General features: G+C 55.4%; 59 protein-coding genes (2 of these 59 only partly in view). 27 read left to right on the forward strand and 32 right to left on the reverse strand.

The window, feature by feature from the left end:
* A protein-coding gene (locus ABIB18_RS17740; RefSeq protein ID WP_354475047.1) for a LysE family translocator crosses the window boundary here: on the forward strand, window positions 1-165 show its 3' end. Its footprint begins 438 nt before the window's first position; only the last 165 of its 603 coding nucleotides appear in the window; the start codon falls outside the window, past its left edge; it ends in the stop codon at window positions 163-165.
* On the opposite strand, the gene ABIB18_RS17745 is transcribed toward ABIB18_RS17740, so the two are convergent.
* From ABIB18_RS17745 to ABIB18_RS17755, 3 genes are read right to left on the reverse strand one after another with little or no spacing between them, the layout of a single operon-like run.
* Window positions 145-681, reverse strand: a complete 537-nt coding sequence (locus ABIB18_RS17745) for a DUF4865 family protein (protein WP_354475049.1) — start codon at window positions 679-681, stop codon at window positions 145-147. The two genes, ABIB18_RS17740 and ABIB18_RS17745, sit on opposite strands and share 21 nt — an antisense overlap.
* Window positions 678-1067 (reverse strand): tautomerase family protein, encoded by a 390-nt coding sequence (locus tag ABIB18_RS17750; protein WP_031375939.1) that lies wholly within the window; start codon window positions 1065-1067, stop codon window positions 678-680. Before ABIB18_RS17750 ends, ABIB18_RS17745 begins: the two co-directional genes overlap by 4 nt.
* Window positions 1067-1372 carry a carboxymuconolactone decarboxylase family protein gene (locus ABIB18_RS17755; protein WP_031375938.1) on the reverse strand — a complete coding sequence of 102 codons (306 nt, stop codon included), beginning with the start codon at window positions 1370-1372 and terminating at the stop codon, window positions 1067-1069. Before ABIB18_RS17755 ends, ABIB18_RS17750 begins: the two co-directional genes overlap by 1 nt.
* A 97-nt stretch (window positions 1373-1469) precedes the next feature.
* On the opposite strand from ABIB18_RS17755, the gene ABIB18_RS17760 reads away from it, so the two are divergent.
* Window positions 1470-2351: a LysR substrate-binding domain-containing protein gene (locus tag ABIB18_RS17760; protein ID WP_354475052.1), complete on the forward strand. Its 882-nt coding sequence runs from the start codon at window positions 1470-1472 to the stop codon at window positions 2349-2351.
* On the opposite strand, the gene ABIB18_RS17765 is transcribed toward ABIB18_RS17760, so the two are convergent.
* Window positions 2338-2916, reverse strand: a complete 579-nt coding sequence (locus tag ABIB18_RS17765) for a TetR/AcrR family transcriptional regulator (protein ID WP_031375936.1) — start codon at window positions 2914-2916, stop codon at window positions 2338-2340. The two genes, ABIB18_RS17760 and ABIB18_RS17765, sit on opposite strands and share 14 nt — an antisense overlap.
* Window positions 2917-3036: 120 nt before the next feature.
* Window positions 3037-4158 carry a serine hydrolase domain-containing protein gene (locus tag ABIB18_RS17770; protein WP_354475054.1) on the reverse strand — a complete coding sequence of 374 codons (1122 nt, stop codon included), beginning with the start codon at window positions 4156-4158 and terminating at the stop codon, window positions 3037-3039.
* A 443-nt stretch (window positions 4159-4601) separates the two neighbouring features.
* On the opposite strand from ABIB18_RS17770, the gene ABIB18_RS17775 reads away from it, so the two are divergent.
* The 4 genes from ABIB18_RS17775 to ABIB18_RS17790 all read left to right on the forward strand — a co-directional run bounded on the left by ABIB18_RS17775 (window position 4602) and on the right by ABIB18_RS17790 (window position 8873).
* Window positions 4602-5036: a hypothetical protein gene (locus ABIB18_RS17775; protein ID WP_069729618.1), complete on the forward strand. Its 435-nt coding sequence runs from the start codon at window positions 4602-4604 to the stop codon at window positions 5034-5036.
* A gap of 691 nt (window positions 5037-5727) precedes the next feature.
* Window positions 5728-6963 (forward strand): oligosaccharide flippase family protein, encoded by a 1236-nt coding sequence (locus ABIB18_RS17780; protein WP_354475056.1) that lies wholly within the window; start codon window positions 5728-5730, stop codon window positions 6961-6963.
* A gap of 5 nt (window positions 6964-6968) precedes the next feature.
* Entirely contained in the window at window positions 6969-7838 is an 870-nt protein-coding gene (locus ABIB18_RS17785) for an ATP-grasp fold amidoligase family protein (protein WP_354475058.1), read from the forward strand.
* A gap of 519 nt (window positions 7839-8357) precedes the next feature.
* Complete coding sequence (locus ABIB18_RS17790; RefSeq protein ID WP_354475060.1) at window positions 8358-8873, forward strand: cyclophilin-like fold protein; 516 nt, start codon at window positions 8358-8360, stop codon at window positions 8871-8873.
* A 51-nt stretch (window positions 8874-8924) separates the two neighbouring features.
* Here the strand turns inward: ABIB18_RS17790 and ABIB18_RS17795 are convergent, their stop codons facing one another.
* The 7 genes from ABIB18_RS17795 to ABIB18_RS17825 all read right to left on the reverse strand — a co-directional run bounded on the left by ABIB18_RS17795 (window position 8925) and on the right by ABIB18_RS17825 (window position 16666).
* Window positions 8925-9674 carry a carboxymuconolactone decarboxylase family protein gene (locus ABIB18_RS17795; protein WP_354475062.1) on the reverse strand — a complete coding sequence of 250 codons (750 nt, stop codon included), beginning with the start codon at window positions 9672-9674 and terminating at the stop codon, window positions 8925-8927.
* Window positions 9675-9681: 7 nt separating this feature from the next.
* Window positions 9682-10167 carry a (R)-mandelonitrile lyase gene (locus ABIB18_RS17800; protein WP_089562245.1) on the reverse strand — a complete coding sequence of 162 codons (486 nt, stop codon included), beginning with the start codon at window positions 10165-10167 and terminating at the stop codon, window positions 9682-9684.
* A gap of 48 nt (window positions 10168-10215) precedes the next feature.
* Window positions 10216-11238 carry an XdhC family protein gene (locus ABIB18_RS17805; RefSeq protein ID WP_354475064.1) on the reverse strand — a complete coding sequence of 341 codons (1023 nt, stop codon included), beginning with the start codon at window positions 11236-11238 and terminating at the stop codon, window positions 10216-10218.
* Entirely contained in the window at window positions 11231-12442 is a 1212-nt protein-coding gene (locus ABIB18_RS17810; protein ID WP_256150657.1) for an MFS transporter, read from the reverse strand. Before ABIB18_RS17810 ends, ABIB18_RS17805 begins: the two co-directional genes overlap by 8 nt.
* Before the next feature lie 166 nt (window positions 12443-12608).
* Window positions 12609-13949, reverse strand: coding sequence for a c-type cytochrome (locus ABIB18_RS17815; protein WP_069729613.1), 1341 nt, complete (start codon window positions 13947-13949; stop codon window positions 12609-12611).
* Between the two features lie 24 nt (window positions 13950-13973).
* The gene (locus ABIB18_RS17820; protein WP_354475067.1) at window positions 13974-16211 is read right to left on the reverse strand and encodes a xanthine dehydrogenase family protein molybdopterin-binding subunit; all 2238 of its coding nucleotides are present in this window, start codon (window positions 16209-16211) and stop codon (window positions 13974-13976) included.
* On the reverse strand, window positions 16208-16666 hold the full coding sequence (locus ABIB18_RS17825) for a (2Fe-2S)-binding protein (protein ID WP_354475069.1): 459 nt from the start codon (window positions 16664-16666) through the stop codon (window positions 16208-16210). The genes ABIB18_RS17820 and ABIB18_RS17825 overlap by 4 nt, the downstream gene beginning before the upstream one ends.
* 372 nt (window positions 16667-17038) lie before the next feature.
* On the opposite strand from ABIB18_RS17825, the gene ABIB18_RS17830 reads away from it, so the two are divergent.
* From ABIB18_RS17830 to ABIB18_RS17845, 4 genes are all read left to right on the forward strand, one after another.
* Window positions 17039-17923, forward strand: a complete 885-nt coding sequence (locus ABIB18_RS17830; protein ID WP_069729610.1) for a LysR family transcriptional regulator — start codon at window positions 17039-17041, stop codon at window positions 17921-17923.
* Between the two features lie 296 nt (window positions 17924-18219).
* Window positions 18220-18450: a tautomerase family protein gene (locus ABIB18_RS17835; protein WP_031377664.1), complete on the forward strand. Its 231-nt coding sequence runs from the start codon at window positions 18220-18222 to the stop codon at window positions 18448-18450.
* 24 nt (window positions 18451-18474) lie between these two features.
* A complete protein-coding gene (locus ABIB18_RS17840) occupies window positions 18475-19239 on the forward strand; it encodes an SDR family oxidoreductase (protein WP_084227915.1) in 765 nt (254 codons plus the stop codon).
* A 71-nt stretch (window positions 19240-19310) separates the two neighbouring features.
* The gene (locus ABIB18_RS17845; protein WP_031377662.1) at window positions 19311-19715 is read left to right on the forward strand and encodes a (R)-mandelonitrile lyase; all 405 of its coding nucleotides are present in this window, start codon (window positions 19311-19313) and stop codon (window positions 19713-19715) included.
* Between the two features lie 326 nt (window positions 19716-20041).
* Here the strand turns inward: ABIB18_RS17845 and ABIB18_RS17850 are convergent, their stop codons facing one another.
* The 4 genes from ABIB18_RS17850 to ABIB18_RS17865 form a co-directional block, all read right to left on the reverse strand.
* Window positions 20042-20281, reverse strand: coding sequence for a biofilm development regulator YmgB/AriR family protein (locus ABIB18_RS17850; protein ID WP_084227913.1), 240 nt, complete (start codon window positions 20279-20281; stop codon window positions 20042-20044).
* 145 nt (window positions 20282-20426) lie between these two features.
* On the reverse strand, window positions 20427-20618 hold the full coding sequence (locus ABIB18_RS17855) for a con-10 family general stress protein (RefSeq protein ID WP_072051044.1): 192 nt from the start codon (window positions 20616-20618) through the stop codon (window positions 20427-20429).
* 839 nt (window positions 20619-21457) lie between these two features.
* Window positions 21458-22006, reverse strand: coding sequence for an NUDIX domain-containing protein (locus ABIB18_RS17860; RefSeq protein ID WP_354475072.1), 549 nt, complete (start codon window positions 22004-22006; stop codon window positions 21458-21460).
* Window positions 22007-22023: 17 nt separating this feature from the next.
* Complete coding sequence (locus ABIB18_RS17865; RefSeq protein WP_031377661.1) at window positions 22024-22599, reverse strand: TetR/AcrR family transcriptional regulator; 576 nt, start codon at window positions 22597-22599, stop codon at window positions 22024-22026.
* Between the two features lie 118 nt (window positions 22600-22717).
* On the opposite strand from ABIB18_RS17865, the gene ABIB18_RS17870 reads away from it, so the two are divergent.
* Entirely contained in the window at window positions 22718-24160 is a 1443-nt protein-coding gene (locus ABIB18_RS17870) for an amidase (RefSeq protein WP_354475074.1), read from the forward strand.
* Window positions 24161-24281: 121 nt separating this feature from the next.
* Here the strand turns inward: ABIB18_RS17870 and ABIB18_RS17875 are convergent, their stop codons facing one another.
* The 3 genes from ABIB18_RS17875 to ABIB18_RS17885 form a co-directional block, all read right to left on the reverse strand.
* Complete coding sequence (locus ABIB18_RS17875) at window positions 24282-25034, reverse strand: alpha/beta hydrolase (RefSeq protein WP_031377716.1); 753 nt, start codon at window positions 25032-25034, stop codon at window positions 24282-24284.
* A 166-nt stretch (window positions 25035-25200) separates the two neighbouring features.
* A complete protein-coding gene (locus tag ABIB18_RS17880) occupies window positions 25201-26616 on the reverse strand; it encodes an NAD-dependent succinate-semialdehyde dehydrogenase (RefSeq protein ID WP_031377717.1) in 1416 nt (471 codons plus the stop codon).
* 99 nt (window positions 26617-26715) lie between these two features.
* Window positions 26716-27525, reverse strand: coding sequence for a helix-turn-helix transcriptional regulator (locus ABIB18_RS17885; protein ID WP_031377718.1), 810 nt, complete (start codon window positions 27523-27525; stop codon window positions 26716-26718).
* A gap of 223 nt (window positions 27526-27748) precedes the next feature.
* Here ABIB18_RS17885 and ABIB18_RS17890 point away from each other — a divergent pair, with 223 nt between their 5' ends.
* The 4 genes from ABIB18_RS17890 to arsC all read left to right on the forward strand — a co-directional run bounded on the left by ABIB18_RS17890 (window position 27749) and on the right by arsC (window position 30850).
* The gene (locus ABIB18_RS17890; RefSeq protein WP_089562238.1) at window positions 27749-28372 is read left to right on the forward strand and encodes a pyridoxamine 5'-phosphate oxidase family protein; all 624 of its coding nucleotides are present in this window, start codon (window positions 27749-27751) and stop codon (window positions 28370-28372) included.
* Window positions 28373-28641: 269 nt separating this feature from the next.
* Window positions 28642-28995, forward strand: a complete 354-nt coding sequence (locus ABIB18_RS17895) for a metalloregulator ArsR/SmtB family transcription factor (RefSeq protein ID WP_089562237.1) — start codon at window positions 28642-28644, stop codon at window positions 28993-28995.
* 94 nt (window positions 28996-29089) lie between these two features.
* A complete protein-coding gene (locus ABIB18_RS17900) occupies window positions 29090-30373 on the forward strand; it encodes an arsenic transporter (RefSeq protein ID WP_354475077.1) in 1284 nt (427 codons plus the stop codon).
* Window positions 30374-30421: 48 nt separating this feature from the next.
* Window positions 30422-30850 carry an arsenate reductase (glutaredoxin) gene (gene arsC / locus ABIB18_RS17905; protein ID WP_354475079.1) on the forward strand — a complete coding sequence of 143 codons (429 nt, stop codon included), beginning with the start codon at window positions 30422-30424 and terminating at the stop codon, window positions 30848-30850.
* A 203-nt stretch (window positions 30851-31053) separates the two neighbouring features.
* On the opposite strand, the gene ABIB18_RS17910 is transcribed toward arsC, so the two are convergent.
* Complete coding sequence (locus ABIB18_RS17910; RefSeq protein WP_354475081.1) at window positions 31054-32055, reverse strand: 4-hydroxythreonine-4-phosphate dehydrogenase PdxA; 1002 nt, start codon at window positions 32053-32055, stop codon at window positions 31054-31056.
* A gap of 7 nt (window positions 32056-32062) precedes the next feature.
* Window positions 32063-33352 (reverse strand): MFS transporter, encoded by a 1290-nt coding sequence (locus ABIB18_RS17915; RefSeq protein WP_094106267.1) that lies wholly within the window; start codon window positions 33350-33352, stop codon window positions 32063-32065.
* Window positions 33353-34036: 684 nt separating this feature from the next.
* Between ABIB18_RS17915 and ABIB18_RS17920 the strand changes: the two genes are divergently transcribed.
* Window positions 34037-34387 carry a DUF3147 family protein gene (locus tag ABIB18_RS17920; protein WP_089562234.1) on the forward strand — a complete coding sequence of 117 codons (351 nt, stop codon included), beginning with the start codon at window positions 34037-34039 and terminating at the stop codon, window positions 34385-34387.
* Between the two features lie 70 nt (window positions 34388-34457).
* On the opposite strand, the gene ABIB18_RS17925 is transcribed toward ABIB18_RS17920, so the two are convergent.
* The 8 genes from ABIB18_RS17925 to ssuD all read right to left on the reverse strand — a co-directional run bounded on the left by ABIB18_RS17925 (window position 34458) and on the right by ssuD (window position 43982).
* The gene (locus ABIB18_RS17925; protein WP_354475084.1) at window positions 34458-35672 is read right to left on the reverse strand and encodes an acyl-CoA dehydrogenase family protein; all 1215 of its coding nucleotides are present in this window, start codon (window positions 35670-35672) and stop codon (window positions 34458-34460) included.
* Window positions 35665-37128: an MFS transporter gene (locus ABIB18_RS17930; RefSeq protein ID WP_031377725.1), complete on the reverse strand. Its 1464-nt coding sequence runs from the start codon at window positions 37126-37128 to the stop codon at window positions 35665-35667. The genes ABIB18_RS17925 and ABIB18_RS17930 overlap by 8 nt, the downstream gene beginning before the upstream one ends.
* Window positions 37129-37310: 182 nt before the next feature.
* Window positions 37311-38186, reverse strand: a complete 876-nt coding sequence (locus tag ABIB18_RS17935; RefSeq protein WP_089562231.1) for a MetQ/NlpA family ABC transporter substrate-binding protein — start codon at window positions 38184-38186, stop codon at window positions 37311-37313.
* Window positions 38183-38887, reverse strand: coding sequence for a methionine ABC transporter permease (locus ABIB18_RS17940; protein ID WP_316553391.1), 705 nt, complete (start codon window positions 38885-38887; stop codon window positions 38183-38185). Before ABIB18_RS17940 ends, ABIB18_RS17935 begins: the two co-directional genes overlap by 4 nt.
* A complete protein-coding gene (locus ABIB18_RS17945; RefSeq protein WP_354475087.1) occupies window positions 38884-39900 on the reverse strand; it encodes a methionine ABC transporter ATP-binding protein in 1017 nt (338 codons plus the stop codon). The genes ABIB18_RS17940 and ABIB18_RS17945 overlap by 4 nt, the downstream gene beginning before the upstream one ends.
* Window positions 39897-41306 carry an LLM class flavin-dependent oxidoreductase gene (locus tag ABIB18_RS17950; RefSeq protein ID WP_354475089.1) on the reverse strand — a complete coding sequence of 470 codons (1410 nt, stop codon included), beginning with the start codon at window positions 41304-41306 and terminating at the stop codon, window positions 39897-39899. Before ABIB18_RS17950 ends, ABIB18_RS17945 begins: the two co-directional genes overlap by 4 nt.
* A 72-nt stretch (window positions 41307-41378) precedes the next feature.
* Window positions 41379-42791: an FAD/NAD(P)-binding protein gene (locus tag ABIB18_RS17955; RefSeq protein ID WP_354475091.1), complete on the reverse strand. Its 1413-nt coding sequence runs from the start codon at window positions 42789-42791 to the stop codon at window positions 41379-41381.
* 18 nt (window positions 42792-42809) lie between these two features.
* Window positions 42810-43982, reverse strand: coding sequence for an FMNH2-dependent alkanesulfonate monooxygenase (gene ssuD, locus ABIB18_RS17960; RefSeq protein ID WP_354475093.1), 1173 nt, complete (start codon window positions 43980-43982; stop codon window positions 42810-42812).
* A gap of 274 nt (window positions 43983-44256) precedes the next feature.
* Here ssuD and ABIB18_RS17965 point away from each other — a divergent pair, with 274 nt between their 5' ends.
* Both ABIB18_RS17965 and ABIB18_RS17970 read left to right on the forward strand, forming a co-directional pair.
* Window positions 44257-46146 carry a sigma-54-dependent Fis family transcriptional regulator gene (locus tag ABIB18_RS17965; protein ID WP_089562228.1) on the forward strand — a complete coding sequence of 630 codons (1890 nt, stop codon included), beginning with the start codon at window positions 44257-44259 and terminating at the stop codon, window positions 46144-46146.
* Window positions 46147-46240: 94 nt separating this feature from the next.
* Window positions 46241-47188, forward strand: coding sequence for a sulfonate ABC transporter substrate-binding protein (locus ABIB18_RS17970; protein WP_031375191.1), 948 nt, complete (start codon window positions 46241-46243; stop codon window positions 47186-47188).
* Between the two features lie 72 nt (window positions 47189-47260).
* On the opposite strand, the gene yajD is transcribed toward ABIB18_RS17970, so the two are convergent.
* On the reverse strand, window positions 47261-47608 hold the full coding sequence (yajD, locus tag ABIB18_RS17975) for an HNH nuclease YajD (protein ID WP_031375192.1): 348 nt from the start codon (window positions 47606-47608) through the stop codon (window positions 47261-47263).
* A gap of 456 nt (window positions 47609-48064) precedes the next feature.
* On the opposite strand from yajD, the gene ABIB18_RS17980 reads away from it, so the two are divergent.
* The 4 genes from ABIB18_RS17980 to ABIB18_RS17995 all read left to right on the forward strand — a co-directional run bounded on the left by ABIB18_RS17980 (window position 48065) and on the right by ABIB18_RS17995 (window position 49987).
* On the forward strand, window positions 48065-48376 hold the full coding sequence (locus tag ABIB18_RS17980) for a type II toxin-antitoxin system HigB family toxin (RefSeq protein WP_031375193.1): 312 nt from the start codon (window positions 48065-48067) through the stop codon (window positions 48374-48376).
* On the forward strand, window positions 48373-48792 hold the full coding sequence (locus ABIB18_RS17985) for a helix-turn-helix domain-containing protein (protein ID WP_031375194.1): 420 nt from the start codon (window positions 48373-48375) through the stop codon (window positions 48790-48792). Before ABIB18_RS17980 ends, ABIB18_RS17985 begins: the two co-directional genes overlap by 4 nt.
* A gap of 317 nt (window positions 48793-49109) precedes the next feature.
* A complete protein-coding gene (locus ABIB18_RS17990; protein ID WP_227021903.1) occupies window positions 49110-49268 on the forward strand; it encodes a methyl-accepting chemotaxis protein in 159 nt (52 codons plus the stop codon).
* A gap of 179 nt (window positions 49269-49447) precedes the next feature.
* Complete coding sequence (locus tag ABIB18_RS17995) at window positions 49448-49987, forward strand: GNAT family N-acetyltransferase (protein ID WP_286881095.1); 540 nt, start codon at window positions 49448-49450, stop codon at window positions 49985-49987.
* 156 nt (window positions 49988-50143) lie between these two features.
* On the opposite strand, the gene ABIB18_RS18000 is transcribed toward ABIB18_RS17995, so the two are convergent.
* A complete protein-coding gene (locus ABIB18_RS18000; protein WP_031375197.1) occupies window positions 50144-50707 on the reverse strand; it encodes a DUF4142 domain-containing protein in 564 nt (187 codons plus the stop codon).
* Window positions 50708-50811: 104 nt separating this feature from the next.
* On the opposite strand from ABIB18_RS18000, the gene ABIB18_RS18005 reads away from it, so the two are divergent.
* Window positions 50812-51009 carry a hypothetical protein gene (locus ABIB18_RS18005; RefSeq protein ID WP_128088254.1) on the forward strand — a complete coding sequence of 66 codons (198 nt, stop codon included), beginning with the start codon at window positions 50812-50814 and terminating at the stop codon, window positions 51007-51009.
* Window positions 51010-51409: 400 nt separating this feature from the next.
* Window positions 51410-52822, forward strand: a complete 1413-nt coding sequence (locus tag ABIB18_RS18010) for a hypothetical protein (RefSeq protein WP_094106268.1) — start codon at window positions 51410-51412, stop codon at window positions 52820-52822.
* A 131-nt stretch (window positions 52823-52953) separates the two neighbouring features.
* On the opposite strand, the gene ABIB18_RS18015 is transcribed toward ABIB18_RS18010, so the two are convergent.
* Complete coding sequence (locus ABIB18_RS18015) at window positions 52954-53748, reverse strand: alpha/beta fold hydrolase (RefSeq protein ID WP_354475098.1); 795 nt, start codon at window positions 53746-53748, stop codon at window positions 52954-52956.
* A 575-nt stretch (window positions 53749-54323) separates the two neighbouring features.
* Here ABIB18_RS18015 and ABIB18_RS18020 point away from each other — a divergent pair.
* The 3 genes from ABIB18_RS18020 to mdtN all read left to right on the forward strand — a co-directional run.
* Window positions 54324-54833 carry a cytochrome b gene (locus tag ABIB18_RS18020; protein WP_354475100.1) on the forward strand — a complete coding sequence of 170 codons (510 nt, stop codon included), beginning with the start codon at window positions 54324-54326 and terminating at the stop codon, window positions 54831-54833.
* 534 nt (window positions 54834-55367) lie between these two features.
* Window positions 55368-55628, forward strand: a complete 261-nt coding sequence (locus ABIB18_RS18025) for a YtcA family lipoprotein (protein ID WP_031375200.1) — start codon at window positions 55368-55370, stop codon at window positions 55626-55628.
* Between the two features lie 27 nt (window positions 55629-55655).
* Window positions 55656-55777: the 5' end (the start) of a multidrug transporter subunit MdtN gene (mdtN, locus tag ABIB18_RS18030; RefSeq protein WP_354475103.1), read on the forward strand. It continues 943 nt past the right edge of the window; only the first 122 of its 1065 coding nucleotides appear in the window; its start codon is at window positions 55656-55658; its stop codon lies beyond the right edge, outside the window.

The raw sequence follows: 55777 nt of genomic DNA on the forward strand, positions 1-55777 counted from the left end.
CTGGCCACGCTGCATATTGTGATCATGGCCAGCTGGCTCAGCGGTGCCAGCCAGTTGCTGATGACCTCGACCCGCACCATCAGCACCGCCACGCTGCGTAAATATATCAACACGCTCGGTGGAACCGTGCTGCTGGCTATCGCCTTATCCGCGCTGATCCCCTGACGCCACCGCACCGCGAGCCAGATAACCGATGCGATATACTTCCGGTTCATCTGCGGACGGCACCGCTGAAGCCGTCACGCTAAGCCCCTGCCAGCGGCTCACATCCCAGGCGCTGAAGCCGGTATGCTGCGCCAGATCGGCAAGATTGCTGTGCGGGACGATCGGCCAGCGGCGCAGCGTGATAAAGCGCGCCTGCTCGAGCGAGGCTGGCAGCGTATCGCCGTTCAGCGCCAGCCAGCTCTCTATCACCGGCCAGCCAAAATCATCCACTAAGCGCTGAAAGCCCGCGCTTTGCAGGAATCGCTGCATGGCTGACGCATGCTGCCAGAAATAGAGCGGCGCATAGCGGTTCTCTGCCACCGCCAGTTGGTCATCATCCAGCCGGGCGTAGAGATAAGCTTTGGCAATCAGACCTGGAAACCCATCCAGCCGTGCGCCGTTCAGCCGGATACGCTGCTCAATCGTCGCCATCGGGTAATCTGCCGGCAGCGTAAAGCGGTAATGCATCACGATCATGACATCACCTCCGCTAACATTCTGCCGCCGCTGAAGCTCCACTCTTCGCTGCTGTTGAACTGGATGATCACCATTACGTCATCCGGATCGATCCCCAGCGTGCTGTGCAATGAGGCACACAGCTGTTGATAAAAGCGCTGCTTCTGCTGCCGGCTGCGTGGCCGACCGGCGGTAATCTGGAACAGGATGAAATCCTCACTGCGCCCTTCGCTCAGGTAGTAACGGTTGTAAATTCGCTGACTGGCTGGCAGCAACTCGATCAACTGAAAACAATCATCAACCGGCACCGCAAACTCAGCCACCAGCGTCTGATGCAACAGCGCGGAGATTTGCTGTAACCGGGCCTCACTATAACCCTGGCCGAGGGTGATACGGGTTATCGGCATCAGCTGTTCTCCTCAAGGTAACTGAGCGCAGTCACTGCGGCGGGCCAGCCGGCGTAAAAAGCCAGATGGGTAAAGCTCTCGATCAGCTCCTCCTGCGTCAGCCCGTTTTTACGCGCGAAATCAATATGCCAGGGCAACTGCGCGACCCGGCCCAGTGCGGTGAGCGTCGCCAGCGTCAGCAGGCTGCGTTCACGCGCTGACAGCACGCCGCGCTGCCAGATATCATCAAACAGCACCTGTTGGGTCAGTTCAGCCAGCTTCGGTGCGCGCTGCATCAATGTTTCGCGATTCAGTGTCTCTTTCATTTTTTCTCTCCCGTGTTGATAGACAGAGTGTCGCGCAGCGTTATACTCCTGAAAATCAAATTAATTGGCATTAACCATCCACCATTACAGGATGATTATGAATAGAGTGCCTGAGTCACTGGATATGGATGCACTGCGAAGCTTTGTCACCGGCATAGAGGCGGGTAGCTTCGCGCTGGCGGCCCGGCAACTGTGTCGCTCAACCTCGGCGGTGAGTGCGCAGCTTAAAAAGCTCGAGCAGCAATGCGGCACGGCGCTGGTGATGAAAAAGGGACGGCATCTGCAACTGACGCGAAGCGGCGAACTGCTGATGAGCTACGCCAGACGGCTGCTGCTGCTGAATGATGAGACGTTGCGGGCAGTAAAAGGTGACGGGCTGAAGGGTGAAATCCGCATTGGTATGCAGGAAGATTTTGGTGAGTCGTTAATGCCGGCGATTCTCGGTGCGTTCAGCCGTCAGCATCCTGGCGTCACGATTACCGCGCGGGTTGACCGCAATCAGCCGCTGCTGAGCGCGATGGCGCAGCATCAGCTCGACCTTGCGCTGGTGTGGCAGGCCGATCCGCACGCTGCGGGTCAGTTGCCTGGCCAGTGTCCGTTAGTCTGGATACATCATCCTGATTTCACTCTGGCCGATCGGTTACAGCGCGGCGACCCGCTGCCGCTGGTGATGTTCGATGCGCCGTGCGTGATGCGCTCGCGGGCAACTACCGTACTGGATGCGGCGGGGATCCCGTGGCGGATCGTGTTTACCAGCCACAGCCTGAGCGGTATCTGGGCGGCGCTGCAGGCAGGTTTAGGCCTGACGCTGCGCACCCGCGCCGGTATGCCGGATAAGCTGACGATCGCATCCGAACGGCTGCCGGCGCCCGGTCATATCGGCATTGCGCTGGTGACGCCAGAGACCACGGATGACCCGGCGCAGGCGCTGCTGCAACAGCTGATCATCGACGCCGCCTTACCCTTTACTCAGCGATAAGGTGCCGGTCGGCGGCGCCACCAAATAGCCGCTGGATCAGTGACTGGCAGTAGCCGGCGGACACTTCCCGATCGTTAAACAGGATGTGGTACATCACCGGTGCCACCACCCCATCAATCACCTGCCTGACGTCAAAGCCCGGCTCACCGCGCGCCAGCGCCCGGCTGTTCAGCGTTTCAAGATGCTGCAAGGTATAGCCACAGCATTTCTGGCTGGCGTCTCCGCTGTAGCTGCCGATTACGTCGGTCAGCATTTCACGCCCGACTTTTGATGACATCTCTTCGGCATACTGCACGATAAAAGCCGTCAGATCGCCGATCATCTCACCGGTATCCTCCGGTTCAGCAATCGGCCGCATCCGCGCCACGGCAACATCGGCCAGTAACTGTGACAGATCTCCCCAGCGTCGATAGAGGGTGGACGGGGTAACCCCGGCCCGTTCGGCGATCATCGGCAGGGTTATCGCCGCGCGATCGGTCGTTTTGAGTAACTGATTCACGGCCCGGTGGACTTCCTGCTGGATCCGCGCACTGCGTCCGCCCTGACGAATCATCTCCTTTGCCATCTGTTCCTCCTGCTCTCAGCTGCAATCTGGCGGGTTAAAGCAAATAATTTGCATTAACTTATGGCCGGCAGTTTACCTTATCGGGCGATGCATGGGCAGCAATGTGCGGTTTCCGGCTTTTTAGCCGCCCTCGCAAATTTCATGCGCCAGTCTGACGATCGCTGGGTTGCTGAATAACCGGCTGGCACAGTCAGCTTCTGCCGCCGCATGCATCGAGCCGAGATTGGTTAATATCACCAGCGCGCAGTCGGTTTCTCTGAACCACCAGGCACAGGCGCTGTAACCCAGCACGTTGCCGCCGTGACCGATAGCCGGGCCAAAAGCAGAATCTGTTCTGAACAGGCTTAAGCCAATTTGCGCCTCACCGGCCGGCCGCCAGCGTTGCATCTCACGCAGACTTTGCGGGTTAACTAACGCCCCGTTTTTCAGCGCCAGACAAAAGCGCATCAACTCCCCGGCGGTAGAAATCATCCCGCCGGCGGCCCATTCCACTGAGAGGCTGGCAGCAGAAACATTGATCATCGCCGCACGCTCAGGCGTAAAACATCCGGCGATGCCGGCGTGCTGGATGAAATGTGCGTCCGCCCGATGATAGCGCATGGCGTCGTTGTGCCGATCGGATAGCGGATAGCCCTCCAGCCGGGTCTGTTTAAGCGAGAGCGGCCTGAAGATCCGCTGGTTTAACGCCTGCTCCAGCGTGTTGCCGGTGACCCGCTCAATCAGCATCCCCAGCAGGGTGAAGGAACTGTTCGAGTAATAAAATTTTTCATCAGGCAGAGCCAGTGCCGGTTTGCCGTGAATATATTCCAGCGCTTCGTCCGGTCGCCAGACCTTATCTGCAACGCTATCTTTACCGCGCGCAACATGAATCCAGCCGGGCTGATCTTCCCAACTGGGGATCCCGGCGTAATGTGATAACAGCTGTCTGATCGTCACCCCCCGGGCATTAGCGATGCCAGCAAGCTGTGCCGGTTCCAGCCAGGCAGAGAGCGGATCGTCAAGCGTTATCTGCCCCTCTTCGCTAAGCTGCAGCAGGATAACGGCGACAAATACTTTGGTGATACTGCCAATGCCAAACGCGGTATCGGCTGAATTTGTCAGGCGGTTGCTGAGGTCAGCATAACCCGCCGCATACTGCCAGATCAGACGGTCTGCTCTGCCAATGGCAACGGATATCGCCGGAAAATCTTTGCGGGTCTTTTCATCCAGCAGTTTGCTGAGCTGATCGGCACTGGCGGTCATTGCTGTTCCTCACGGTTAGCCTGTTAAGCATGCAACGCAGCACGGCTGACGCTGCAACCGTTCTCTCCGGCCACCCCGGCCGACGCTGTACTCTAAGCCGATTGCCGGGGTTTGCAAAACGCCGTCTGAAAACGCGTCGGCTGGCGCAGGTCGTTAAACGGAATTCGACGTTGACCGCGATCAACTCACGTTGTGCGCTGCACAGGTAGATTCGCGCGGTCAGCCTGGCGCCGGTCATGGCTAAGTTTGAGACAGGCGGCGCTGCCGATCATTATCCGCCAGCGGCTCTGACCAGCAATGCCATCGGCACTATGCTTAATGGCGGGGCTTAATGTCGGGGCTTAATGTCGGGGCTTAATGTCGGGGCTTAATGATCGGGGCTTAATCACTGCGGCTGAAAAACATCGATGCGCCAGCAAAGCAATCATAAACGAGGAAATACCATGAACATCACAGGTCCTGCAGGTTCCCGCATTTTAACGGCGATGCTGGTCATAACGGCATTGAGCTGCATTGCGACGCCCGCGCAGGCGATCAGCCGCGCCTATCGCGCCCAGCTTGAGCGCAGCGGGTGTAGCCAGATGACCGACGCCGACGGTACCTGCGACATCAAAAAAACCAGAGCGCAGAATCAGGCAAACAGCGTTAACGCCCCCGCCTCCAGCCTGAAGCTGGATCAGCTGATCGGCAAATCGATTGATGTCGCCTCCGGTCAGCTGATTGCTGACGGCTGGAAAGCCAATGCCGGTCGCTGGTATCACGATGATCGTGTTCTGACGCTAACCGTCGCCGATAACCTTATCACCGCGGTCTCCCTGAAGCAGGCCGGACACGCCTCACTCACGCTAAAAAAAGAGTCAGGCAGCAGAGCGGATTAGCTGGCCGGTATCCCGCTTTGGTGATTCAACGCAGAGCCTGTTGCCTGTCAGCAGGCAAAATACCTGACCTGTCTGGACTCAGGTCGCCAGGCGTTGTCTACAGTGAGGGATGGAAAAGCGAGGTTAACAGCGAAAGCAACGGGCAAAATCATTCTGGACGAAAATTAACACCGGTTGGATCTCGTCCCCTGAGGCCAACCGCGAAGCAGCCAATCAGAAATAGAGATTACAGCTAAACAAGATATCAAAAAGCCGCCTGCGATTAACTCGCTTATATTTATTCATTAAAGGCCGGAGCAGGACTGCGTCGGCCCGTTGTTCGGCATCTTATCCGTCACCCACAAATCGTACATGCCGGCATCACTAAACATCACCTCAATGATCGCACCTTCCGTTATCACCTCATCAAACTACATAACACCAATAAACAATGGACTCATTATTTGCAAATAACTGTCACTTTTCTGATTAATTAAAAAAACTCTTCACTAATTTTATTTGAGCAGCCACACTGTCAACCAAATAAATTTAACAAAAACTAAACAACATGATACTGAGACATTATCTGACCCGATGAAAAACGACTGACAGGGACAAATCTTAACGCAGAAGATAAACGGCCAGCCTGTTTTAGGGTTGCTTCATAAATCACACACTACAGCATTGAAAAATTGTTCATGAGAGATATGAAATGTACTCCAATTCAATATGGATCATGCTTGAGAAGTCAGTTAACATTATCGGCTTAATCTATATTAATGCACTGATGGCAAAATACGTTGGCCCGGAAAATTTTGGTAAGATAAACATCACTACGTCCCTGTTCATATTTGTCCAGACGCTCTCGTGGTTTGGCGGTCAGAATATTATATTTAAACGGATGAGTGAAAAGACGAAGTCCGGAATTGCCCTAGCGATGCATACTCAAAATCAACGGCGCCTTTTCTTCCTCTTATCATCAGCAGCAGTTTTAATTTACCTCTATATTTTCACTGATTTTATTGTTTTTTTATTTGGTGTAGCCAACTGCATTGCCACATACTTTATTGTGATGGACTTTTTCTCCATCTACAACAACACTCAGCTAAAATCAAAAATAAACACAATAACCAATATTATTGGTTTATCCATCGCCCTGTTGATCCGATTCTGTGTGGCACATTTCAAACTGCCAGTTTACTACTTCACAATCCCTATTGTCATTATCCCGCTGATACCTTACATCCTGCGCCTTATTTATTTTAACCACACAACTGAAATAGACGAAAGCAGTAAGGGAATTGCTGCCTATAACCGGCACATGTTATTCGCCGGGGGGGCGCTGATTTTATCAAGCCTGTCTGCTGACATATACACGCAGATATCGAGCATTTTTTTAGCTAAGATGCTCTCTTATTCAAACCTGGGCGTTTATAGCGTCGCGTTAACCTTAGGAGGTGCATGGTCATTTATTGTTATGGCCTTAATAACCAGTTTCTTTTCAAGAATATACAGCGAGAAAGATCAACCAACCGTTGAAGCATTACTGATTAAAATCAATCGACTTGTCATTATGTTCTCTCTCATCGCGCTTGGCGGATTCTATATATTTGGTGATTTTGTCATACATTTACTCTATGGCGAAAAGTATATGGATTCGGTAAAGATCATCCCCATCATTATCATTGGCACAATGTTCTCGTCGTTAGGGACAATTTGCTACCGCTATATGATAAAAGAGTCTGGGTACAATTACCTGGCCAGAAAAATGTTGCTATGTTGCATCTTAACCATACCGTTATCCTGGCTAATGATAAGAGCTTTCGGGATTAATGGCGCTGCATACTGTTTTGTAATCGTCGAGATTTCATCCTGTACCCTACTCAATTACTTCTTTAAAAATAAAACCATCATCAAAATGCATCTTAATATTTTCAAACTGAGATAATTTTAATGAAAATGATAAAACACACAGTCAAATCAGCATTAAAATTTAGCGCTCACCTCTACCCTGAACTTTGCGCTAAAACTCACTACTACATTAAGTTCAGAAAAAAACTGAACTTAACAAACCCTACCAACTTCAATGAAAAAATTCAGTGGCTTAAGTTCAACGAGTTTCATGATGATATTTATACCCTGTGCGCTGACAAGTATAAGGTCAGAGAGTACATCAGATCGAAAGGATGTGGCGAAATCCTTAACGAATTATACGGCGTGTACGACGACTCTCGGGAGATTGACTACAGGCTGTTGCCCGATAAGTTTGCACTTAAATGTAACCATGGTGCGGGCTACAATATAATATGCCATAACAAAGCCTCACTGGACATTACGAAAACCAGCAGGCAACTGGACAAATGGATGAGACAGGATTTTTCAGCCCACTTTATAGAGCCACAGTATAAGAGAATAGAAAGAAAAATCTTATGCGAAAAATACATTGAAAATGATCGCGGCGGATTTCCTGATGACTACAAATTCTACTGTTTTAATGGCAAACCCTACGCGGTTATGGTTTGTACGGGGCGTGAGAAGGGAACGCCTAAATTCTACTATTTTGATATGAACTGGACCCCACTTCCCTTTGAAGACACGGTTGAACTAATAAATAAAAATGATTACCCAGCAATGCCTGAGGGTTTCAAAAAAATGAGAGATTATGCGGTTAAACTCGCCTCAGACTTTAAGTTTGTCCGCGCCGATTTCTACCTGCTCAATGGAAGCGTTATTTTTGGCGAATTGACCTTCACCCCCTCTGCGGGACTTGATGTCACATTGCAGGAGGCCGATGTTATTTTAGGCAGCCAGTTAAGACTTTAGTCTTAACAGCAATAGATTTACTGTCTCCCGGAGCAGGTTACTCCGTTTATCCCGCCTGCTCCGCCCTTACAGATAACTATTTATCCTGTCCTTATTTGCCAATAGCAGCGGTTACCCGGCGCTGAAAAGCGCGCTTTGGATGTCTGGTCGCCACTGACTCACGGCTGGATTGGTCAGGACAGGTTCTTCCCCCTGCTCCACCCTGGATTCCTGCCTGCGCATACTGCTTAGCCGATATCCCGGCCAGACATGGGTAGCGCGTTTTATCAACGCAGGTTAGTCAGCCGTTCTGCCGGTTTCAGGTCACGCTGCCGCAATCTGCCCGGGCGGTGATCCGCTGACCTGGCTTTCATCTGAGAACAGTCATCTATGAGGACGCATTCGCCGGTCAGCTTGCACGCAAGGTCTGAACCGTTGTCAGGTGCGATGCCACAGCAACGCGTAAAACTAAAATATTGCCTGAACGTCAGACTGACCTATATCCTTTTAAGGCTACTATTTTGTATTAAGGTCTTTATCATGAAAGACAGGTTACCCATTCTGACCCCCGGCACCGCCAGTCGTCAGTACATCTTCAGCATTACAGTAGCGGTACTGATTACGGCCACCAGCAGCCCTGGCGCTGCATTCGCCGCTGTAACATCAGCTGCCAGCCCGGATGCACCAGCCACCAGTGAGACCAGAATGATCAACATGCAAATCGATCACCAGTCGTTCACCCTTATTCCGGCCGAAAACGCCGCCTCCCGTGCCCTGATAAACAAATTGCCGCTCAGCGTGGAAATGCATGAACTGAACGGCAATGAAAAATATGTCGATCTGGCTTTTTCACTGCCGGTGGGGCCGGTAGTCACCGGCACCATTCATGCCGGCGATGTGATGCTGTATGGCAACAACACGCTGGTGCTGTTTTATAAAAGCTTTCATACCGCCTACCGCTATACCCGGATTGGCCGGATAGACGCGCCGGAAGCGTTAGAGGATCATGACAGCATGAAAGCAGAAACGATCAGCGTTACGTTGTCACCACAGTGAGGGTGGCCTTTACCATGTGATAAGCGCCAGACACGGCATGGCGCTTTTTCGCTACTGTTGAGCTACTGAATTGAGCGCGGCCTTCAGCCGATCGGCCCAGCCCGGCTGTTGCTGTTCACTGAAAAACGGCACCAGTTCGCTCAGCTGATCGGCAGTCAGGCCGATATTGATGCTGATGCCAAGGTGAGATTTCAACTGCGGTTCTACCCCTTCCATCGCGGCCAGTGCGCCGACCGTCGCCAGCTCACGATTTTTCCAGCTGAAATTGTCCCGTTCAAAAATGTCACCGAACAGATGAGACTGCAGATAATCATTCATCACCGGCGCGAAATCGAACAGCGGTCCTTTCACCGGGCTGCCGACCAGTGCGGTCTGGTTGCGTTCACCGGCGGCCATCATCGCCTCTGGCGCAGGAAGCGGGCCAGGCTGCTGCCCCGGCTGATCCTGTTGTCCCGCCAGCCGTCGGCTTTCGGTCACTTTCATCAACTCGCCCAGCGCATTCAGACTGCGTGGAAAGCCGGCATAGGCATAGAGCTGGACCAGAATTTCGCGACAGTCGCTCAGGGTCAGGCCGGCGTCCAGACCGCGATTAAGCGCCGCGTTCAGTCCGGTTAAATCACCGACGGCCGCATAGGCGGCAATACTGGCAATGTTTTTCTGCTGTAACGACAGTGGCTGAGTTTGTTTCTGCATTTGAGCCTCTATTTTTTTGCGTTCTGTATCGGGCATGGCATCTGCCAACGCCACGGACGGGGCCAGTGCCATGCAGAGCATCAGTGCGGCATTTAACGTTTTCATCATTCGGTCCTTACGATTTTTCAGCCGCGGCATATTGCCGATCGCTGACCTTTTCCATCCAGTCAACTACCTTGCCGTCCAGCGCTTCTGCGATAGCGATATGCGACAGGCTGTTTTGCGCAGCGGCACCGTGCCAGTGTTTAACGCCGGCCGGGATCCAGATAATATCGCCCGGTCGGATCTCACGCACCGGTCCTCCCCATTCCTGCACCCGACCCACGCCCGCCGTGACAATCAATGTCTGACCGAGCGGATGGGTATGCCATGCGGTGCGGGCAGACGGCTCAAACGTCACTGTCGCGCCACCGGTCCGTGCCGGTGCTGTAGCCTGAAAAGGCGCATCAATACGCACTGCACCGGTGAAATAGTCTGCTGGCCCCTTAACGGAAGGTTGATCACCACTGTGAGATAAGGCGATCTTTGCAGCCGTTTCCTGAGCAGAGACGGCGGAGGCGGTCAGTGCCAGTGCCAGCGCAACAAGGGTAAGTTTCTTCATAGGGCTCCTTACGAGTTGAGGGACAGAGGTTGAGGATAATGACAATGACTAAATGATCTGCCGCGGGTCGTCGGCGTTAAGCGATGCCGGGCAGAACGCCTGCCCGGCTGCTGCGCCATTTTTGTAACGAACCACATCGGCCATGATCGACAGGGCAATTTCGGCTGGCGTTTTACTGCCAATTTCCAGCCCTACCGGCGCGTGGATACGGTCAAGCTGTTCGGAACTCATCTCTGCCAGCCGTGCCAGCCGCGCTTTACGATTAACGCTGTTGCGCTGAGATCCCATCACGCCGATGTAGAAGGCTGGCAGGTTAACGGCTTCCATCATGGTGAGATCGTCGATGCGCGGATCGTGAGTTAATGACAGAATGGCGGTGCCGGGATGACAGCCTTCGCGTTCCAGCCAGGCCGCCGGAAACTGATTAATCCATACCACCCCGTCATTCACCTCCGCCGCCAGGCTGTTCATCACCTCATCCCGATGCTCACAAACAAAGGTTTCAAAGCCCAGCGCCACAGCAAAATTAGCGCAGTAAACCGCCACGCTGGAAAGACCGGCAATGATCACCCGCGCAGGCGCGCACAGGGTCAGTTCGATCTGCTGGAGGTCAAGCGTCACCCGGGTGCGCCGGGTATACGGGGCGGGTTCAAGTGAATGGCACGCGGCAGGCAGCGTCACTTTTTTGGTCAGCGCACTGGCGCTGTTCAGTGCTTCGATCATCTTCGACAGATAAGCGAGGGTCTCGCTTCCCGGCTGGCATTTTTCAACCAGAATATCCAGCACGCCTCCGCAGGGCAGCGCCCTGTCGGGGGCATAGCCGCCTTCGCCATACCGCACCCGCTGGCTCGCCGCAGAAAAATCCCCGTCACGGATGCGGGCAATGAAGTTTTCTTCAATGCAGCCGCCCGACAGCGATCCGCAATAACGGCCATCTATGGCAATCACCATCATTGCGCCCGGCGGACGAGGCGATGAACCGTAGGTGCGCAACACGGTGCACAGCCAGATCGGTGAGGTTTCGGCCCAGCGCCGGGCCGTCTGCAGTATCTGAAGATCAGGGCTACGCATGTTGCTCCTGCGCCTGACTCACCAGGCCATAGCGGGCGGCCAGTAGCGCAAACAGTGCCGAACAGAGCAGAACCACCACGCCAAAGGCAAACGGACTCCACCAGCCGGCAGCGTCGAACAGCTCGCCTCCGACGCTGGCGCCCAGCGTAATGGCCATCTGAATCACAGCCACCATTAAGCCGCCGCCCGCTTCAGCCTCTTCCGGCAGCGCCCGGCTGAGCCACAATCCCCAGGCGACAGGCGCAGGCGTGGCAATCAGTCCCCACAGCGCCAGCAGCAGACCGGTGCCCCACAGTGAGCCGCCTTCAACAATCAGCAGCCCGCCGATCAGCGCCATCGCTAGCGGGATCAGCACCAGCCAGATAAACAACCGATGTGCCAGTAACCGGCCAATCAGCCAGGTCCCGACCAGACCGGCAGCACCCAGCAGCAGCAGGATAAAAGAGAGGGCGTCGACGCTGGCACCGGTGACCGATTCCATGAAGGGACGAAGATAGGTAAAGATGCTGAACTGGCCCATAAACAGGAACATAATCCCGGTCATCCCCAGTGCCACATGCGGATGTTTCAGTAACCGCAGCGGCGAGGCGCTATTTTTAGTCGCGGAGCCGGAGAGTGAAGGAATGCTGCGCCATTGCCAGATGAACGCCAGGATAGCGAGCGGAACCACCATAAAGAAGACCCCGCGCCAGCCAATATACTGGCCGAGAAAACTGCCGAGCGGTGCCGCAACCGTGGCCGCCAGCGCATTACCGCCGTTGATCAGCGCCAGCCCTTTTGCCACCGCGTGACGTGGCACCAGCCGCATCACCGTGGCGGTAGACATTGACCAGAATCCGCCGATGGCAATGCCCAGCAGCGCGCGTCCCAGCATAAACATGATGCCGTTAACCGCAAACGTCACCACCAGACCGGAGAGGGTCAGCAGCAGCGTAAAGGTCACCAGCACCTTTTTACGATCCAGCTGCCCGGTGAGTGGCGTGTTGAGCAGGCTGGTGAGCACCGCAAAGAAACCGCTGATCGAGATCGCCTGTCCCGCCTGCCCCTGACTGATGCTGAGATCGCTGGCGATCGGGGTCAGCAGGCTGACCGGCATAAATTCTGAGGCGATCAAAACCACCACGCCCAGCGCCATTGAGAACACCGCGCCCCAGGCAGCATGATGTGACTGCGCACCCGGCGCATTAAGGTTTACTGAAGACATTTTCATTCCTGCTAATCAGACAATGCCGCGATCTTATCCCGGAAGGAATAGTTTAATTAATAGCGGTAAACGGGATGAAATTGTGAGTTAAATTCATCAATATACCGACCAGGCGATCGCGGTTGCCCGATCGGTAACAGCAACCCGGCAACCGCAACCTGCCGGCTTAGCGCATCTGTAAAATAATCACCTCGCTGCTGGCGGGATCGGTTTTCTCACGCATCGCCTTCACCGCCCCGGCGTCCGTTTTTTCACCCTGATTGCCCCACGCACTGCGAATGAAATTCAGCACATCCGCAGTCTGCCGATCGCTGAGCTGTTTACGATAAGGCGGCATCCGGTAGGCATCCGGTATCCCCTGCGACACTACCCGCGCCGAACCGTTGAGCACCACGTTAATCGCCGAAGCGGGATCGACCTGCAGTGAGGTCGCGCCCGCCAGTGGCGGGATCCACGGTGCCTGGCCGCGACCATCCGCTCCGTGGCAACTGCTGCAACGCGCGGTGTAGATCTGGCTGCCGGGATGATCGCTGAGCTGTGGCTGGCTGGTCTGTGTCGGGTATTGCCAGCGCGGGCCTGCGTTGTTACTGCCTGGCGGCAGAGACTTGAGATAGTGCGCAATCGCCCGCAGGTCGCTATCGTGCATAAACTGGGTTGAGTTGTTGAATGCGTCGGTCATCGAACCGAAGACCACGCCATGCTGATTGCGGCCGGTCTTCAGGAAGGTCACCACATCTTCTTCGCTCCAGCGACTGAATCCGCTGTTGGCATCATTGCGCAGGCTGGGCGCATACCAGCCATCCAGTAAGGCACCGGCAAGATAGTCCGGGCTGCTGGCATCCAGCGCTTTTTCATTAAACGCCAGCCCGCGCGGGGTGTGGCAACTGCCGCAGTGGCCCGGCCCCTCTACCAGATAAGCGCCGCGATTCCAGGCCGCATTCTGCTCATCGTTCTCACGCCATGGCTCACCCGCCGCGAAAGCCGCGCGCCATAACGCCAGCGGCCAGCGCATATTGAGTGGCCAGGGAATCTCGGACGGCGTATTGGATCGGGACGCGGGCTTTACTCCGTGCATCATGAAGGCATAGAGCGCAGCAATATCCTGATCGGAGAGTTTCTGATAGGAGGGAAACGGCATGGCCGGATAGAGACGATGGCCGTCGCGCGCCACGCCGTGACGCACCGCACGATCAAAATCGGCCAGCGAATAGCGTCCGATGCCGCTGTCATCGTCTGGCGTAATGTTGGTGGTATAGATTTTGCCGACCGGCGTGGCCATCGCCAGACCGCCGCTGAACGGGGCGCTGCCTGCCGTACTGTGACAGGCAACACAGTCGCTGAGCCGGGCGACATATTCACCGCGCTGGATCAGGTCGGCCGATGATGCTGATGCCGCTGAACTGACGCGGTCAAACGGCGAATCCGGAGTGTTAAACAGCCAGAGGGCAGCCGCGCCGGCGACCACCACGGCCGCCAGCAGTGTCAGGCTGAGCTTTTTATGTTTCATAATGCATTCCCTTTACGATGTAGCTCAGCTGAAGGTAATCCGGGACAGCGGCATGCTACGCACCCGCTCACCGGTCAGACGTGAGACCGCATTGGCGACGGCAGGCGGAACCGCCGGCAGCGGCGGCTCACCGATTCCGCCCATTTTTGCCCCGCTCTCGACAATGCGGACCTGCACCTTCGCCATACGCGACGGAGGCAAAATCGGATACATATCAAAGTTACGCGCCACCGGTTGCCCGTGCTGATAAACGCTCTCTTCGATCAGCACCTGAGAGAGCCCGAGCGCCACGGCGCCGTTGACCTGCGCCTCGACGATCGCCGGATTCACGATGCTACCCGGATCGATTGCTTGCCAAATCTGGTGCACTCTGACTTCACCGTTTTCGATAGAGACCTCGGCGATTGCAGCGGCCTCGGTTCCGAACGGTGACGCCATCGCCACGCCCCGCGCCCGACGGCTGCCGTCCGCGGCGGTATACGGGCCGGGTTGCCAGCCGCCGGAAAGATCGGCCACCGTCTGCAACAGCGTGGTCAGACGCGGATTGCCCTGCAGCAGATGCAGCCTGAGCGCCATCGGATCGAGCCTGCCCCGCTCGGCAATTTCATCGAGGAAGCATTCATAGAAAAAGTCATTCATCGAATTGCCGACCGATCGCCAGTAACCCAGCCGCACCGGGCCTTTATGATAAATCTGCGCGATACGAACGTGCGGAATGGCGTAGGCTTTGCCCGATAACCCTTCCACCGCGGTAGGATCCAGCGTGTCGCCGTGCTGACCGGCCAGCCCCTCGGTCGGCCCTTCACAGATGCTGACCGCCTCCAGCGCCAGCGGGTAGCCGTCGGCATCCAGTCCGGCACGAAACCGCACGGCGGCCATCGGGCGATGGGTATCGCGCAGGAACTCCTCTTCACGACTCCAGATCAGTTTGACTGGCCGCCCAACCGCCCTGGCCAGCTGGACGGCTTGTGGCCAGACCATCGCGGACTCATAGAGGAAGTGACGGCCAAAAAATCCGCCCAGCAGCGGGGAATGGATAATGATCTTATCCGGGCTGAGGCCGGTACGCTTAGCCACGTCGGCCTGGAACATTTCCGGTGCCTGATTGGGGATCCACAACTCCAGCGAGCCGTCGGAATTAAAACGTGCCAGCGCGGACGGCGGCTCAAGCTGGGCGTGGTTAAGATACTGGCTCAGGTAGTGGGCGCTAAAGGTGCTCTTCGCCTCAGCCAGTCCGTGCTGAAGGTCGCCACGAACCTCAGCGTTTTCCCCGTCGCCAGGCTGCTGCGCCAGCACGGCGGCGAACGCATCAGAGGAGAAGTCAGCGGGCATATAGCTGCCGTCTGGCTTCTCTGGCTCCAGCCACTCAACCTGCAGCGTTTCAACCGCACGTTTCGCCTGCCACCAGCGTTCGGCCACCACCGCGACGGCGCCAGGCAGTTGATGAACCGAATGCACGCCTTTCATCGCGCTGACCTGTGCGGCATTGCGCAGCGTACCCACCGTCAGACCGAGTCGCGGCGCGTGCTGTACGGCCGCGTGCAGCATGTTATCCACCCGGCAGTCGATGGTGTAAATCGCCTTGCCGGTCGATTTTTCATGCATATCCAGTCGCTGAACCGGCTTACCAATCCAGCGAAAGTGAGCGGGATCTTTCAGGCTGACCGAATCGACTGAGGGTACCGGCAGCTCACGCGCCCGCGCAGCCAGTTCGCCATAGCGTAATGAGCGCCCTGATTCGCCATGGATCACCCGTCCCGGCTCAGTGTGCAGGCTGGTCACCGGCACCGCCAGTTCAGCGGCAGCGGCCTCGATCAGCATCTGTCGTGCCAGCGCGCCGAGCCGTCGCATGGTGGTATAGCTGGTCCGCACCGACTGGCTTCCGCCGGTGATGCGCATCCCGTTATCCATTACCTGATATTGCGAACCAGGCGGCGCGTTCTCCACCATGAAGGATGCCGGATCGGCGTCCAGTTCTTCACCGACAATCTGCGCCATGGCGGTGAAGATCCCCTGCCCGCCTTCAATAAAGGGCGACAGAAATTTCACTGAGCTGTCCGCGCGTATTTCCAGAAAGGCTGGCACCCGGGTACCGGCTGGCATTGCGGCCGCGGCGGACTGTGCGCGGCTCTGTCCGACCGGCAACCCGACGCCCAGCACCAGCGCGCCCGCCAGACCGCTGCCCGAAATCAGAAAACGACGCCGGGAGAGATTGACCGGCTGTTCGCCAAACGTCCTGGTATCAGGCGTGCGGCGGCTCATGCTTTCTCTCCTTCACCGGCCAGTCGATGGACGGCAGCATTGATCGCGTTATAAGTGCCGCAGCGGCACAGGTTGATCATCGCTGCAGCAATCTGCTCATCCGTTGGCTGGCGGGTCTGTTTTAACAGTGCCGTTGCCGCCATCACCTGCCCCGACTGGCAGTAGCCGCACTGGGGGACCTGAAGATTGACCCAGGCGTCCACCACCCGCCGGCCCACTTCATCGTCTTCAATGGCTTCAATGGTGGTGATCTGTTTACCGGCGACCTTCTCTACCGGCGTCACGCAGGATCGGACGATCTGGCCATCAACCAATACCGAACAGGCGCCGCATTGCGCCAGGCCGCAGCCATATTTGGTGCCGGTCATCCCCAAATCGTCACGAATCACCCACAACAGCGGCGTATCCGCCTCGGCATCGGTTTGATAGGTTTGATTATTAACGTGCAGTTCCATAGGTTTTCCGCTCCAGAGGGGGTGACATTGCCCGGAAGTCAATTAATCGCTTAGGCGCATTTTGCTCAACGCGCAACAAAAGACGGCAGCAGAGAAAGTGGATGAATAACATGATTAAGCAGGCAGATTATCCTGACAAAAATTAAGCGCATGATTAATAGCGCTGGTCTGAATGCCCTGATGAATTCAATTCACAAATAGCGCGGCCTGGTGGCGCTTATTCGCGCGCTCTGCCGACATAGGTATGGGTAGCCCGCTGTTAATTCGCCATCGCTACCGTCGGGTTAATCATAAAGGCGATGGTGGTGGCTGATTAGATCGGATAATCTGCATCTGCTTGTGAATATAACTCACAAATAAAGGACTGAACCGATGAATGATATACAGGCATTTATTGCTGTTGCGCGCGAAAAGAGTTTTACCAAAGCGGCGGCGGGTCTGGGCGTCAGCCCGTCGGCTTTAAGCCACACCATCCGTAATCTGGAAGAGCGGGTCGGGGTTCGCCTGCTGGCACGCACCACGCGTAACGTCGCGCCTACCGAGGCCGGAGAACGCTTACTGAAATCTGTCGCCCCGCTATTTGAGCAGATCAATCATGAAATTGAGCGCATCGGTGAATTACGTAATACGCCAGCCGGCAATATTCGTATTACCTGTTCAGACGATGCCGCCGAAGGGTTATTACGTCCGATGCTGCCGGCGTTTCTGGAGAAATATCCCGATATCAGCGTAGAAATCTCGATTGATTATGGCTTCACTAATATCGTGTCAGAACGGTTTGATGCCGGTATCAGGCTGGGCGAATCGATCAGTAAAGATATGATCGCAGTTCGCATGGGGCCAGACTGGCGCCTTTCGGTCGTGGGGACGCCCGGCTATTTTAACACTCATCCATTACCGGTTATTCCACAGGATCTGGCCCAGCATCGTTGCATTAATATTCGTCATTCTCCTGCTGGCAGTGTTTATGCCTGGGAGTTTGAAAAAGCGGGACGCAAACTGAATATCCGGGTAAACGGACCGTTGCTTTCTAATAGCATCATACACGTGCTGAATGGCGCGCTGGATGGCATTGGTCTGGCCTATGTGCCGGAAGCGATGGCCAAACCGCACATCGAAAACGGCACGCTGATTGAAGTGCTGGCTGACTGGAGCCCGACTTTTGAAGGTTTTCATCTCTACTATCCCAACCGCCGCCATACCTCCTCTGCCTTCGTGGCCTTTGTCGATGCGGTCAGATACCGCGGCAAAGCCTGAGGTTGTTTCCGCAGAGTTGTTTCCGCAGATTAGTCGCCGCCCTGGCCGCCGGTTGTCATTCTCAATAGCGCTATCCAGCGCCGGCCGGACGGACTGCCTCAGCTGACCGGGGTGATTACGCCACCCCGCCACGCCGATAATACACCTGCCGCCCATGCCTTTGCCGTTATTCATGAATGGCACTCATAAGCTTATTTCCGACAGCGCGCTTCACAGCGCAGCGTTCTCAGCCCAGACTCTTTTACCGGAACAGGCGTCACTGTTCCCCTGTTTAACAAAACTATTAAGGATCAGCGATGCCGCATTTAAGCCTGACGTTTAATCCGCAGGAAATGACGGACACAGAAATTGACGCCATGGCTGAAGATCTGTGTGCGGTACTGATACGTCATTTGAATATCAATGAGGCCGCGATCTCCCTGGCGCTCACCCGCGTCAGTGCGGCTAACTGGAAAGCAGAAGTTTACGATCCGATTATTTTGCCCAGCCTGGCGAGGCTCTATAAAAAACCAGGCTACTCACTCTGATTCTGATCACTATCCGGGACTAAGATGATTAATTATGACTATCGCGGAAAAGTTGCGCTGGTAACCGGCGCAGCCTCCGGAATGGGTTTTGCCACCGCCCGCGCTTTCTGTGAAGCGGGTGCGGCAGTGGTGATGGCTGATTTTAATCCGCAGGCCTTATCACAGGCGGCAGAGTCGCTACGCGATAAAGGTTATACCCTGCTTGAAGTAGTGTGCGACGTGACCGATGAGGCACAGGTTAAAAATGTGGTCGACCAGGCGGTGACGGCTTTTGGCCGACTCGATGCGGCTTATAACAATGCCGGAATTCAAAGCCCGGTGGCTGAAACAGCCGATGCCAGTGGAGAGGAGTTCGATCGGGTTAATGCGGTGAATCTGCGTGGCATCTGGAACTGTATGAAATATGAACTTCAGCAGATGCGCATTCAGGAATCGGGTGCCATCGTTAACTGTTCCTCTCTCGGCGGACTGGTCGGTATTGCCGGCCGCGGTGTGTATCACGCCTCCAAACATGGTGTGCTGGGTCTGACCAAAAGTGCGGCACTGGAATACGCCGCGCGCGGCATTACGATTAACGCGGTCTGTCCGGGCATCATCAGCACGCCAATGGTCGGGACGATGCTGGAAAAAGAGCCCGAAGCGATGGATGAATTGCTGAAGCTACAACCGATTGGTCGTCTCGGCCTGCCGGAGGAAGTGGCAGCAGCCGTGCTGTGGCTGTGCAGTCCGGGTGCCAGCTTTGTGGTCGGCCATGCACTGGCCGTTGACGGTGGCTATACCGTGCAGTAAATCCGCTGCCCCCTGATGCAGCAGCCGGTACAACAAACATTACTCACCCTGAATCAGAAAGGAACAATAAAATGACTGATATTTTCAAATGTGGCTCTCAGCCTTCAATGGTCGGTCCGGAAGAGTGGTTTACCGGTACCGTGCGTATCGATCCGCTGTTTCCGGCCAACGAATTTGCCCGCGCCAGTGGCGGTGCCGTAACCTTTGAGCCCGGTGCACGGACGGCCTGGCACACCCATCCGCGCGGTCAGACACTGATCGTCACGGCAGGTTCCGGCTATGTTCAGACCTGGGGCGAAACCGCACGGGAAATTAAGCCCGGTGATGTGGTCTGGATCCCTCCGTTTGAAAAACACTGGCATGGCGCGAGTGCAACCACGGCCATGACGCATATCGCTATCCAGGAAAATGAAGAAGGAAAAGTCGTCGAGTGGCTGGAACATGTCACTGACGAACAATACGGCAAAATCCGTTAACGCCCTCTCACCCTGCGGGCAGGCATTCGGATCATCCGGATGCCTGCGTAGCCGTTATCTGACCCGCTTTAGACTTCACGCTGAACAGTAAGCTGAACATCACCTGAGAATCGCCAGCCTTCATCATCCGAAACGGTAAATAATCGCCGGACGGTCGATCTGGCAGCAGGTGGAATAAAAAAAGCCCGTAAATACGGGCTGAACGCTAACAATTGCGTAAAAATCACATCACGATTTCTTCCACCAAAAGAAGCGTGGATCTTTCCTGACTCCCTTTTCAGGAAATAAGATCATTATCTGAAAACAGTTCTCCTGGGCCGCTAACGTTACTGCCGGCCAAAAAGCAGGCGAAGTGTCCGGTAATAGGTGCGTTCTTCCTCCATTGACTGACAGAGCTCAAGCTGTCTGACTAATTTACAACACAGGGTCTTCCGGTTAATGGCTTCACCCGAGCGCATCAACTCACAAACAAGCACCCCCACCACCAGCGCGTGCGCGGCATCCTCGTCGTTAAGGTTCATTCTATTCAGAAAGTGTTCCAGCAGTTCGCTATTATTATCTCGCATACCGGCCCCAGCACGATAAAATAATTGCCACTGCTCTCTTGCCAAATATAAGGAAAGCCTGACCCAGAATTTCCGGGCATGGTTTATCTTAATCTCGTTAAATTAACGCTTAAACTTACAGCATCAGGATTTTCGATCTGAGACTTTATCCGGCGGCTTTTTCCGCAGGCGGCCTGCGGCTCACTTTACCCCCTAGTCGACCCGCCTCAACCGCACGCTCCGGATTATTCTTGAAGTTTCCGCTACTTATCTGTCCGCCTTTGCGTCCCGCCTCGCGCGCCCGCTCTGGATTTTCTGCAAAATTACCCGATCCACCACGCCGTTTTTGTTGTTGCATAATTTCACCTCAACTGAATGTACACAAATAAACAAATGCCCCACCAGAACAATTTAAATATTAAAACTGAAGTGATTATTTTCAAGAAAAATATTTAATCAAATAAAGTCATTTTGCCGTTTGGCTTTTTGGCTAAAACTGTCTTAGCAAAATTAAATTTAATTACATTTCAATTATTTAATTTATAAAACTGTACAGTAATTTCACCAAAGGTATAAATTTCTGAAATGTGAAATATGTGATAAACATCACATTTTAACCAAATTGAATAATCAGGAATAATTTTATTTAACTTTCGTTTAACAACGAATTCTGGCGAATAAAAAGCCATCGCCTGAATATTATTCAGAAATTAAGCGAAGCGATATAAAAAAATAAATGTGGCCGCATGTAAGATGATTAATTATAAGCCAACCGTTAGAGGATTCGCTGGTAAGCCCAGCATTAAATATGAATAAAAAACCGCTAGCCTGACTATTCAACAGGATAGCAAGGCGTCATGCACTTTAATATGGTACTACGCTTAATGACCTGAAGGGTAACTCACTGGGGCCTGCCGGTCGGGAAACTACGCCAGCCCGTGAAGCCGGCATTCGGTTAAGGAGGTGCTGACACCTTACAGTTGCTGCTTTCTTCGCTCAGCAGAGATGTCAGACTACCGGGCTGCCGCTGCGTGGTATTAACCCACCGCAACAACCGTTAATGCGCCATTAATCACCAGAGGCTACCGGGAATATTTTGTCGCTGACAACCCCTAATCTGACTCAGGTGAAGAGGCCTTAGCATCGTCTTCAGCAGGCGGCGAAAGGGTCTGTTCTGCCCGCCTGCCTGCGGTCTGGCTAACCGCTGAGCAGGTTTTTTGCCGAGGTCAACAGAAAGGCGGTCACCGAGGTAGCGTCAGAAATCTCTCCCTCGAGGATCATTTGCCTGAATGTGGCTATTTTGATGCTTTTTACCTGCAGATCCTGCTCTTCCTGTTCGAGCTGTTGCCCCTCAAACTTGAGTTCTGTCGCCAGAAAAATATGGTAACCCTGAGAAGAGTACCCCTGTGCCAGTTTCTGGTAGCCGACATAGTCCAGCTTTCCCGCCACCAGACCGGTCTCTTCACGCAATTCGCCAGCAGCAATTGACGCCGGGGCGGCATCTGGCGCGTGCTCCCAGCTTCCCTGGGGCAACTCCAGCGTGCGCTTCCCCAGCGGATAACGGTACTGTTCGACCAGATAGATTTCATCATCCTGCACCGCAACGATGACGACAAAATCGTCTTTCTCAATCACCGAATAGATGCCCTGGCTGCCGTCAGCCCGCAGAATTTGATCTTCTCTGAGCGTCATCCAGCGGTTTCGATAAATTTCTGTCGATGTGACTGTGGTTATTGCTGCACGCATCACTGTCTCCTTGATTATCAGAATGCTTTTACCATCGCGTTTAACTTCTCAAGCACAAACTCAGCCGCGCCGTCGAATCCTGCATTCTGAGCCACCACCTGCAGTCCCTCAAGCATCAGGGTGATCTCTTTGGCCGCTGTTTCCGGTTGACTGGCACCGGCTTCGCGACAAAGCGCCACCAGCCGGTGAAATTGCCGCTGCTTATGGGCAAATATCAGCGCCCTGACCTCAGCATAATGCCCGGTTGTTTCCGCCAGGGTGTTAGTAAACGGACAGCCACGCTTCAGCGTCCCGCTGAGGTTGGCGGCGATAAACTCGCCAAATCCCCTAATCCGGGCGGCCGGATTGTCAGGAAACTGCTCAGCAAGCCGATCAAAGATCTGACTGTAATCTTCAATCAATCGCCCTATCCACGTCAGAACCAGCACTTCTTTAGAGGCAAAGTGGCGATAGAGCGTCATCTTGGTCGATTCTGCCTCTTCTGCTATCGCATCTACCGTCACACGGTTAATGCCTTCCTGATAGAAAAGCTTTTCAGCAGCCTGAAGAATGCGTTCTCGCGGCGGCAATCGCGGTTGGATCTCTCTCGTCACTATTCACTCCTTGCAACGATACTAATTAGTATACTACGATACCGATCGGTATCACTCGATACTAAACAGTATACACGCACAGTCGCTGTTCGTCTTGTCAGCCACTAACCGGACCCTTATGAAACTTTCAGAATACACCGCCTGCGATGCTACCGGCCTCGCTGAGCTGATTAACCAGGGCGACGTCACGCCCGCAGAAGTTAAAGCCGCCGCGATTAACGCCATCAATAAGGTTAACGCTGAGGTCAATGCCGTGATTGAGATCTGGCAGCAGGAAGAGAGCCAGCCGCACGGTCCGTTTCAGGGAGTGCCGATGCTGGTCAAGGATCTGGGTATTTCCGTTAAAGGTCGCCGTAACGAACTGGGCAGCCGTCTGGCGGCCGGTCACGTTTCGTCTCACGATTCCAACCTCGCGCACCGCATGCGCCAGGCCGGTCTGCTGTTACTGGGACGTACCACCACCCCTGAACTTGCCACCAGCACCACCACCGAATCGCGTTTTCAGGGTGAAACCGCGACGCCCTGGAATCCGGCCTACAGTGCGGGCGGCTCAAGCGGCGGCTCGGCGGCGGCAGTGGCGGCCGGTATGGTGCCAGCAGCGCATGCAACCGACGGCGGAGGATCGATTCGGGTTCCGGCTTCAGCAAACGGATTGTTTGGCTTAAAACCGAGCCGTGGCCGCATCAGCATGGGACCGGATGTTGATGAAGTCTGGTCCGGGCTTGCAGTGCATGGCTTTCTCAGCCGCACGGTGAGAGATAACGCGGCGTTACTGGATGCGCTTCAGGGCAACCAGGCCGGCGATCCCTTCACCATTCCCGCCTCCGCGCAAAGCCTGCGCGCCTGCGTCACTCAGGATCCCGGCCGGCTAAAAATCGGTGTCATGATGCATCCGCTGAATGGCGCCCGCACTGCGCCGGAAGTCGCTGGCGCACTGGAAAAGACCGTCGCACAGCTTGTTTCGCTGGGCCATCAGGTTGAAGAGGTTTCGCTGGAAATCGGCAGCTGGGGGGCGTTTGTTGAAATGAACAGCCGCTTCTGGGCGGCAAATACCGCCGCCTGGATAGATGCACTGGCGGCCGCGATGAACAGACCGGTCAACCACGAGACGCTGGAGCCAGCCAATCTGGCGCTGTGGCAACTGGGCCATAGCCTGACGGCAACGGATTTCATCGCGGCGATGCAGATGCGTAACAGCGTCACGCAGAAGATGGCGCAGTTTTATCAGCAGTACGACCTGCAGCTGACGCCGGTACTGCCAACGTTACCGACGCGGCTGGGTGAGTACAATCAGCATCAGCATCAGCTGGATGGGCGCGGCTGGATGCATCACGTGTTTGATCACTCGCCGTTTACCGCGCTGGCTAACGTGTGTGGCACGCCGGCCATGTCGGTCCCGCTGGGATTCAGTCCGGCAAATCAGCTGCCTGTTGGCATGCAATTTATAGCCGGTTTTAATCAGGAGGCGGTGTTACTGAAACTGGCAGGTCAGCTGGAGCGCGCGTTTCCCTGGCATCACCGAAAACCCGCTACCTGGGCCGGGAACGACTGCGCGGGATAAGCCGTTAGCTCTCTGCTGGCAACAGCGGCGGTGTCAGGCAACAACGGGTAAGGTCAGAGAACGACGCGGATAACTGCACAGCAGAAGCAGCCTGATCGCTGCCTCTGCTGGTAATGGCAGGTTAGTTTAATGATTTTGCTGCGCCTTCGATGATGGCGGCGATTTTTTGCGGCTGTGACGCGTAAATCGCGTGGTTTCCTTTCAGTTCGGTCACCTTGCTGTTAGCCCGCTTAGCCATGAAGCGCTCCAGTTCAGGATTGATCGCCCGATCGGTGCTGGCGACCACCGCCCAGCTTGGTTTGGTTTTCCATGCCGGTTTGCCTGCAGGTGCATTAAACGCCGCGACGGCTGGCATAACCTGGGAACGCGCCAGCAGATCGGTTTCTTTTACCGGTAAATCCGCGGCAAAGTCAGCGTGGAACGATTCAGGTTTCAGATAGAGAAAGTGATCGTCGGTTTCCGCGATAGAGTGCGCAGCAGGCGGATATTTTTTCGCCAGGCTCAGTAACGAGTCACCTTCATCCGGTTCCATCGCCGCGATATACACCAGCCCCGCCACCGAAGGATCGTTACCCGCCTCGCTGATAATCATCCCGCCGTAGCTGTGGCCCACCAGCAGGGTTTTTCCGCTCTGCATTTTCAGCACGCGCTGGGTCGCAGCGACGTCATCCGCCAGTGAGGTTTGCGGTTCCTGCACAATCGAAACCTTGTATCCCGCTTTGCCCAGTATTTTAGCGATCGGATTCCAGCCAGAACCATCAACGAAAGCCCCGTGGACCAGCACAATATTTTTTACCGGCTCCGCCAGTGAGGACGCTGCATACACCGACATAACCAGACCTAACGCGATTGAAACCATTGATTTTTTAAACATGTGATTCACCTTATCAGTTTTGAATGCGATTCTGCGGCGTAACGCGTCCTGCCGGAGCGGGTCATCGCCAGCGTATTGTTTAAGCTGAATAATCTGTACCGCGCGTCGGATCGGACGGCATTAACGGCTAGCAGACCGTTAGCTGCCGTAACCGACGCGTCCCGGATCACACCGGCTGTTTAGCCCAGACTGCCTGCGCATTGGTAAATTCCCGCAGGCCGAAATGGGAGAGTTCGCGACCGTAGCCACTCTTTTTCACCCCACCGACCGGAATGCGGGCATTGGTGGCGGAGAAACCATTGATGAATACGCCGCCGGTTTCCATCCGGCGCGCCAGCCGCTGTCCACGCGTCACGTCACCGGTCCAGAGATTGCCGCCCAGCCCGTAATCACTCTGGTTCGCCAGTTCAATGGCGTGCTCAGCATTTTCCGCCACGCTGATGGCGGCGACCGGACCAAAGGTCTCTTCATCAAAGGCCGCCATACCCGGCACCACATTCCCCAGCACCGTCGGAGCATAAAAATTGCCGCTTCCCGCCAGCTTTGTTCCGCCCAGCAGCAGCGTGGCACCGGCTGACAGGGTGCGTTCAACCTGATGATGCAGTTCATCGCGCAGATCTTTTCTGGCCATCGGCCCGATATCGGTCTGCGGGTCGAGCGGATCGCCCACTTTCAACGCGCTGACCGCTTTAACAAACTTTTGGGTAAATTCGCTGGCAATCGGGGCTTCCAGAATGAACCGCTTAGCGGCCAGACAGACCTGCCCGGCGTTCTGGAAACGGGCCTCAACGGCTGCCTTCACCGCCAGGTCGATATTGGCATCGGCCAGCACAATAAAGGCATCCGAACCGCCCAGCTCAAGCAGACTTTTTTTCAGTGCCTTACCGGCGATGGCCGCCACCGCTGAACCGGCGCGCAGGCTGCCGGTTAAGGTGACCGCCGCCACACGATCGTCTTCGATGACCCGCGCAACGGTGTCATTGTCAGCAATCAGATTAGTGAACAACCCCACCGGGAAACCGGCGGCTTCATAAGCGTCCTGCAGGGCATAAGCAGAGCCGATAACGTTCGGGGCGTGCTTCAGGATGAAGCCATTGCCGGAGAGCATAATCGGACCTGAAGCGCGAATAACCTGCCATAACGGGAAGTTCCACGGCATCACCGCCAGTACGGTGCCAATCGGCAACCAGGAGACATACACCCGATCGTCGTTATCAACAGCCACCGGTTCGTCGGCCAGCACCGCCGGACCATTTTCCGCCAGCCATTCAAGGGTGACGGCGCACTTCTCTACTTCTGCCCGGGCAGCCTTCAGGGTTTTGCCCATTTCTGCGCTGATCAAGGCCGACAGGTTGTCAGAACGCTGACGTAGCACCACTGCGAGGCGACGGTAAGCCGCCACCCGCTCACGCAGCGGAGTGGCCCGCCAGATGCGAAATGCTGCTGCATTCTGCTCCAGCAACTGCTCTATCTGTTGCGCCGTCTGGCCGGCATAGGTCGCGATCAGCTCATCGGTTGCGGGATTACGTGATACCGCCAGCGGAGCGGAAACTGAATCGGGTCGGGCTGATTGAGATGACATATTGACTGCCTCCTGAGAGATGAAATGCAGCGCGGTTGTGCTGCGTTAAATCCATCTTAGGCATCTCATTTCAGCCCAGGAAGGCGTGTTGTTATCCTATTACTGGCAGTCACTGGCTACGTGTCGGGGGATATAGGTGACCAGAGACAGGTCGGGTCTGCCCTCAGGAGTTAACGCCACGTAGGTGAATTCGATGTGTCCGGAAACCGGGTGCATCAGGCGCTTACTTCCTTCGCTCATGCCCTGCACGTCGGTGTCCTGCCACCATTCGTGGAACTCCGGTGAGTTGTCTGACAGCTCTTTGATCAGCGCATCAAACGGGGCTTTGTTCTGAGCATGCGCCCGGGAGGCGCGAAAAACCGAGATCATGCCGCGCGCCATCTGTTCCCAGTCGAGGATCAGGGTGCGATAGGGCTGATAGAGAAAAAGCAGCCGCAGCGTATTGCGTTCGTGCGGCTTGAGCGAGCCGTAGTCGATGAACAGGTCGGCAATGGCGTCATTCCAGGCGAGGATATCCAGCCGGGCATTGCGCACGTAAGCCGGAATAGGATCGATGGCCCTGACCAGCATATCGAGACCTTCCGTCACCCCCGAATCGGCCTGACGCGGCACCGGTTGTTCCCTGGGAGAGAGCGCAAAAAGGTGAGATGATTCGACCCGGTTGAGTTTAAGCACGCTGGCGATTCGCTGCAGCGCGTCGGCAGAGGGCTTAATTTCGCGGCCCTGCTCCAGCCAGGTATACCAGCTGACGCTGACGCCAGCCAGAATCGCCACCTCTTCGCGGCGTAGGCCGGGCGTCCGACGCGCGCCTTTCGGCAGCCCATATTCCTGCGGATTTAACCTCGCCCGCCGGCTAATCAAAAAAGCCCCTAATTCACGCCGTTGCTCTGGTGTGGTTTTTTTTACCATCTGGCATCCCCTTTAACATTTTTATTGTGGTTCTGCGAACAACTGACACGTCCCGCTGTTTTTATATCAATACGGTGTTTTTATTAAAGCCTTCGCTCACGCTTACTTACACTCTTTCGCCCCCCGCCGGGTGACGGCAGTGCGCCGGCGTGAGATATGGCAACAAGGCGACGTTAGCCATAATCTGTAGCGGACATCCCCGATTAAAACGGAAGTGGATAAGATGACTGAAGAGAAAACCTCGATTACTGAGCTGGCAGAACTGGAGCGGATTTACGGCGCGGTGGCTACACCTTCACTGGCCAAGGTGACTGACCATATTCATCCGGCTTATCGTCCCTTTATCGAAGCCTCCTCGTTTGTGGCGCTGGCGACCTCCGGTCCGGACGGACTGGACGTATCACCGCGCGGCGATCCGGCGGGCTTCATTGAAATCCAGGATGACCGCACGCTGCTGTTGCCCGACCGGCGAGGCAATAACCGCATCGATAGCCTGCGCAATATTCTGCACGACAACCGGGTGGCGCTGCTGTTTCTCATCCCGGGGATTGGCGAGACCTTGCGGGTCAACGGCAAGGCGACAATCAGCACCGATGCTGCGCTGTTGGCCCACTTCGCCGTCAATCATCAATTCCCTAAAACCGTCTTGCGCATTGCGGTAGAGAGCGTCTTTTTCCAGTGCAGTCGCGCCATTATCCGCGCCAGATTATGGGACCCGGCGGTCCAGATTGAGCGTCAGCAACTGCCCAGCACCGGCAGTATCCTGAACCAGATCGCCGGTAACGCGATTGATGGCGAGGCGTATGATAAAGCCCTGCCGGAGCGGTTGAAAAACACGCTGTACTGAGTGTTTCAGCATGCTGACACAGTCAACCGCTGGCCAGCGATGGCCGACGCGCCACGCCTTGCTGCCCGGTTAATGTTGTGGAGAGTGCGGTAACCGGCGTTGTCACGCCAGCAGCACTGTCGATATGCTGTTTCAGCACGGCGCTGCTGATTACCTCCGCCGCTGCATGCTGCCAGCCATCAAAAAAACAAATTCGAAAAAGTGAATATGTTATTGACCCGGCGTGGCGAAAGCCTGACACTGCATCGCTACGGTCACAGGATGCTATCATGTCGCAAATCACCCCGCTTCAACTGTTCAAAAACCTTTCTGACGAAACCCGACTTTATCTGGTGTTATTACTGCGTGAAAAAGGCGAGCTGTGCGTCTGTGAGCTGGCGTCGACGCTGCAACAGCCCCAGCCGAAAATATCCCGTCACCTGGCTTTATTACGGCAACACGGGCTGCTTATCGACCGGCGCGACGGCAAATGGATCCACTATCGTTTGTCTCCCCATATGCCTGCCTGGGCCGCCATGATTATCGAGCAGGCTTATCTCAGCCAGCAGGATGAGATCCGACTGATTCACCAGCAGGCCGAGCGCGACAATGCCACCACCAACGGCAAGCCGGTCTGCATCTAAAAATTTTGTCCTTACATATTCGAAATAGCGGATATGTTTCGATTCAGTATCTACAGCCCGGCTGGCCGGGTGACGTTATTCAACAGGAGAAGCTATGTTTCTGGCGAGCGCGATTTTCGTCCTCACCCTGGTGCTGGTTATCTGGCAACCTAAAGGATTAAGCATTGGCTGGAGTGCCACGCTCGGTGCCGGCCTGGCGTTGCTGAGTGGTGTGGTGCAGATAGCCGATATCCCTGTGGTCTGGCACATCGTCTGGAACGCCACCGCCACCTTCATCGCGGTGATCATCATCAGTTTGCTGCTGGATGAGTCCGGCTTTTTTGAATGGGCCGCGCTGCACGTTTCACGCTGGGGCGGCGGCAGAGGCCGTCGGCTGTTCGCAGCGATTGTGCTGCTGGGGGCGGCAGTCGCTGCGCTGTTTGCCAATGACGGGGCGGCATTGATCCTGACTCCGATTGTGATTGCCATGCTGCTGGCGCTGGGTTTCAGCCCCGCCGCAACGCTGGCCTTTGTGATGGCGGCAGGCTTTATTGCCGATACCGCCAGCCTGCCGCTGATCGTCTCAAACCTGGTGAATATCGTCACGGCGGACTACTTCCGGCTCGGATTCAGTGACTATGCTGCGGTGATGGTGCCGGTTAACCTCGCCTCGGTTGCTGCCACCCTGGTTATGCTGCTGCTGTTTTTCCGTCGGGATATCCCGCACAGCTATGACCTGAGCAAGCTGAAGTCACCCGGCGAGGCGATTCGGGATCGCCGCACCTTTAACGCTGGCTGGCTGGTTTTGATTCTGCTGCTGGTCGGTTTCTTCGGCCTGGAACCGCTGGGAGTGCCGGTCAGCCTGGTGGCGGCGGTGGCGGCAGCTATCCTGCTGGCCGTGGCCCGTCGTGGTCGGGTGATTGATACCGGCAAGGTGCTGAAAGGCGCGCCCTGGCAGATCGTTATCTTCTCGCTTGGCATGTATCTGGTGGTGTATGGCCTGCAAAATGCCGGCCTGACCGACTACCTTTCTGCCGTGCTGAACCGCTTCGCTGAACATGGCCTCTGGGGTGCCACGCTGGGAACCGGTTTGCTCACCGCCCTGCTCTCTTCGGTGATGAACAATATGCCGACGGTGTTGGTGGGCGCGCTCTCCATCGACGGCAGCAGCGCGCAGGGCGTAGTCAGAGAGGCGATGGTCTACGCCAATATTATCGGCTGCGATCTGGGGCCGAAGATCACCCCGATCGGTAGCCTGGCGACTCTGCTGTGGCTACACGTTCTGGCGCAGAGAAACATCACCATCAGCTGGGGATATTACTGCCGCGTGGGGATAGTTATGACGCTGCCGGTGCTGCTGGTTACGCTGACGGCGCTGGCGCTGCGACTCTCTTTCTGACCTGACAAGCGGAACATGCCAGTGCCGTTCCGTAACGGAGAATGCTTTATGCGAGACATCACTATTTATCACAACCCGGAATGCGGCACTTCGCGTAATACCCTGGCCCTGATCCGCAACAGCGGGGTCGAGCCGGCAATCGTGCTCTATCTGGAGACGCCGCCAACCCGCGAAACGCTTAAAAAACTGATCGCAGAGATGGGCATCAGCGTGCGCGCCCTGCTGCGCCAGAATACCGAGCCCTACCAGCAGCTGGGGCTGGCGGATCAGCAGCTGAGTGATGATACGTTGCTGGACGCGATGCTGGCTTATCCGCTGCTGATTAACCGTCCAATCGTGGTGACGCCGCTCGGCACCCGGCTCTGCCGTCCTTCTGAGCAGGTGCTGGATATTCTGCCGGATCGGCAGCAAGGTGCGTTCACCAAAGAGGACGGAGAACCCGTCATTGATCAGCAGGGTAACCGCATCGGTGATTAACCACATTCTGCGAAGTTAACGATGTTCAGGCAACGGCGCGGCAGAGAATAACCGGGAATCTGCCGCACCACCGTCATCGCGTTAGCTGTTGCAGAGGTTTACCGGCGCGGCGCGTTCAGGCGAAGGGGTGCTGGTGGGGTGCGCGACGATCCGCCCCGTTAAACCGGCTGATCCCGGCAGTCAGCCGGGATCACTGTGCCATCTTAACCAGCGCTGCCCGCCATTTTTACCAGCAGGCGGAAGGCATTCTCAAACGCCGAGGGCGTGGCAAGATTTTGCCCATACAGGTTGTAGGCGGTGCCGTGGTTGGCGGTGGCAATCGGGACCGGCAACCCACCCTGAACCGTTACGCCGCGCTCAAAGCCCAGCATTTTTAGCGCCGTGGCGAACTGGTCGTGGTACATCGATACCACCGCATCCAGCTTACCGGTCTCCACCGCTTTATAGGTGGTATCCGCCGGGTAAGGCCCGTAAACGTCAATCCCCAGTGCTCTGGCCTGCGACATCGCCGGTTGGATAATCGTCTGCTCCTCATCGCCAAACAGGCCATTCTCGCCGCCGTGCGGGTTAAGCGCCTGCACGGCAATTTTGGGCGCGGCGATGCCAGCCTGACGCAGCGTACGATCCATCAGTGAAATCGTCTCCACCACACCGTTAACGCTGAGATTTTTCACGATATCGCGGAACGGAATGTGCGACGTCGCGCGTCCCGCCCAGAGATCATCTACCACGTTAACCTCACAGCAGAAGTCGTCAAACTTCAGCAGCTCAGCAAACCAGTGCAGCTCATCGCGATGCTTCAGTCCGCCCATGTGCATCGCCTGCTTATTCAGCGGCGCGAAGCAGATCCCCTGGGTAATACCCTGCTGGGTTAATTCGACGGCACGGGCCAGCGTCTCCAGGATATAGACGCCGCTTTGTTCGCTGGCGCTGCCATAGTGGAACGGCGTACGTCGGGACCAGTCGTGATTGAGCAGCAGCGGCCGGTCGGCGGTGAACGCAATTGCTGTGGTATCGGTGATTTCGTCATAGTCGAAACGCTGACCGGCAATGGCCATGCCTTTTTCCAGCTCATGGCGGTCCGCGATGATAATCACGTTAGCCAGCGCGCGCAGCGCCGGCTGTGACAGCACTTTCGCCACCAGCTCCGGACCAATACCTGCTGGATCGCCCAGCACCAGTGCAACAGAAGGTTTTTTCATCATGGATTCCTCAGTGATACGCATTTTTAACCGGCTCAACCGCGCCGCGAGAAGGAGCATCTTCAGACAAGGGAATATCTGGACGCATAAAGAAGGTCAGTACGATGCCCACCATCAGCAGAACCACCGAGCCGTAAAATGGCAGGCTCCAGTTACCGGTTTTGTCGATGATGATGCCAAACAGAATGGGCGAGATGATGCCTGCCACCGCCGAACCGGCGTTCACCAGCCCACTGGCGACACCGACATATTTAGGGGTGATCTCCATCGGTACCGCCCAGATCGGACCAATCGTCAGTTCGAGGCAGAAAAAGGCCAGACCGAGGCAGACCGTAATCACGGTCATATCGGTGGAACCGATCACCGGTATCAGCAGTAAACCGGCGGAAAGAAAGCTGAAGATAATCACGTTACGACGCGCAGCAACCACGTTGCCGGTGCGTTTCAGGATCCGGTCGCTGACCACCCCGCCGACCGTGTTGCCGACCACGCCGGAAAGAAAGACCGCCGAGGTAAACAGCGCTGACGATTTGAGATCCATGCCACGACCGTTCATAAAGAAAGTGGGCAGCCAGGTAAAAAACAGCCAGCCGGTCCAGCCGTAGCAGAAATAGACGCCCATGGTCGGGCCAATGCGTTTCAGCAGTGCCTTCCACGGCGTTGGCGCTTTAACCGTCAGGCTGGCATCCGGTTTTGGCAGGATTTTGCGCTCCTCCTCACTCATGTCGGCAATCAGATGTGGGTTGTCGCGGAAGCCGGCAATCCAGAATGCCAGCCACACCGCAGTGATGACCCCTAAGGCAATAAAGGAGAAACGCCAGGAGTGCAGCATTACCAGCAGCGCCACCAGTGACGGTGTCACCGCATTACCGAAGCGGGAGAAGGAGTGGGTGATGCCCTGGACGAAACCACGCTTTTCACTGGAGAACCAGAACGTCATGGCCCGTGCCTGGGAAGGCAGCGCGGCGCCTTCACCAATGCCTAACAACATCCGTGACAGAAACAGAGAGGCGAAGCCACCGGCAAAGCCGGTACAAACGGTGGCCACCACCCAGATGCTGCCGCAGATAATGATGGTTTTGCGGGCGCCGTAGCGATCGACAAACCAGCCGCCAACAATCTGGAAAACTAAATAGGTGTAAGCAAAAGCGGAAAAAATAAGTCCAAGATCGGTGTTGTTAAGGCCTAAATCCTGCTTAATCAGCCCGGCAGCTGTCGACAGGTTGACGCGATCGACATACATCAGAAATGACAGGGCGCAGAAAAGCGCCAGTATTTTCGTACTGTATCGGTTTTTCATAGAGGAACCTTGTGTGTTCAGGTCAGAGGTTGAATGTCGCTATCAGGCGGCGCAACGTAACGGGCAATCTATCCCGTAGGGGGAAACGGTCTGCTACAACCATCGAAGCGCAGTGTGTGAGCTGGCATAGTCGTCCCTTTTTCTATTAGCGTTAACAGCAGAGGTTACTGCTTACGTTCATATGAACGGATGTTGTTCATTTGTTATATTTTATCGCCTATTTTTTGCCTGCTCATTGTGAGTACAATCACAATTATCCGGCTTTATAAAATTCATCGCTGGGGTTGTGAAGTCTGTCGCAGCAAAGCCGCCCAGGGATGAACATATGAACAATCAAAGGGTAAGCCACTAACAAAAGCTCAGCGGCTTTTTTTAGTTTCTATGTTCGCGATGTGTACAGATGCACGTCGTATTTTTGGCGGCTGGCGGCTGGCGGCTGGCAACCGGCGGCTGCCGCAGGCAAACTGATGCGGCCCGGTAAAAGGTGTTCCGGGCAGTAAGCGGTTTGTTTTATTCGCGGAAAGGATATATTTGATTAATGGCACTGCCTGCCTGACCAGCCTGCGCTGACCACCACCGCAGCACAGGTCCGGGATAGCCGCCGCGTGTTTCGCCTGCTGATACGCACCGGGTGAGCGGGTTTGCCGCATCCGGCTGGCAGCTCACTGATTAACGAGGAAAACTATGCTCTGGCTGGTGTCAAAATATGCGATAACCGCATTTATGGTGGTGCTGATTTCCGAAACGGCCAAACGCAGCGATCGGCTCGGCGGGCTGCTGGCCGCCCTGCCGTTGGTCACCGTGCTGGTGCTGGTGTGGATGAAGCTGGAAGGCCAGACGGCGGAGAAAATTTCTGCCCACGCCTGGTACACTTTCTGGTATGTGGTGCCAACCCTGCCGATGTTTATCCTGTTTCCGTTTCTCCATCAGCGTTATGGCTTCTGGCTGACGCTGACCCTCTGCTGTGGCCTGACGCTGCTGCTGTTTGCGCTCTGGGCGATGTTGTTAAAACGTTGCGGCATTGCGCTCTGGTAACGCTCCGCCAGGTGGCGGCTGAAAGGCGATTGCGGGCTGCCGTTTAGCGACCCGCAATCGCCAGGCTGATCTAAGCGGTTCCGTTGCCGATCTGCCAGATAAAGGTCGGATCGCTGCCGTTAACCTGCCAGTCACCGACATTTCGCATTTTGTAGATCACCGGATTATGTGACGACAGCGTGCGGGCATTGCGCCAGTGACGGTCCAGCGCCTGACTGACGCGGGTGTCAGAGGCACCCAGCGCATTAAATAACTCACTGGCGGCGCGGGTGATCAGATCAACCGCAATGACCTGCGCCTGGGCTGATTCGACTTCCGCCAGCACATTAGCCGCGTGGCGTTGTACCTCATCGGCATCACCTTGCTGCAACACAAACGCCTGCTGCAATGAGTGGGTTGCGTGCGCCACCGCCGCCTCTGTTGCCCACGCCCAGCTGCTGATCTGACCCACCACCTGCAGCACCTGAACATCCTGCTTAACCTGGCCGGCGTTACCGTGACTGTAGATTCGCTTACGCTGTGCCACGCCCTGCGCCACATCACGTACCACCGCCCGTCCAATGCCTGCCAGCGCGGCCAGCAACACATGCTGATAGAAGGCGGTCTGATAGCGAAAACGCTCGCTGAAGTCATAGACGTGTGGCTGTTCTACCCGCGCCTGATTAAAGCGCGTCGTCCCGCTGCCGGTCAGGCGCTGGCCAAAACCATCCCAGTCATCGTCGCGTTCGACGCCTGTCTGATGGGTGCTGACCAGCGCGATAACATCGCGGCCGTTGTCGCTGCGCCGGGCATAGACATCAATCCAGTCAGCATACAGCGTGCCGGTGCTGTAAAATTTCTCGCCGCTGAGCCGCCAGCCCTGCTCCGCTGGCGTCACCCTGGTATTGACCTCACCCAGCTTAACCGCACCGATTTCACTCCAGCCACTGCCGACCAGTTCGCCATCAATAAAGCGACTAAACCAGCGACGCCGGTCGTCACTGTCCGGCTGATTCAGCCGATCCTCCACAAAGGCAAAATGCGCCCGCAGCGCCTGCGGCAGGTTGGAATCCGCTGCGGCCAGCTCAGTCAGTAATTCGAACAGCTGCGGCAGCGAGACGCCGAATCCCCCCTCCGCCACCGGAATGCGCAACGTGCCAAATCGCGCCTGTTTCAGCCAGCGGATCGGCTCATCCAGCAGCACCCGATCGGCTTCGCGCGCAGCGGCACCTGCCGCAATGCGGTCGAAAACCGGTCTGAAACGGTGTTGCAGTGCGACGAAGTCGTTGTGGTTTAATTCAGACATGCTTTTCTCCTGATTCAGGTTGCGCATCAATGTCCTGTCGGGTGGGTTCAAAACGGATAACTAACAGGAAAACGATCGGAATAATGGCGGCGAGAGAGACGATCCAGAACAGATTGGTGCCGTAACGCGCCTGCAAAATTGGCAGGATAAACAGCGCCAACGCACTGCCAATCCCCGACAGGGAACGGCCAAAGCCAACACCGGTGGCCCGGATATGGGTGGGATAAGAGAGCGCCGGATAGATCATCATCTGCGCGCCGGGACCAAAACCTTCGGCAAACAGCCACAGGCCCAGCATCAGTACCGCAAACACCACCCCGAGCGTTGCCTGCGGATGGCCAATTAACGCCAGCGAGACCAGTGCGATAAACTGCAGTGCAAAACCGGCAATCGCGACATGCCGTGAGGGAAATTTCCACGCCAGCCGCATCCCCAGCAGCCCACCGGTAAAGGCAAACAGCGCATTCAGTCCCAGCGAGGCGGAAATGGTTTCAAATACGCCGGCACCAAGGAACTGCGCCAGGATCGACGGCAGGAAAAAGGCGATGGCGGTGTATTCGAATGAAATACAGATGTTCATCACTGCGGTGACCAGGGTGCGCTCAAGGTAGGGCTTCTGAAACAGCACCCGAAAACTCACCTCAGGCACCGCCGCGTGTTTCATCACCGGTTCAGCGGCTTTTTCTTCATGGGCGATAATGCCGTACGAGTCACGCAGAATGCGCACCGCGCCGCTTAAGTCGCCCTGATTAGCCGCCCACAGCGGCGACTCGTTCATAAACTTGCTGCGCACCGCGATAATCAATAGCGCCGGCACCGCACCGAACAGCAGCGAGGCGCGCCACAGCCAGTCGATATGCTCAGCCGGCAGCAGGAAATAGAGGGCGAAAATAATAAAGAAACAGGCTGACGATGCCGCGTACCACATCGGGCACCAGGCCGCGAGACGGGAGGCTTTATTTCCCTTGCCCGAGAATTTTGAAAACTCCGCCAGATAGGCCATGGCCACCGGCAGATCAATCCCCACCCCAATGCCCATCAGAAATCGCGCACCAATCAACACCCACACGTTGGGTGCCAGCCCCGCCGCAATAGCCGATACCACAAAGAACAGCATGTCCGCCATAAACACCGAATAGCGGCCATATTTATCGGTCAGCCATCCCCCCACCAGATTACCCACAATGGTGCCGATCATAATCGATGAAGTTACCAGGCCGGTGAGGGTCGGCGTCAGACCAAACTCCTTCACCACATCATCGATACCGTAAGAGAGCGTGGTCAGATCGTAGGCATCGAGAAACACGCCGCCCAGCGCCAGAAAAACAATCCAGCGCGCGTAGCTGTTTTTTTCGGCACGGCTATTGATCAGTTTCGCCACATCACTCACCGAGCGCACCGGTGCCGAATGTGGTGGAGGGACGTTCAGGGTGTCGTCAATATTCAGTGTACTCATGATATCCTCGTTATTGTATTCAGCAGGTGACCCGGTGTTTATATGAATTAACCGGACGGTAAACAAACAACAAATACAGATAACTATTTCATCTATATCAATAACTTAAACATGAATTTCAGGCAGCAAAAAACCCGAATGAATCGTCCGATTCACCCGGTATTTTTAAAACATGAAGCTTTTTATTCAGCCGAAACCGGCACCAGCACACCTTTTACCAGCGGATCCTGGGTCTGTTTTAACCACTGCTGCAAACGCGGATCGGCAAAAGCTTTTTTCAGCCTGATAATGTTGTCGTCCGACAGCCAGCGGGTGCCAATCACCAACTGTGAGGCGAAGGTTCGTGGCGCGGGCGGAAATAAGATCCCTTTATCGCGCGGTACTTTTCCGGCATCAAACTGCGAAACATAACCAATGGCGGCATCCACTGAATTCAGCGCGCGAGGCATGGTTAATAAATCCAGTTCCTTAAATACCCACTGATGCGGATTATCTTTAATATCCCGCAGTCTGGCGGTCCGTGGCTCTATCGACGGATCGAGTGTCAGTAACCCGATGCGCTGCAACAGCCACAACGCCTGCCCCTGATTAGCCCCATCGTTTGGCACCACAATCACCGCGCCTGGCGGCAGATCGCTGATGGAACGGTAACGATCGGAGTAAATGCCGAAAGCCCACTGGAACAGCGGCTGGGTTGCCGTCAGCTCAAACTTATTTGCCTCGACAACCTGTTTAAGCCACCACTGATGCTGATAAACCGTGGCAGCGTATTGCCCTTCGGCTACGGCGCGATCGGCCTGCACCGGATCCTGCAAACCGGCTGCTTCCAGCTTAATGCCATAGTCAGGCGCAATATGTTGCGCCACATACTCGATTAGCCGTGCCTCACCGGCCATTGCCGGCTCAAAATGGACCTTCAGCGTGCTGCCAAAGGTCACCGCCCGGCTCTGGTGAGCAAAGGTAAACCAGGCAATGCCGGCGATCACCACCAGCACCATCGCGGCAACTGCCCACGGCCATTTTTTCTTTTGTCTGATTTCAAAGTCGTGATGTGTCATAACCGATGTTTTCCCTGATGAGGTTGCAGTGCCGCAATAACACGGTCACCCAAAAACTGAACCAGCTGGATAGTGACAATCAGCACGATGATGGTGGCAATCATGATGTGTTGATCAAAGCGCTGATAACCGTAAACCACCGCCAGATAGCCAATACCGCCCGCGCCGATGGTGCCGGCGATAGCGGAATATTCGATCATTGAGATCAGATTCAGCACCACCGCGGCGACGATAGCCGGCAATGCTTCACTGAGCTGGGCGCGGGTAATGATTTGCCAGACTGAACCGCCCGACACCAGCCCAACAGCCGTCACCTCGGCGGGCAATTCCCGTAACGCGTTTTCGACCAGCCGGGCGAAAAACGGCGTGCCGGCAATGATCATCGGCACTACCGCGGCCGGAATACCGATGGTGGTGCCGGTCAGCCAGAAGGTAAAAGGAATGATCGCTGCCATCAGCACCAGAAAAGGCAGCGACCGGCCGATGTTAACGAGGCCACTCAGGCTGCGATGAAGCGTCGGCTGCGGAAACAGCCCCTGCCGTGAGCTATTAAACAACACCACACCCAGCACGCCGCCGAACGTCACCACAAACAGCATGACGATGATGACCATCAGCCAGGTTTCACCATAGGCGGGCAGCATCAGCGCAGGGAGCTGGCTCCACGGCGTATCCTGGCTGATGACGTCGGCGGGCTTCATACGGCCTCCCGCAGGAGCGGACGCTGATCGAGCAGCCCGGCATGAATGCCAAATAGCCCAAGCTGTTCAATCAGCTGAGTCGGCGTGACGGCGCTGTGCGAAAAGCGGATCGCCACCTGCATTCGCCCGGCCAGCGCGCAACCCACCTGCTCGACGTGCGCCGCCAGCAGATCGACCTGCACGCCAAACCGCTGCGTCAGCTGGCTGATCCAGTCGGGAGCGATCGGACGATCGCCGTAGGTGAGCTGCAGCAGCAGGTCGCCATGGCCGGCGAGCGGCCGTAGCGGGAACAGCTGTTGTCCGAGTGAGGAGTCCGGGCTGGCGAGCAAGGTGCGTAACGCACCCTGATGCACCAGCCGGCCCTCGGCGATCTGCGCCACCGCGTCAGCCGCGCGCCGTACCACATCCATCTCATGCGTAATAAAGATGATCGATAAGCCGAACTGGTCACGCAGGGTTTTGAGTAACGTCAGAATCGCGCTGGTGGCGTCGGGATCGAGGCCGGAGGTCGCTTCATCAGCCAGCAGCACCGACGGTTTAAGCGCCAGTGCACGGGCGATCCCCACACGCTGACGCTGGCCGCCTGACAGCTGCGCCGGATAAAAGTCCGCCTTCGCGCTCAGGCCGACGCTCTCCAGCAGCGTCCCGACGTGACGTTTGATCTCACCCGGCACCACGCCGAGCCATTCCAACGGCAGGGCAACATTCTGCCAGGCGGTTTTACGTTGCAGCAGAGCCGATGACTGAAAGACGGTGCCAATCGCCCGGCGTTTGCGGCGCAGCATTTCCCCGCTGTAGTGCGACAGATCCTCACCATTGACCCGGATGCTGCCCGAGGTTGGCTTCTCCAGCAGACTGATGCATTTCGCCAGCGTCGATTTGCCCGCACCACTCGGCCCGACCACAGCAGTGATCGAACCGGCGGGCACGCTCAGGGTAATCGCGTTGAGCACCTCAATGGTGCGATTGTTCGGCGCGGCGTAGCTTTTGCACAAACCCTCGATCTCAATCATGAGGCCTCCGCGCTTTTAATCCGTGCTTCTGCCGCAGCAGGCCAGCGATAACCGGCAGCCGGATGTGGTAACGCCAGCCGCGGCCCCTGACCAAACAGCTTTTCACGCAGCGTACCCGGCTGATAATCCTGTTTGTAGACGCCACGCCGCTGCAACTCCGGCACCAGCAGCCCGACCACGTCGGTAAAAGTTTCATGCGTCACGGCATAGGCGAGATTGAAGCCGTCAACGTCCGTCTCCTCTACCCAGCTCTGCAACTCATCGGCAACCGTGGCGGCACTGCCCACCAGCAGCGGACCAAAACCGCCAATCCCGACCCAGTCTGCCAGTCCCTGCACCGTCCACTGACGATCGGGATCGGCGGTTGAAAAGGTCTCCACCGCCGACTGAATGGCGTTGGTGTGCAGATGTTTTAATACCTGATCCGGCTGATACTGGCCGAAATCGATACCGGTCCAGCCGGAAATCAGCGCCAGTGCGCCTTCGTAGCTGACATAGCGTTTGTATTCGGTCCATTTGTCCTGCGCCGCCCGATCGGTCTCGCCGACAATCACCGTTTGCAGATTAAAGATCAGAATCGATCGCGGATCGCGTCCCGCTTCGGCCGCCCGTCGCCGGATATCCGCCACGGTCTTTTTCAGCAGCACTTTCGACGGCGCGGCGACGAAAACGCACTCGGCATGGCCGGCTGCGAAGGCTTTACCACGGCTGGAGGCCCCGGCCTGATACAGCACCGGCGTGCGCTGCGGCGACGGTTCGCACAGATGAATACCCGGCACCTGGAAGAATTTGCGCTGATGATTAATCGGATGGATCTTATGCGGATCGCTGAAGATACGGCGTTCACGATCGCGCAGAATCGCGTCCTCCTCCCAGCTGCCCTCCAGCAGCTTGTAGATCACCTGCAGATATTCGTCGGCATAGTCGTAGCGGGCATCATGATCGGTTTGCGTCTGGTGACCGATATTGCGCGCCCCACTTTCCAGATACGAGGTGACGATATTCCAGCCGACCCGGCCTTTGGTGAGATGATCAAGGGTTGAGAGGCGACGGGCAAACGGATAAGGATGCTCAAACGACAGCGACGCCGTCAGGCCAAAACCAAGATGTTCGGTGACCAGCGCCATCGGAGTGATTAACGCCAGCGGATCATTTACCGGCACCTGCGTGGCCTGACGAATCGCCGCCTGATTGTTGCCGTTCAGCACGTCATACACGCCCAGCACGTCGGCAATAAACAGCCCATCAAATTTGCCACGCTCCAGCAGCCGCGCCAGATCGGTCCAGTATTCCAGATCTTTGTACTGCCAGGATCGGTCGCGCGGATGGGCCCACAAGCCGGGTGACTGGTGACCGACACAGTTCATATCGAAAGCATTAAGGCGAATTTCACGTTGCGATGGCATAGCGACTCCTGAGCGGATGCGGCAATTGCTTGCCGCCCACGTTTAATTATCGATTGGGTTTACAGGTTAGTTTTAGTGCGTGAGTGAGCCGGGACATCGCTCATGGTGAGGAGAATGGGTGCCCGCGAGCAGGTGCTGCGCCACGGATTCCGCGTGTTCGGCCACCTGCGGCAGCCCCATCAGCTCGCCAAAATGCCCGCGCGCCGCCGGGCCGGCCACATAGAGCTGCGGGTTGGCCGCGCCCTGCGCGTTCAGGGTCTGCGAAAGTGCGTTTACGTGGATACCCAACGCCAGCGGATCGGGCTGGATCACCCCGTCAGCCTGCAACTGATGCAGTAACGGGCTGCTGCTCAGCAGCGCGCCATGAGCCGGTCCGGTGGTCACAATCACTTTATCGACCCGAATCGTAGTGGCATCCCCGCCCCGCAGCCCCAGCGTCAGGCTGAGCTGCTGTTCGATGACGTCGGCGGCTAACAGGCGGGCAGCCAGTACCGTCAGCTGGCCGCTGGCCTGCTGCTGACTGAGTACCGCGCTGACCTGCGGCGCAATCCGGTAGCGGTGTACGTCCCACCACGGCCGCAGATGCTGCAAAAAGCGCCGCTGTTCCGCCAGCGAGAGGCTTTGCCAGATGCGCTGTCCGTTGCGGCGGATATCATCCAGCACCAGCTGCCACGGCAGGTTCTGCACGGCGGCTAGCCTGATCTCCTGACGGATCCGGTGCAGCCAGCCACGCGCCGTGGCCGGCTGTGGCTGCGCGTAGTCCAGCGTCAGGTTGTCATAACTGCCGCTGAGGTTCGGGCGTGGCAGTTGTCCGCGCCGTGAGAAAACGGTGAGGGTGCCGTGGTGCCCCTGACGATGCAGTGAGGCCACCACATCGGACATGGTTAAACCCGAGCCGATAATGGCCACGCGATCGCCCGGCGCAACCTGTGCCAGCGCATCGCGTTGCCACGGATTCGCGATCACGGCCGGATGATGCAGCAAAGGTTGCAGCAATGCCGGCAACGCGGGCGGCGGATGACTGATCGCCAGCACTACGTGGTCGGCCTTTAGCTGCTGGCCGGAGGCGGTCGTCACCACGCCATCACGCAGGGTAACGGCCCGATCACACAGGTGGCTGAGCTGCACCGCAGAGTCCGCCCGCGCCTGGTTAAACTGCTGGTTGACCCAGCGGCCAAACTGACCGCGCTGCGGGTAAACATTGCCATCCGGCCACAGCGCATCGGGATCGGCCTGTACGCCAGCCGAGGCCCGGAACCAGCGATCGAAAGCGCCGTCCGGGTCACCGGCTAGCTGCATCCGGGCGGCGGGTACGTTGATGCGGTGGGCCGGATCGACCGTACCGTACGCCACACCCTGACCAGGCTGCTCGCGCGGTTCAATCAGCGTGACCCGTAATCCCGCCGGACCCAGCCGCGCCAGATGAATCGCCAGCGCGGTCCCGGTAAATCCGCCACCAATAATAACGATGTGCTGTTGTGACATACGTGGCCTTTTCCTCTGTTAACGCGCGCTGGCTGGTTTATCCGGACGACGGTCGCCACCGATGGTTTCACCAAACGGCCCGGTATTCACCCGACGCTGCTGTTTATCGGTGTTCGCCGCCAGCGGCAGCAGCGGCATCACCAGTTCGGCGAAGCGATGGGCCTCCTCAAGGTGCGGATAGCCGGAGAAGATAAAGTTCCCGATGCCCAGCGCCTGATATTCACGAATGCGATCGGCTACCTGTTGTGGATTGCCCACCAGCGCGGTACCGGCACCGCCACGCACCAGCCCGACCCCAGCCCACAGGTTCGGCCCGATGCGCAGGCTGTCGCGTGAGCCCTGATGCAGCGCACTCATTCGCGCCTGGCCGGCTGAATCCATCCGGGCAAAAACTTTCTGCGCTGCTGCGATGGTCTCTTCATCCAGGTGAGCGATCAGGCGGTCGGCGGCGGCCCAGGCTTCTTCTTCAGTCTCACGAACAATGACATGCAAACGAATACCGTAAGAGAGTGTGCGCCCCTTTTCTGCGGCGCGCTGGCGCACCACGGCCAGCTTCTCAGCCACCTGCCCGACCGGCTCGCCCCAGGTGAGATAAGTATCGATCTGCTCAGCCGCAACGTCGATAGCCTCGTCCGACGATCCACCAAAATAGAGCGGAGGGCCATTCTGCTGCACCGGCGGAAACAAAATTTCAGCCCCTTCAACCCGAATGTGCTCGCCGCTGAAATCGACCTTTTCGCCCTTCAGGAGTCGCGAATAGACGGTCAGAAATTCCCGGGTAACCTGATAACGCTCAGCATGACTGAGGAAAATGCCGTCACCTTTGTTTTCCACTGGATCACCGCCGGTCACCACATTGATCAGCAAGCGCCCCTCTGACAGGCGATCGAGTGTGGCAGCCATCCGCGCCGCCAGGCTGGGCGGCTGCAGGCCGGGACGAACCGCTACCAGATAACGCAATTTTTTCGTCATTGGTGCCAGCGCAGCGGCCACCAGCCATGAATCCTCGCAGCTTTTGCCGGTCGGGATTAATACGCCGTAGTAGCCAAGGTTATCCGCAGCTAACGCAACTTGTTGTAAATAGGGTAAATCTACCGCTCTTCCACCCTCGGTGGTGCCAAGATAACGTCCGTCACCATGGGTAGGCAAAAACCAGAACAGGTTAAGGTTTTCCTGTGTTGCGTCGCGCATTAGCAGATTCCTTTATAACGATACTTGAATTTAATACATAGCAGCCATTCATTTGGTTATATGTGGTTTAGCAGAGAACGTGCCAACCGCGCAGTTTCTATTATTACTTTTAATTCAACGGCTTATATTTTTCGATAATCAATAGCCTCAGTTGCCAATGCAACAACTGCGGTGACAGGCTGCTGCATTTGCAACTTTTTGCCGTTGGCAGCCTCTCGTTTCCGGCCTGCTGTCACGCTATCGTCATGGCTGGCTTTTCTTGCAGGGGAATGAGATGCAGATTTCCGGTCCGGAGCTAATTGATCCCGCCTCACGTGCGTTTAAAAACGTGCTTGATCAGCTCGCACCTACCGATGCGACGGTTCTGATTATTGGTGAAACGGGCACCGGCAAAGAGGTGATGGCGCGTTATCTGCATCATCACAGCCCGCGCAGCCAGCATCCTTTCCTGGCGGTCAACTGTGGCGCGCTGACCGAAAGTCTGGCCGAGTCAGAGCTATTCGGTCATGAAAAAGGGGCCTTTACCGGTGCCCAGGATCGGCATCTGGGCTGGTTCGAAGCCGCAGAAGGCGGCACGCTGCTGCTGGATGAGATAGGCGAACTGAGTCTGCCGTTACAGGTCAAACTGCTGCGGGTGTTGCAGGAGCGCGAAATCATCCGGGTAGGATCGTCAAAAGCGGTCAAGGTCAACGTCCGGGTGATTGCCGCGACCCATGTCGATTTAGCGGTGGCGATCCGCGAACGGCGTTTTCGCGAGGATCTGTTCTACCGGCTGAATGTCGCCAGTGTGACGTTGCCGCCGTTGCGCCAGCGCTGTGAGGATATTCCGCTACTGGCCGGTCACTTTCTGCAACTTTATGCCCGGCGTCTGGGACGTCCGCAGTTGCGGCTTAGCGAGGACGCCATCGACACGCTGCGTGACTACCCGTGGCCGGGCAATATCCGCGAACTGGAAAATACGCTGCATAACGCCGTGCTGCTGAGTACTGGCGCCCTGATCACGCCGCAGCAGTTGCGGTTAGGGCCGGTTGCCAGCAGCGAGGTGCCGCAGGGTGAAGAGGCACTGAGTCGTTTTCTGCGCCAGCAGATGCAGGAGAGCGACAGCCCGATCTACCCGCGCGTGATCGCCGCGCTGGTGAAAAATGCACTGGAGCTGAGCCACGGCAATCAGGTACAGGCGGCGTCGCTACTCGGCATCAGTCGCCATACCCTGCGCACCCAGCTCGGGCACCTTGGGGTGATAAAGCCGCGCCGCAACCTGATGCGTCAGCGCGATCCGTCGCTGCTGCAACCGGTCCGACCGGAGCGGGAACTGCGTATTGGTTATCAGAAATTTGGCAATCTTGGCATTCTGAAAGCGCGACAGACGCTGGAGAAACAGCTGGCGGGCCAGGGCGTGAGCGTATTGTGGAGCGAGTTCCCGGCCGGACCGCAGCTGTTACATGCGCTGAGTAACCATGAGATCGATTTCGGCACCACCGGTGAGGTACCGCCGCTGTTCGCGCAGGCCGGCAACAGTCCGATGGTGTATGTCGCCTGGGAGCCCGCTGCGCCGCAGAGCGTGGCGTTGCTGGTCACCCATGACAGCCCGGTGCGGCAGATCGCGGACCTGCGGGGAAAACGTATCGCAGTCAACCGGGGATCTAACGTTCACTATCTGCTGTTACAGATTCTGGATGAAGCCGGTCTGGCGCTGGATGAGGTACGCATCGTTTATGCTCCGCCAAAATATCCACTGACGCCCAGCGATCTGAACGCGGTTGATGCCTGGATGATGTGGGATCCGCTACTCAGCGATGCGGAGAAATCGGGCCAATTACGGGTGATCGCCGATGGCGTCGGGCGGGTCAACAATCATCAGTTCTACCTGGCTGAACGCGGGTTTGCTGCCCATTCGGCCGATCTGCTGCAACGGCTGCTTGACGCGCTGGAGCAGACCGGGCGTTACATCGATGCAAACCGTCACGAAGCGGCTGAACTGTTATCCGGCGAGCTGGGCATCCCGACCGCCTCACTGCAGCATGCGCTGGCGCGGCGCAGTCATCAAACCCAGCGGATGAACCTGGCGATTATTCGTGAGCAGCAGATCATTGCTGACCGCTTCTATGCGCTCGGCCTGTTTAATCGGGCGATAAAAGTGCGCGACACCGTCTGGCAGCAATAACGTTTTTTAGCTAAGCATAGAATTTTTCATCGCTAAGCGCTTTAAGCGCCGTTTGTTATGTTGCGCTGATTACAACCAGACTCAGGAAAGAGAGATGAAAAAAGTTTTACTCAGTGCGCTTATTGTCGCCGCGCAGGCGGGGATGATTTTCACTACTCAGGCTGAACAGTCACCGCAGACGGTTAACATCGGCTTTCAGAAAGCCAATATCTTCGCCCTGCTGAAGTATCGCGGCACGCTGGATGAGACCTTCAGGAAACAGGGGATCGCGGTGCACTGGGTCGAGTTCCCGGCCGGGCCGCAGATGCTGGAAGGACTGAACGTGGGCAGTATTGACCTTGCCGCCACCGGCGATGCTCCGCCCACCTTTGCGCAGGCGGCGAATGCCGATCTGGTTTATCTGGCGCACTCCCCGGCCAATCCACAGACTGAAGCCATTGTGGTGCCGGCTAACTCCCCCATCAAAAATGTGGCGGATTTGAAAGGTAAGCGGGTGGCGCTGAATAAAGGGTCGGACGTCAACTATCTGCTGGTGACGGCGCTGGAACAGGCGGGCCTGAACTATAAAGATATCACTCCGGTCTATTTACCGCCGGCGGATGCGCGCGCGGCATTTCAGCGTGGCGCGGTCGATGCCTGGGTTATCTGGGACCCTTACTATGCTGAAGTGGAAACCAACGCCAACGCCCGGCTGATAAAAAATGCTGAAGGGCTGGTGCCGCATTACACCTTCTATCTTGCCAGCCGTAAGTTTGCTGAAAGCTATCCGCAGACCGCACTGCAGGTAATCGACCAGCTTGGCACCCTCAGTAGCTGGGCCAATCAGCACCCGCAGGAGGCAGCAAAAATCATGTCCTCGTCAACCGGCCTGCCGCAGCCAATCTGGCAACGTGCGCTGGCGAGAATGCCTTACGGTGCGCAGCGCATGACGCCGGAAGTCTTTACGCAGCAGCAGGCGCTGGCCGATAAATTTACCGGGATTGGGTTATTGCCGGTGAAAGTAGACGTCCGCAGCGCGACCTGGTCGCTGGATAAAAAATAAAGCGCCAGTCTTCGAATCAGCGCTGCCGACTGGCCGGAATGCAGAATGGCCGATCGGCAGCGCCGGTGAGATTTATTTCTTCTTCGTCAGCATCGATTTTAAATCGGCAAACGGATTATAGGTTGCTGCGCCCACATCATCCTGCGCGTCCTCTCCCGCCACCACGTTGGTGCCGTACTGATCGGCTTCGGTGTACTTCGAGTGCTCGTGGTCGTGACAATAGAGACACAATAGCTCCCAGTTGCTGCCATCTTCCGGGTTATTGGTGTGATCGTGATCGATATGGTGCACGGTTAATTCACGCAGGTTCGAATAAACGAACTCGCGTGAGCAACGTCCACACACCCACGGATAGATTTTCAACGCTTTTTCACGATAGCCACTTTCCAGCCGCGTGTAGTTTTTCGGGATCAGAGCCATTGCCGATGTTACCTGTTAACAAGAGTATTTTAGCGGGTATTTAAGCCAGCCAGTCTGCTTAACAGGGTACATTAAGTTGCAAATTAAGTCCGCATTTCGCCGCCAGCGGTGAGGCAAATCCTGCGCTGCCGGACGCCAGTCAACAAAGCAACGCGGGCACGTCAAACCCCTATCTGCGCCTCAAGGCGCTGCAGGCCAATAAAATTAATGCACTGGAAAATAAACAGCGCCAGCACTCATTGACGCTCTACCGGCTGCGACATCTCCTGGCCAGACACGGTAGAGAAGATCCTTTCAGCATTATCGCAACGATTCTGGATTCCTGCTTAACCTGTAATACCTGCCCACTACGGCGGGCCCGCTCTTCCTTCTTACCGTGACTTATCTGGTATTGCCACCGGGAGTATTGTGCGTTATTGTGTTTACATATTGTGAACCACTGAAGGGAATCACTTAATGCACGTCATTTCAAAAGAGCCACTTGAGCAAGCGGCACGGCTCTTTCCAAACGATGCCTTAGCCATAAAGGCGCTGTATCGTCTGGTTCGCGAAACAGATTTCAAATCGCCGGATGAACTGCGTGCCGCCGTGCCAAGCCTGGATAATTTTAAGTACCGCAACAAGTGGTGGGTTTTAGATGTAGGTGGCAATAACTTACGAGTGATCGCCTACATCAACTTCGTGAATAAGCGCTTTTACGTGAAGCACATCGCCACCCATGCTGAATACGATAAGCTGACTCGCTACTATCGGGAGAATAAAGAATGATCGTCGACACCAATAAAGCTATCGAGGCAACAAAACAACTGGTCGCCGCCGTCCCTTTCCTGGGGGGCAGTGTCTCCGAGAAGGACTACCGTGACGCACTGGCGCTGGTAGACTACCTGATCGACCACGACGACGAAAACCCGCTGATTGACTTCCTGGCGGCCAAAATCGCCGACTATGAGGATAACAGCGAGCGCTTTGCCGAGTTTAATAACTCAGTTGATGAAATGCCGGTGGGCGTCGCTCTGCTGCGCACGCTGATTGACCAGCATAAGCTGACCTACTCCGATCTGAAGGAAGAGATTGGTTCTAAATCCCTTGTAAGCCAGATCCTCTCCGGCCAGCGTTCCCTGACGATCTCACATATCAAGGCGCTTTCAGCCCGGTTCGGCGTGAAGCCGCAATGGTTCCTCTAACCTTCGCCACCAGCCCGCTTAACAGCGGGCTTTTTATTTCCCACAGAAAGATGCGTTGACCCGCAACAAGTGACTTTCTGCACCATCGCCATAAGCCCGGGGCTGAAGAGACTCTTTTCAAACTTCCCCGGACGGCACAAGCCAGCGCACCGGGCTACTCTTCTTTTAGTGAACAAACCGCCCACCAGCGATTTTTTCTTCTCAGAGGTTCCGAGGGATAAGAAGATCTGCGCCGTGGTTCTGACTGTGGGCAAGCCCGCAATGATGACCGTCTTCTGGGTTAACGGCACGTTATCGAACGCGTAAGGCGCTGCGCCATGCCCGCCGACTTTATCGCCGCCCAGATTAGGTTGATCTCGTTAAACGCCAGCATTGAAGCAGCCCGGGCAAATGTTCATAGACGAGGCTTCCCGGTCATTGCCAGCGCGATCCGCACGCTGACGCAAAGAACCGCTGACATCACCGGCCAGATTTGAGGGCTTCAGAGACAAATCAAAAATTCAGCTGACGAGGCAGATAATGGTTAAGACTGCACCGTGCAGTCTGTTAGGCGATAAGGCTTACGCTGCCAGGCTCGATAATCAACCTACAGGTTGAAACGCACGCGCTGGCATAGCAACATCATTGCAAGGGTAAACCGCAACATGGAGGAAGCATGACACCACAGCTTGAGACTCAACGGCTGCTGCTCGAACCGCTTCAGCGTCACGACGCAGCAGCTATTCAGGTACTGTTCCCGCAGTGGGAAATTGTGCGTTATCTGACGGCTGCCATACCCTGGCCCTACCCCGACGGCGCCGCGCAGGATTACGTCGATAATATCGCATTACCCGCGATGCAGGCCGGACAGGCCTGGTGCTGGACCATCAGGCGGCAGGAAAAACCTGAACAGCTCATCGGTCTTATTGAACTGCGCGATCAGGAAAATGATAACCGGGGTTTCTGGCTGGTGCCGGAATGGCAGAGGCACGGCTTTATGACGGAAGCGTGCCAGGCGGTGAACGATTTCTGGTTCAGGACGCTGGGCCGGCCGGTGATGCGGGTGCCGAAAGCCGCGATCAATAGCGGCTCGGTATCAATCTCACGTCATTCCGGAATGCGGTTGATTGAAACCGGCAAGAAAGCCTATGTCGCCGGTCTGCTGGACTATCAACTGTGGGAGATGACGCGCGATGAGTGGTGTATGCGGCAATAAAATACCGCTCTGGCGGGCTTTCTCAGGCGGCAGGCCGGGCTTTTAGTCCGACTGGCGTATCGCCAGTGTCGGCCCGATACCGCTGATGGCCGGTTGCCCAGCCCGCAGGGCACATTGCCCACCGGACAACCTGATAACTGCTCCTGTTCTGCCCACTTACATCGCCATCTGCTGAGCGGACTTCAGATGCTGCTCAACTACCGGAATGTGCGCGTCAGCCAGCGCCTTCACATCCGGATCCTTGATCTTACTGGCGTCACTTTGCAGCTTCGACAGCACCATCTTGTGATCCATGGTGCCGGCATTTTCCATGTACATCTTGTCAAACGCGCCGCCGCTCTGCTTTTCCAGCGTGGCGGCCATCGCCGTGTGTTTGGCGTCCGGCTCCGTCGGCAAGGTCACACCCTTTTGCTGGGCGACCATTTGTACTTTGCTCAGGGCGTCGCCATGGTCTTTAACCATCTGCTGGGCAAACGCTTTGACTTTGCTGCTTTCAGCCTTAGTCAGGGCGATCTTTGCGGCGGCAATTTCATTGATATTGGCCTGTGCCATGTCTTTCAACGCTTTTTCGTCGCCGGCGCTGAGCTTAGCCTTCGATCCATTCTGCATAGCAGCGTCCGCAGCGCTGGTCGTTGTCTTTGCCTGCACGCCGACAGTGCTGAACATTGCTGCGAATAGCGATACGGCTATCAGACCTTTAAGGGTTTTACTCTTTTGCATTTTGTTCTCCCGATCGTCATGGTGAGGTCAGTATTAATTCATTAATCGTGAACAGTCTCGTCGTGAAATAACAACTTCACTGGTCAGTATAGTGGATCAATGATTTGAGCCAGCCAGATGCGCTATTTTCTTTAACCGGGACGGCAGAAAATGCCGAAAGCAAAAAGCGGGAATCGCACCAGAAAAAATTTAAAGCGAAGGGCGGAAAGATGGTGTTTCACTCACTCGCCCGCACTACTGATTCAGAACAATCATTCTGCCGTATCGCTAAAAATGCTATTCATTCGGGTATACGATTCTGAATATCGGTCATAATAGCAGCAGTAATCAGAGCAAATCTTTGAAGCATATTAACGTCCGCTTAAGGCCAGACGCGGACGCCGATTGGTATATTCACAACAAAGGTAAAGTTGTACGGTTTCGCTTAGCCGGGCGAACAGATAATTATCTGTTCTGACTGAATGACAAGCCGACCGAAACAATGCAATGTCGCTGATAATGCAATGTCGCTGATGACGCACTCCGTTTGTTTGCCGCAATGAAATCCTTTTTTCTGGTAGCTCACGGCACGACAAGCGGCGGACAATTTTGTGCAGAAGTGGCGGCAGCAACCGCACACTCTGTTTTTTCTGGCGCGTAACACTAACGATCCCGCTTCTGATGCCGATAACTCCCTTTCTTACACTATATGAAGGAACATGTATGTACTGTGTACGCCCTTTAATCCGGCCACTTTTTTTTCTGACGCTGCTGCCCTTTTCTCTGGTTCAGGCTGCGGATAATCCTGTATTGACCGGCGGCAAAACTAACCCCTTTTCGGTCACCAAAATCCACGATCGTGTGAATTACATGGTGTCGTTAAACTTCAATAATGGAAAAACAGCTCAGCAATGGCGATCCGTTGATTGTAAGCACGGCACGGCACAGCTTCTGTACAAGGATTTATTGAATGAGAGCGGGCTTACTAAAGCTCGCTTTTACGGCAATAGTTACCTCCGCTATGCGCCGGCACAGGATGACAGTCAAATGACGGCAGAGGATATTCGCAAGGTTTGTCAGTTACCCATAAAAGAGGCACGCTGGGAAAAATTATCAGCCACGTCTGAGTACGGTACTACCAACCTTGTCGATGTGAATAGCATTGAGCATATTGGTGATATTTTATCGGTGCGCATGGGATATGACTTTGCAGATATCATCTGGGAACCGCCTTATGACGCCCCGCTTGAATTAAAAATTGAGCATTACCTGTATAACTGTAAAACCCATCAGGGTGATGCTGTGGCTGCAATGAACGTCGACAGTGAAGGCCGCGTTACCGATTCACTCATCACTGCTGATATCATTCGTCGCAAGAGTAGCTTCAAAATTGACGGCCAAATGACCCAACGCTTTGAGCAACTCTGCCAGTTACCCGCAGGGAAAACTTTCAGAGCCGAAGGACACTTTGTCCCTGCGGCTAATAAGCCAGCATCAAAGCTGATGGGGCCAACAATGCCCGATCTGAGCAATAATAATCCGCAGTGGCTGAGTAAATTCCCTCTTTCAGCAGCCATTGAGCATCAGGCACAGTCACTGATTAAACCCTGGGCGCTTCCGCGCTTTAAGCAGGTTCGCTATACCACGGTCAGCGCCCTGGGTAAGGTTAAAGTACAGCTGGATGCACAAGCAGATGGTTATATACGCAAACTGGAAGACTATGGTATCTGGACGGTGCAACGTTTAACGCTGGCTAATCAGCTACAGCTGAAGTTCACAATGTCCATCAGTAATGGTGCTTCGCGGCTCAACACGTTGCAGACGGATCTGCGTTTCCCGTTAGTGACCGGACAACACTATCAGGCGAAATGGGAAAGCATTGATGCCGATAAGAAAGTCACTGCTTCAGCGTTACGTTGCGACGTAACCGATCAGGGGGATGCGCATGAAATTTCACCTGAGTTTAGTGGGAAATATCTGCTGGTTAAGTGTGATGAAACTGACGAAGGGCAACCGGGTAGCAGTGATAAATTTGCCTGGCTGCAGGACCTCAATATTTTCGTCCCGGTCGCGACGCAAATAAGTGGTAAACCTGAAAGCCTGGTCACGCTGGAAGATGTCAAAGTGATGCGTTAATAATAATCAGGCTCGCCGCTTTAATCGGTGAGCCTGATAGTTGAATAATCCCCTGAGGGTTAAGTCATGCACTCTCGTGGAAAAACCAGCGATCGGTCGATTATGTGTCACAGAGGCAGCTAGAGGTTATTTCAGGGTGGCACCTGCTGTAAAAGAAAATGACGGAGTTCAGCTGTTAATTCGTCTGGTGCCTCTTCTGCCATATGGTGACCGCTCGCGATGGCTTTACCCGTGACATCGGCTGCCCAGTTTTTCCAGATCCCCACTATATCGCCATATAACGCCTCCAGATCGTCATATTTTGACCATAAACAGAGCGTCGGGCATGCAATCATCCGTCCGCTCTGACGGTCATGAAGTTCGTGTTCTTTGTCTATACCCAGACCGGCGCGATAATCCTCAATCATCCCATGTACCGTTTCCGGATCGTGGATGGCTCGTCTGAACTCACTGTATTCTTCATCTCCCATGGTTTCGGACTGGCCTCCATACCACTTGTCCGGATCGGCGAGGATCGCCCGCTCTGGTTTTTCGGGTTGAGCAAAGAAGAACCAGTGGTACCACTGCCGCGCAAATTTCTCATTACAGCGGTTCAGGGCTTCGAGTATGGGAATGCAATCCAGTACGACAAGGCGAGTGATTCGGTCAGGATAATCCAGCGCAGCTCGGTAGGCTGTATAGCTTCCTCTGTCATGTCCCACCAGCGCAAACTGCCTGAAACCCAGCTGGTTCATCAGTTCAATACAATCTTTTGCCTTGGCTCTTTTAGCAGAGCCAGCATGATCAGGCTGGTCAGCAGGCTTTGAAGAGCGGCCGAAACCACGTAAATCATAGGGCATAGCGTCTGATTGTTTGCTGTTCAGGAAACACCTGATGATATTGCTGCTGCCCGTACCGGGAGTTTTAAGAATCAGGTCACTGCCCAATGAGAATATTCCGGCAACGTGGCAAAATATCCTGCTCCCTGACTGTTCCCGGTCGTGGTCCGATAATTAACGGCCAAAGCACTATTATTTGCGTATCTCAGCTCCTGATATTAAACAGCATAGCCAGACAGGGAACCAGCAGGCGTCAGGCTTGTCAGATTTGGCTCAAAAGCGATAAGGCACGGCCTGAGCCTGTGCCCGGCGTAATTTATTATAAAGCTGACTGGCATCATTTAAGTCCTTTAACTTCAGTCAGTTACACAAAACCAACAGGACGTTAAAGGCCACTTCAGCGATCCGGCTGTTAATACGGAATTAAGACTCAATAGAATAATTTTCAATACAGCCTGAGTTGATCAATAATATTTTCTCTCTTAATTTATCTGGCACTAAATATTCTTTTCGGGGGTGATTAACTGCGGATAAATAAAGTAAATCGGGATATTTATTTATAAGAATGATCTTATAGCCACCCTTCTGTCCATTGCTTAAAGTGCGCGCCCAATTTCCACGGCAGTGTTTATTGAAGGTGTCATGGATGCACTTAAGAAATTTAGTTATAGGGAATTAACCTTGTGTCACCGCGTTATTCATTACCGCAGATCTGGTTGCACTGGATCTCCGCCATTATTATCATCTGGGCCACGCTCAGTGGATTCTATGTTGCATTATTTCATCACTCTCCGCAGTGCGCACGCTGGATTGGATTTATCAATGTCTCCGTTACAACAATTTATATCCCTCTCTTCATATTAAGGATCTGGTTTGCATGGCGCCACAGAAAACCTGGCGATAATCTCCTCAGTCATAAAGAAGAAAAGCTTGCTGCAGCCGGACACTTCCTGCTTTACAGCAATATTGCTTTAGTCCTGATTACGGGCGTAATGATGATGGAAAAACCGATTAACGTATTTGACCTGATTGTGTTACCGCAACCGATTAATGACCCCGGGATTACGACCGTTTTTAATCAGGTGCATATTATTTCCTGCATGACGTTGGCGCTGCTGGTAATCGGACATATTTTAGCCGTCGTTAAGCATCAGCGTAAAGGTAAGCCATTACTGCGGCGCATGGGCTGGTAAGTCGATATCGTTTCACAAATGCGCCTCAATTCACTGTGATTATCAACCTGACATCAACACTGTCAGAGGTCTGGTGTTAGCAGAGAATGGGGCGTGAGATTAATGCCTGACGGGCGTGAAGCCTGTCAGGCTGCAGCAAATAATCCAGCCGTTCACACGGTGATGCTCGTCAGGGAGAGGGGAGCAATGAGTCGTTATCATTACTTGCTGGCTTCGATCCCGCCAGCCGTACCAAACCCGCCTGCGTCTGGTATCCTTCTCAGCAGCTAGCCTGCCGTCAGCAGTCTCCACCGCCGCCTGACCGGACCGCAAATACCCGTAAAAATCCTCCTTCTCAGCCAGCAAACCAGACGTCTGAATTAGCGCTGTCCCTCACCTTTCTGTCCGGCTGAAAGACGCCATACGACGCCTTCTGTTAGTGCCAGAAAGCGTCACAGCCTTGCCCGAGGCACCGAATACACCTACTAAATACAGGGTTGTATGTCGACGTCGGGTTGATATAGGGTATGTGAAAATTCAATGACGCATTTATTTATGAAATACAGAAAAATTCTGCTGGCTGCCGTCATCTTTCAGCTAAGTGGCTGTGCAGCGCACTCTCCCTCGGTCAATATTTTGGGCGCGTACTTCCCGGATTGGTTATTTTGCATTTCCGGTGGTTGCCTGATCTCAGCGGCAATATACCTGTCACTAACCCGGTATGGGAAAAATGCGTGGCTCACACCTTATATCCTGACTTATCCGCTGCTGATCACCCTTTTCTCAATGGGATTGTGGATCCTGTTTTTTTATTAATCTCAATTTGTTAACCATGGAAAACAGATGTCTATTCAGTTAAAAAATGGCGCGGGACAGCGGCGGTTTATTCTGGCGCTGTCAGTGCTTACGCTGGCAATATTATTCTGGTTAATCTGGGTATTTGATCAGACACCCGGCACTGATGA

It is taken from the genome of Pantoea sp. UYEF8, from assembly GCF_040546285.1.
GTDB lineage: Bacteria > Pseudomonadota > Gammaproteobacteria > Enterobacterales > Enterobacteriaceae > Pantoea > Pantoea brenneri.

Coding starts and splice junctions, on each gene's coding strand:
- ABIB18_RS17835 (WP_031377664.1), top strand. CDS start 18,220: ATGCCGCATTTAAGCCTGACGTTTAATCCGCAGGAAATGACGGACACA.
- ABIB18_RS17775 (WP_069729618.1), top strand. CDS start 4,602: ATGAACATCACAGGTCCTGCAGGTTCCCGCATTTTAACGGCGATGCTG.
- ABIB18_RS17900 (WP_354475077.1), top strand. CDS start 29,090: ATGTTTCTGGCGAGCGCGATTTTCGTCCTCACCCTGGTGCTGGTTATC.
- ssuD (WP_354475093.1), bottom strand. CDS start 43,982: ATGCGCGACGCAACACAGGAAAACCTTAACCTGTTCTGGTTTTTGCCT.
- ABIB18_RS17785 (WP_354475058.1), top strand. CDS start 6,969: ATGAAAATGATAAAACACACAGTCAAATCAGCATTAAAATTTAGCGCT.
- ABIB18_RS18010 (WP_094106268.1), top strand. CDS start 51,410: ATGTACTGTGTACGCCCTTTAATCCGGCCACTTTTTTTTCTGACGCTG.
- ABIB18_RS17870 (WP_354475074.1), top strand. CDS start 22,718: ATGAAACTTTCAGAATACACCGCCTGCGATGCTACCGGCCTCGCTGAG.
- ABIB18_RS17985 (WP_031375194.1), top strand. CDS start 48,373: ATGATCGTCGACACCAATAAAGCTATCGAGGCAACAAAACAACTGGTC.
- ABIB18_RS18000 (WP_031375197.1), bottom strand. CDS start 50,707: ATGCAAAAGAGTAAAACCCTTAAAGGTCTGATAGCCGTATCGCTATTC.
- ABIB18_RS17760 (WP_354475052.1), top strand. CDS start 1,470: ATGAATAGAGTGCCTGAGTCACTGGATATGGATGCACTGCGAAGCTTT.
- ABIB18_RS17825 (WP_354475069.1), bottom strand. CDS start 16,666: ATGGAACTGCACGTTAATAATCAAACCTATCAAACCGATGCCGAGGCG.
- ABIB18_RS17860 (WP_354475072.1), bottom strand. CDS start 22,006: ATGCGTGCAGCAATAACCACAGTCACATCGACAGAAATTTATCGAAAC.
- ABIB18_RS17940 (WP_316553391.1), bottom strand. CDS start 38,887: ATGAAGCCCGCCGACGTCATCAGCCAGGATACGCCGTGGAGCCAGCTC.
- ABIB18_RS17895 (WP_089562237.1), top strand. CDS start 28,642: ATGTCGCAAATCACCCCGCTTCAACTGTTCAAAAACCTTTCTGACGAA.
- ABIB18_RS17980 (WP_031375193.1), top strand. CDS start 48,065: ATGCACGTCATTTCAAAAGAGCCACTTGAGCAAGCGGCACGGCTCTTT.
- ABIB18_RS17915 (WP_094106267.1), bottom strand. CDS start 33,352: ATGAAAAACCGATACAGTACGAAAATACTGGCGCTTTTCTGCGCCCTG.
- ABIB18_RS17930 (WP_031377725.1), bottom strand. CDS start 37,128: ATGAGTACACTGAATATTGACGACACCCTGAACGTCCCTCCACCACAT.
- ABIB18_RS17910 (WP_354475081.1), bottom strand. CDS start 32,055: ATGATGAAAAAACCTTCTGTTGCACTGGTGCTGGGCGATCCAGCAGGT.
- ABIB18_RS17885 (WP_031377718.1), bottom strand. CDS start 27,525: ATGGTAAAAAAAACCACACCAGAGCAACGGCGTGAATTAGGGGCTTTT.
- ABIB18_RS17970 (WP_031375191.1), top strand. CDS start 46,241: ATGAAAAAAGTTTTACTCAGTGCGCTTATTGTCGCCGCGCAGGCGGGG.
- arsC (WP_354475079.1), top strand. CDS start 30,422: ATGCGAGACATCACTATTTATCACAACCCGGAATGCGGCACTTCGCGT.
- ABIB18_RS17755 (WP_031375938.1), bottom strand. CDS start 1,372: ATGAAAGAGACACTGAATCGCGAAACATTGATGCAGCGCGCACCGAAG.
- ABIB18_RS17990 (WP_227021903.1), top strand. CDS start 49,110: ATGCCCGCCGACTTTATCGCCGCCCAGATTAGGTTGATCTCGTTAAAC.
- ABIB18_RS17965 (WP_089562228.1), top strand. CDS start 44,257: ATGCAGATTTCCGGTCCGGAGCTAATTGATCCCGCCTCACGTGCGTTT.
- ABIB18_RS17795 (WP_354475062.1), bottom strand. CDS start 9,674: ATGATGAAAACGTTAAATGCCGCACTGATGCTCTGCATGGCACTGGCC.
- ABIB18_RS17850 (WP_084227913.1), bottom strand. CDS start 20,281: ATGCGAGATAATAATAGCGAACTGCTGGAACACTTTCTGAATAGAATG.
- ABIB18_RS17955 (WP_354475091.1), bottom strand. CDS start 42,791: ATGTCACAACAGCACATCGTTATTATTGGTGGCGGATTTACCGGGACC.
- ABIB18_RS17880 (WP_031377717.1), bottom strand. CDS start 26,616: ATGTCATCTCAATCAGCCCGACCCGATTCAGTTTCCGCTCCGCTGGCG.
- ABIB18_RS17840 (WP_084227915.1), top strand. CDS start 18,475: ATGATTAATTATGACTATCGCGGAAAAGTTGCGCTGGTAACCGGCGCA.
- ABIB18_RS17855 (WP_072051044.1), bottom strand. CDS start 20,618: ATGCAACAACAAAAACGGCGTGGTGGATCGGGTAATTTTGCAGAAAAT.
- ABIB18_RS17805 (WP_354475064.1), bottom strand. CDS start 11,238: ATGCGTAGCCCTGATCTTCAGATACTGCAGACGGCCCGGCGCTGGGCC.
- ABIB18_RS17995 (WP_286881095.1), top strand. CDS start 49,448: ATGACACCACAGCTTGAGACTCAACGGCTGCTGCTCGAACCGCTTCAG.
- ABIB18_RS17830 (WP_069729610.1), top strand. CDS start 17,039: ATGAATGATATACAGGCATTTATTGCTGTTGCGCGCGAAAAGAGTTTT.
- ABIB18_RS17800 (WP_089562245.1), bottom strand. CDS start 10,167: ATGAAGAAACTTACCCTTGTTGCGCTGGCACTGGCACTGACCGCCTCC.
- ABIB18_RS17780 (WP_354475056.1), top strand. CDS start 5,728: ATGTACTCCAATTCAATATGGATCATGCTTGAGAAGTCAGTTAACATT.
- yajD (WP_031375192.1), bottom strand. CDS start 47,608: ATGGCTCTGATCCCGAAAAACTACACGCGGCTGGAAAGTGGCTATCGT.
- ABIB18_RS17745 (WP_354475049.1), bottom strand. CDS start 681: ATGATCGTGATGCATTACCGCTTTACGCTGCCGGCAGATTACCCGATG.
- ABIB18_RS17815 (WP_069729613.1), bottom strand. CDS start 13,949: ATGAAACATAAAAAGCTCAGCCTGACACTGCTGGCGGCCGTGGTGGTC.
- ABIB18_RS17890 (WP_089562238.1), top strand. CDS start 27,749: ATGACTGAAGAGAAAACCTCGATTACTGAGCTGGCAGAACTGGAGCGG.
- ABIB18_RS17950 (WP_354475089.1), bottom strand. CDS start 41,306: ATGCCATCGCAACGTGAAATTCGCCTTAATGCTTTCGATATGAACTGT.
- ABIB18_RS17810 (WP_256150657.1), bottom strand. CDS start 12,442: ATGTCTTCAGTAAACCTTAATGCGCCGGGTGCGCAGTCACATCATGCT.
- ABIB18_RS17790 (WP_354475060.1), top strand. CDS start 8,358: ATGAAAGACAGGTTACCCATTCTGACCCCCGGCACCGCCAGTCGTCAG.
- ABIB18_RS17750 (WP_031375939.1), bottom strand. CDS start 1,067: ATGCCGATAACCCGTATCACCCTCGGCCAGGGTTATAGTGAGGCCCGG.
- ABIB18_RS17875 (WP_031377716.1), bottom strand. CDS start 25,034: ATGTTTAAAAAATCAATGGTTTCAATCGCGTTAGGTCTGGTTATGTCG.
- ABIB18_RS17920 (WP_089562234.1), top strand. CDS start 34,037: ATGCTCTGGCTGGTGTCAAAATATGCGATAACCGCATTTATGGTGGTG.
- ABIB18_RS17820 (WP_354475067.1), bottom strand. CDS start 16,211: ATGAGCCGCCGCACGCCTGATACCAGGACGTTTGGCGAACAGCCGGTC.
- ABIB18_RS18025 (WP_031375200.1), top strand. CDS start 55,368: ATGAAATACAGAAAAATTCTGCTGGCTGCCGTCATCTTTCAGCTAAGT.
- ABIB18_RS17935 (WP_089562231.1), bottom strand. CDS start 38,186: ATGACACATCACGACTTTGAAATCAGACAAAAGAAAAAATGGCCGTGG.
- ABIB18_RS17765 (WP_031375936.1), bottom strand. CDS start 2,916: ATGGCAAAGGAGATGATTCGTCAGGGCGGACGCAGTGCGCGGATCCAG.
- ABIB18_RS17925 (WP_354475084.1), bottom strand. CDS start 35,672: ATGTCTGAATTAAACCACAACGACTTCGTCGCACTGCAACACCGTTTC.
- ABIB18_RS17770 (WP_354475054.1), bottom strand. CDS start 4,158: ATGACCGCCAGTGCCGATCAGCTCAGCAAACTGCTGGATGAAAAGACC.
- ABIB18_RS17945 (WP_354475087.1), bottom strand. CDS start 39,900: ATGATTGAGATCGAGGGTTTGTGCAAAAGCTACGCCGCGCCGAACAAT.
- ABIB18_RS17845 (WP_031377662.1), top strand. CDS start 19,311: ATGACTGATATTTTCAAATGTGGCTCTCAGCCTTCAATGGTCGGTCCG.